Annotated in this window: 50 protein-coding genes; 24 read left to right on the top strand and 26 right to left on the bottom strand. The window is 63.9% G+C overall.

Going from position 1 to position 57,671, the window contains the following annotated elements; all coding sequences use genetic code 11:
- Positions 1-336 precede the first annotated feature (336 nt).
- A complete protein-coding gene (gene oxlT, locus G3N95_RS27820) occupies positions 337-1,677 on the bottom strand; it encodes an oxalate/formate MFS antiporter (protein WP_205973305.1) in 1,341 nt (446 codons plus the stop codon).
- A gap of 952 nt (positions 1,678-2,629) precedes the next feature.
- On the opposite strand from oxlT, the gene G3N95_RS27815 reads away from it, so the two are divergent.
- From G3N95_RS27815 to ltaE, 6 genes are all read left to right on the top strand, one after another.
- Positions 2,630-3,988 carry an MFS transporter gene (locus G3N95_RS27815; RefSeq protein ID WP_205973304.1) on the top strand — a complete coding sequence of 453 codons (1,359 nt, stop codon included), beginning with the start codon at positions 2,630-2,632 and terminating at the stop codon, positions 3,986-3,988.
- Between the two features lie 353 nt (positions 3,989-4,341).
- Entirely contained in the window at positions 4,342-4,683 is a 342-nt protein-coding gene (locus G3N95_RS27810) for a hypothetical protein (protein ID WP_205973303.1), read from the top strand.
- A gap of 2 nt (positions 4,684-4,685) precedes the next feature.
- On the top strand, positions 4,686-6,494 hold the full coding sequence (locus tag G3N95_RS27805) for a type II CAAX endopeptidase family protein (protein ID WP_205973302.1): 1,809 nt from the start codon (positions 4,686-4,688) through the stop codon (positions 6,492-6,494).
- A gap of 236 nt (positions 6,495-6,730) precedes the next feature.
- The gene (locus G3N95_RS27800; protein WP_205973301.1) at positions 6,731-7,534 is read left to right on the top strand and encodes a transporter substrate-binding domain-containing protein; all 804 of its coding nucleotides are present in this window, start codon (positions 6,731-6,733) and stop codon (positions 7,532-7,534) included.
- Positions 7,531-10,278 (top strand): EAL domain-containing protein, encoded by a 2,748-nt coding sequence (locus tag G3N95_RS27795; RefSeq protein ID WP_205973300.1) that lies wholly within the window; start codon positions 7,531-7,533, stop codon positions 10,276-10,278. The genes G3N95_RS27800 and G3N95_RS27795 overlap by 4 nt, the downstream gene beginning before the upstream one ends.
- 138 nt (positions 10,279-10,416) lie before the next feature.
- Positions 10,417-11,421, top strand: coding sequence for a low-specificity L-threonine aldolase (gene ltaE, locus G3N95_RS27790; RefSeq protein ID WP_205973299.1), 1,005 nt, complete (start codon positions 10,417-10,419; stop codon positions 11,419-11,421).
- Between the two features lie 34 nt (positions 11,422-11,455).
- On the opposite strand, the gene G3N95_RS27785 is transcribed toward ltaE, so the two are convergent.
- Both G3N95_RS27785 and G3N95_RS27780 read right to left on the bottom strand, forming a co-directional pair.
- Complete coding sequence (locus tag G3N95_RS27785) at positions 11,456-12,913, bottom strand: MFS transporter (protein WP_205973357.1); 1,458 nt, start codon at positions 12,911-12,913, stop codon at positions 11,456-11,458.
- 214 nt (positions 12,914-13,127) lie between these two features.
- Positions 13,128-13,355 (bottom strand): hypothetical protein, encoded by a 228-nt coding sequence (locus G3N95_RS27780; protein WP_205973298.1) that lies wholly within the window; start codon positions 13,353-13,355, stop codon positions 13,128-13,130.
- A gap of 389 nt (positions 13,356-13,744) precedes the next feature.
- On the opposite strand from G3N95_RS27780, the gene G3N95_RS27775 reads away from it, so the two are divergent.
- Entirely contained in the window at positions 13,745-16,198 is a 2,454-nt protein-coding gene (locus G3N95_RS27775) for a glycogen/starch/alpha-glucan phosphorylase (RefSeq protein WP_205973297.1), read from the top strand.
- Between the two features lie 90 nt (positions 16,199-16,288).
- Here the strand turns inward: G3N95_RS27775 and G3N95_RS27770 are convergent, their stop codons facing one another.
- From G3N95_RS27770 to G3N95_RS27755, 4 genes are all read right to left on the bottom strand, one after another.
- Positions 16,289-17,344: a hypothetical protein gene (locus G3N95_RS27770; protein ID WP_205973296.1), complete on the bottom strand. Its 1,056-nt coding sequence runs from the start codon at positions 17,342-17,344 to the stop codon at positions 16,289-16,291.
- Between the two features lie 167 nt (positions 17,345-17,511).
- Positions 17,512-17,862 carry a hypothetical protein gene (locus tag G3N95_RS27765; protein ID WP_205973295.1) on the bottom strand — a complete coding sequence of 117 codons (351 nt, stop codon included), beginning with the start codon at positions 17,860-17,862 and terminating at the stop codon, positions 17,512-17,514.
- A gap of 129 nt (positions 17,863-17,991) precedes the next feature.
- Positions 17,992-18,381: a DUF6232 family protein gene (locus G3N95_RS27760; RefSeq protein ID WP_205973294.1), complete on the bottom strand. Its 390-nt coding sequence runs from the start codon at positions 18,379-18,381 to the stop codon at positions 17,992-17,994.
- 76 nt (positions 18,382-18,457) lie between these two features.
- Complete coding sequence (locus G3N95_RS27755; protein WP_205973293.1) at positions 18,458-19,204, bottom strand: carbonic anhydrase; 747 nt, start codon at positions 19,202-19,204, stop codon at positions 18,458-18,460.
- Positions 19,205-19,403: 199 nt separating this feature from the next.
- Here G3N95_RS27755 and G3N95_RS27750 point away from each other — a divergent pair, with 199 nt between their 5' ends.
- The gene (locus G3N95_RS27750; RefSeq protein ID WP_205973292.1) at positions 19,404-20,036 is read left to right on the top strand and encodes a helix-turn-helix transcriptional regulator; all 633 of its coding nucleotides are present in this window, start codon (positions 19,404-19,406) and stop codon (positions 20,034-20,036) included.
- Entirely contained in the window at positions 20,026-21,009 is a 984-nt protein-coding gene (locus G3N95_RS27745; RefSeq protein WP_205973291.1) for an ornithine cyclodeaminase family protein, read from the top strand. The genes G3N95_RS27750 and G3N95_RS27745 overlap by 11 nt, the downstream gene beginning before the upstream one ends.
- Before the next feature lie 7 nt (positions 21,010-21,016).
- On the opposite strand, the gene G3N95_RS27740 is transcribed toward G3N95_RS27745, so the two are convergent.
- A complete protein-coding gene (locus G3N95_RS27740; RefSeq protein WP_205973290.1) occupies positions 21,017-22,147 on the bottom strand; it encodes a DSD1 family PLP-dependent enzyme in 1,131 nt (376 codons plus the stop codon).
- A gap of 104 nt (positions 22,148-22,251) precedes the next feature.
- Between G3N95_RS27740 and G3N95_RS27735 the strand changes: the two genes are divergently transcribed.
- Both G3N95_RS27735 and G3N95_RS27730 read left to right on the top strand, forming a co-directional pair.
- Positions 22,252-23,175, top strand: coding sequence for a LysR family transcriptional regulator (locus G3N95_RS27735; RefSeq protein WP_205973289.1), 924 nt, complete (start codon positions 22,252-22,254; stop codon positions 23,173-23,175).
- 149 nt (positions 23,176-23,324) lie between these two features.
- Positions 23,325-24,296 carry a threo-3-hydroxy-L-aspartate ammonia-lyase gene (locus G3N95_RS27730; protein ID WP_205973288.1) on the top strand — a complete coding sequence of 324 codons (972 nt, stop codon included), beginning with the start codon at positions 23,325-23,327 and terminating at the stop codon, positions 24,294-24,296.
- A 55-nt stretch (positions 24,297-24,351) separates the two neighbouring features.
- Here the strand turns inward: G3N95_RS27730 and G3N95_RS27725 are convergent, their stop codons facing one another.
- The gene (locus tag G3N95_RS27725) at positions 24,352-24,603 is read right to left on the bottom strand and encodes a hypothetical protein (RefSeq protein WP_205973286.1); all 252 of its coding nucleotides are present in this window, start codon (positions 24,601-24,603) and stop codon (positions 24,352-24,354) included.
- A 272-nt stretch (positions 24,604-24,875) separates the two neighbouring features.
- Here G3N95_RS27725 and G3N95_RS27720 point away from each other — a divergent pair, with 272 nt between their 5' ends.
- The gene (locus G3N95_RS27720) at positions 24,876-25,103 is read left to right on the top strand and encodes a hypothetical protein (RefSeq protein WP_205973285.1); all 228 of its coding nucleotides are present in this window, start codon (positions 24,876-24,878) and stop codon (positions 25,101-25,103) included.
- A gap of 110 nt (positions 25,104-25,213) precedes the next feature.
- Here the strand turns inward: G3N95_RS27720 and G3N95_RS27715 are convergent, their stop codons facing one another.
- From G3N95_RS27715 to phnG, 10 genes are all read right to left on the bottom strand, one after another.
- A complete protein-coding gene (locus G3N95_RS27715; protein WP_205973284.1) occupies positions 25,214-26,386 on the bottom strand; it encodes a porin in 1,173 nt (390 codons plus the stop codon).
- A gap of 323 nt (positions 26,387-26,709) precedes the next feature.
- Entirely contained in the window at positions 26,710-27,825 is a 1,116-nt protein-coding gene (locus G3N95_RS27710; protein WP_205973283.1) for a succinylglutamate desuccinylase/aspartoacylase family protein, read from the bottom strand.
- A 324-nt stretch (positions 27,826-28,149) separates the two neighbouring features.
- Positions 28,150-28,932, bottom strand: coding sequence for an ABC transporter substrate-binding protein (locus G3N95_RS27705; protein WP_205973282.1), 783 nt, complete (start codon positions 28,930-28,932; stop codon positions 28,150-28,152).
- 360 nt (positions 28,933-29,292) lie between these two features.
- Complete coding sequence (locus G3N95_RS27700) at positions 29,293-30,426, bottom strand: alpha-D-ribose 1-methylphosphonate 5-triphosphate diphosphatase (protein WP_205973281.1); 1,134 nt, start codon at positions 30,424-30,426, stop codon at positions 29,293-29,295.
- Between the two features lie 24 nt (positions 30,427-30,450).
- Positions 30,451-31,206 carry a phosphonate C-P lyase system protein PhnL gene (gene phnL / locus G3N95_RS27695; RefSeq protein WP_205973280.1) on the bottom strand — a complete coding sequence of 252 codons (756 nt, stop codon included), beginning with the start codon at positions 31,204-31,206 and terminating at the stop codon, positions 30,451-30,453.
- Positions 31,207-31,219: 13 nt separating this feature from the next.
- Entirely contained in the window at positions 31,220-31,990 is a 771-nt protein-coding gene (phnK, locus tag G3N95_RS27690) for a phosphonate C-P lyase system protein PhnK (RefSeq protein ID WP_205973279.1), read from the bottom strand.
- Entirely contained in the window at positions 31,987-32,895 is a 909-nt protein-coding gene (locus G3N95_RS27685; protein WP_205973278.1) for an alpha-D-ribose 1-methylphosphonate 5-phosphate C-P-lyase PhnJ, read from the bottom strand. Before G3N95_RS27685 ends, phnK begins: the two co-directional genes overlap by 4 nt.
- The gene (locus G3N95_RS27680) at positions 32,892-34,007 is read right to left on the bottom strand and encodes a carbon-phosphorus lyase complex subunit PhnI (RefSeq protein WP_205973277.1); all 1,116 of its coding nucleotides are present in this window, start codon (positions 34,005-34,007) and stop codon (positions 32,892-32,894) included. The genes G3N95_RS27685 and G3N95_RS27680 overlap by 4 nt, the downstream gene beginning before the upstream one ends.
- A complete protein-coding gene (gene phnH, locus G3N95_RS27675) occupies positions 34,007-34,654 on the bottom strand; it encodes a phosphonate C-P lyase system protein PhnH (RefSeq protein ID WP_205973276.1) in 648 nt (215 codons plus the stop codon). Before phnH ends, G3N95_RS27680 begins: the two co-directional genes overlap by 1 nt.
- Complete coding sequence (gene phnG / locus G3N95_RS27670) at positions 34,654-35,160, bottom strand: phosphonate C-P lyase system protein PhnG (protein ID WP_205973275.1); 507 nt, start codon at positions 35,158-35,160, stop codon at positions 34,654-34,656. The genes phnH and phnG overlap by 1 nt, the downstream gene beginning before the upstream one ends.
- A 200-nt stretch (positions 35,161-35,360) precedes the next feature.
- Here phnG and phnF point away from each other — a divergent pair, with 200 nt between their 5' ends.
- The 4 genes from phnF (at position 35,361) to G3N95_RS27650 (ending at position 38,752) form a co-directional block, all read left to right on the top strand.
- Positions 35,361-36,119: a phosphonate metabolism transcriptional regulator PhnF gene (gene phnF, locus G3N95_RS27665; RefSeq protein WP_205973274.1), complete on the top strand. Its 759-nt coding sequence runs from the start codon at positions 35,361-35,363 to the stop codon at positions 36,117-36,119.
- Positions 36,116-36,859 (top strand): DUF1045 domain-containing protein, encoded by a 744-nt coding sequence (locus tag G3N95_RS27660; RefSeq protein ID WP_205973273.1) that lies wholly within the window; start codon positions 36,116-36,118, stop codon positions 36,857-36,859. The genes phnF and G3N95_RS27660 overlap by 4 nt, the downstream gene beginning before the upstream one ends.
- Positions 36,856-37,461: a phosphonate metabolism protein/1,5-bisphosphokinase (PRPP-forming) PhnN gene (phnN, locus tag G3N95_RS27655; protein ID WP_205973272.1), complete on the top strand. Its 606-nt coding sequence runs from the start codon at positions 36,856-36,858 to the stop codon at positions 37,459-37,461. Before G3N95_RS27660 ends, phnN begins: the two co-directional genes overlap by 4 nt.
- Before the next feature lie 100 nt (positions 37,462-37,561).
- Positions 37,562-38,752 (top strand): M20 aminoacylase family protein, encoded by a 1,191-nt coding sequence (locus G3N95_RS27650; RefSeq protein ID WP_205973271.1) that lies wholly within the window; start codon positions 37,562-37,564, stop codon positions 38,750-38,752.
- A gap of 15 nt (positions 38,753-38,767) precedes the next feature.
- Here G3N95_RS27650 and G3N95_RS27645 read toward each other — a convergent pair whose 3' ends face one another.
- Entirely contained in the window at positions 38,768-39,592 is an 825-nt protein-coding gene (locus G3N95_RS27645; protein WP_205973270.1) for an IclR family transcriptional regulator, read from the bottom strand.
- Positions 39,593-39,978: 386 nt separating this feature from the next.
- On the opposite strand from G3N95_RS27645, the gene pcaF reads away from it, so the two are divergent.
- Positions 39,979-41,181, top strand: a complete 1,203-nt coding sequence (pcaF, locus tag G3N95_RS27640) for a 3-oxoadipyl-CoA thiolase (RefSeq protein WP_205973269.1) — start codon at positions 39,979-39,981, stop codon at positions 41,179-41,181.
- A 149-nt stretch (positions 41,182-41,330) separates the two neighbouring features.
- Here pcaF and G3N95_RS27635 read toward each other — a convergent pair whose 3' ends face one another.
- The 3 genes from G3N95_RS27635 to G3N95_RS27625 form a co-directional block, all read right to left on the bottom strand.
- Positions 41,331-41,720 (bottom strand): DUF2917 domain-containing protein, encoded by a 390-nt coding sequence (locus G3N95_RS27635; protein WP_241018987.1) that lies wholly within the window; start codon positions 41,718-41,720, stop codon positions 41,331-41,333.
- Positions 41,721-41,973: 253 nt separating this feature from the next.
- Positions 41,974-43,263: an amino acid permease gene (locus tag G3N95_RS27630; RefSeq protein WP_205973268.1), complete on the bottom strand. Its 1,290-nt coding sequence runs from the start codon at positions 43,261-43,263 to the stop codon at positions 41,974-41,976.
- A complete protein-coding gene (locus G3N95_RS27625; RefSeq protein WP_205973267.1) occupies positions 43,260-43,652 on the bottom strand; it encodes a putative quinol monooxygenase in 393 nt (130 codons plus the stop codon). The genes G3N95_RS27630 and G3N95_RS27625 overlap by 4 nt, the downstream gene beginning before the upstream one ends.
- A gap of 91 nt (positions 43,653-43,743) precedes the next feature.
- Here G3N95_RS27625 and G3N95_RS27620 point away from each other — a divergent pair, with 91 nt between their 5' ends.
- Positions 43,744-44,715 carry a YafY family protein gene (locus tag G3N95_RS27620; RefSeq protein ID WP_205973266.1) on the top strand — a complete coding sequence of 324 codons (972 nt, stop codon included), beginning with the start codon at positions 43,744-43,746 and terminating at the stop codon, positions 44,713-44,715.
- An 11-nt stretch (positions 44,716-44,726) separates the two neighbouring features.
- On the opposite strand, the gene G3N95_RS27615 is transcribed toward G3N95_RS27620, so the two are convergent.
- Positions 44,727-46,676 (bottom strand): sigma-54-dependent Fis family transcriptional regulator, encoded by a 1,950-nt coding sequence (locus G3N95_RS27615; RefSeq protein WP_205973265.1) that lies wholly within the window; start codon positions 46,674-46,676, stop codon positions 44,727-44,729.
- Positions 46,677-47,108: 432 nt separating this feature from the next.
- On the opposite strand from G3N95_RS27615, the gene G3N95_RS27610 reads away from it, so the two are divergent.
- From G3N95_RS27610 to lipA, 5 genes are all read left to right on the top strand, one after another.
- Entirely contained in the window at positions 47,109-48,200 is a 1,092-nt protein-coding gene (locus tag G3N95_RS27610; protein WP_205973264.1) for an NAD(+)/NADH kinase, read from the top strand.
- A gap of 77 nt (positions 48,201-48,277) precedes the next feature.
- The gene (locus tag G3N95_RS27605) at positions 48,278-49,261 is read left to right on the top strand and encodes a thiamine pyrophosphate-dependent dehydrogenase E1 component subunit alpha (protein WP_205973263.1); all 984 of its coding nucleotides are present in this window, start codon (positions 48,278-48,280) and stop codon (positions 49,259-49,261) included.
- Positions 49,262-49,299: 38 nt separating this feature from the next.
- Entirely contained in the window at positions 49,300-50,304 is a 1,005-nt protein-coding gene (locus tag G3N95_RS27600; protein WP_205973262.1) for an alpha-ketoacid dehydrogenase subunit beta, read from the top strand.
- Positions 50,305-50,341: 37 nt separating this feature from the next.
- On the top strand, positions 50,342-51,454 hold the full coding sequence (locus G3N95_RS27595; protein ID WP_205973261.1) for an acetoin dehydrogenase dihydrolipoyllysine-residue acetyltransferase subunit: 1,113 nt from the start codon (positions 50,342-50,344) through the stop codon (positions 51,452-51,454).
- Positions 51,455-51,456: 2 nt separating this feature from the next.
- Entirely contained in the window at positions 51,457-52,440 is a 984-nt protein-coding gene (gene lipA, locus G3N95_RS27590) for a lipoyl synthase (RefSeq protein WP_205973260.1), read from the top strand.
- Between the two features lie 107 nt (positions 52,441-52,547).
- Here the strand turns inward: lipA and G3N95_RS27585 are convergent, their stop codons facing one another.
- Together G3N95_RS27585 and G3N95_RS27580 are read right to left on the bottom strand one after the other, a co-directional pair.
- Positions 52,548-53,990 (bottom strand): cytochrome c peroxidase, encoded by a 1,443-nt coding sequence (locus G3N95_RS27585; protein ID WP_205973259.1) that lies wholly within the window; start codon positions 53,988-53,990, stop codon positions 52,548-52,550.
- Positions 53,991-54,127: 137 nt separating this feature from the next.
- Entirely contained in the window at positions 54,128-55,957 is a 1,830-nt protein-coding gene (locus G3N95_RS27580; protein WP_205973258.1) for an alkaline phosphatase family protein, read from the bottom strand.
- A gap of 741 nt (positions 55,958-56,698) precedes the next feature.
- Between G3N95_RS27580 and G3N95_RS27575 the strand changes: the two genes are divergently transcribed.
- Positions 56,699-57,082, top strand: a complete 384-nt coding sequence (locus G3N95_RS27575) for a hypothetical protein (protein ID WP_205973355.1) — start codon at positions 56,699-56,701, stop codon at positions 57,080-57,082.
- Positions 57,083-57,671: the final 589 nt, after the last annotated feature.

Raw genomic sequence — 57,671 nt, 5'->3', positions numbered from 1 at the left:
TCGCCTCGCTCGGTCGGCAGTGTCGGAAGGTCGACACGGGCGCCGGGTGATTCGACGGCTAACGAGGCTTTTTGCTGGCGGCGCGCGTATCGGCGAGAGCAGGGCGCGCACGGTTCGTGCCAGAGCGATGCGATGGCCTGCATACGCCACCTGCACGGATGGCGTGCGGGAGAATCGCGGCCGGATGAGCGCAGTGTGTCACGCGCGCTGCTACAGAGTGCGCCAGGTTTGGCGTCGCGCGGCGCGTGTTTTGCGCGTGTCCGCAGATGACGGATGCCCGTCGCGCATTGGCGGACGGGCACCCTCACTACGTCAAGGCCTTGTGCTACTGCGGAATCAGCCTCCTTCGGCCGAGATGCGCGCCGAGTCGCTGATGCGCGTCGACGAGCCGTACGGCACTTCCAGCGACGGCTCCGAATGCTGGAGCGCGTAGGCGCGGCGCATCGGCTTGAGCACGAAGAGCGCCAGCAGCGCAGCGATGGCCGCCATGCCCGAGGCCAGCATGAACACCGCGTGCCAGCTGCCCGTCGCCGCCGTCACGATGCTCGTGAACGGCACGAGCAACGCCGCCGTGCCCTTCGCCGTGTAGAGCAGACCCGCATTGGTCGCCGCGAACTTCGGACCGAACGTGTCGCCGCAGGTCGCCGGGAACAGGCTGTAGATTTCGCCCCACGCGAAGAACACGATACCCGTCAGCACGACGAACGCCACCGGGCTCTGACCGAACTTCGACAGCGCGAGAATGCCGACCGCCTCGATCGCGAACGCCATGAACATCGTGTTTTCGCGGCCGATGCGATCCGAGATCCAGCCGAAGAACGGACGCGTCAGGCCGTTGAGCACGCGGTCGATGGTCAGTGCGAACGTCAGCGCGGGCAGCGTCAGGCCGAGCAGCGAAACGGGCGAGTCGTGCAGGCCGAAGTCCTTTGCGATCGGCCCGAGCTGCGCCGTCGCCATCAGGCCGCCCGCCGCCATCATCACGAACATCAGATACATCACCCAGAACACCGGCGCGGAGATCACTTCACGCGGCGTCGCGTTGTGCACGAGGCGCTTCGCAGCGCTCTTCGCGTTCGCGAGCAGCGTGGCGGGCGGCGCGAGCAGGAACAGGCCCAGCAGGAACACGACGATGCCCTGGCCGAGGCCGAACCACAGGAACGTCGCTTCATAGCCGCTGTGCTTGATCATGTTGGCGATCGGCACGACAGTGGCGGCCGAACCCGCGCCGAAGCCGGCCGCCGTGATGCCGGCGGCGAGACCGCGACGCGTCGGAAACCACTTCAGCGCATTGCCGACGCACGTGCCGTACACGGCACCCGCGCCGATCCCGCCGATGGCGGCGGCGATGTACAGCAGCGGCAACGACGATGCCATCGAGTTGATCACCCACGCGACCGCGCACAGCAGGCCACCGCCCACCACGACGGGCTTAGGCCCGTACTTGTCGACGAGATAGCCTTCGATCGGCACGAGCCACGTCTCCGTCACGACGAAGATGGTGAACGCAACCTGAATGGCCGCGCGGCCCCAGTGATACTTCTCGTCGATCGGGTTGACGAACAGGGTCCAGCCGTACTGCATGTTGGCGATCATCGCCATGCAGACCACGCCGAATACGAGCTGCACCCACGGTGATGCGTACCACGACGACGGCCCTTCCTGATGCTCTGTCTTCATCGCTGTCTCCTTTGTCGACCAGCACGGCGCGTCGGCGCCTGCTCCGGTCGCGTGCACGATAGTTGCGAACTTGCCTGCCAGGTATGTACGTACGGGGCCTAAGCGGCTCTTCCGATCACCGATGCTTCAAAATGCATCGCTGATAGATTCCATACGATATGTGATATATCAAGTAAGTCAAGTGAAAGCGTCAGGGGGTTTTCACCGAGTCGAATGGACTGATGAAAGGAATTTGTAGGTGGACTGAGATTAAGCGAATACGCCAAAAAAAAGCCCACCGGCTAGCAACGGTGGGCTGAGGACATGTGCGAGACAGGCGTGTTCGCGACATGCCTTGTCGTTATATATGAAAGTAAAACGTAATGAAAGTTTTTTGTTTGTAAGTGAGAGCGTGGTGAAAATGCGTCGATCGAGGCGAGAAGAGGGCGATGAATTCGAGTCCGCGCGAAAGACGAAACCAGGTGCCGTCGCCCATCCGGCGAGGCGAGGGTTCTCCGGGCCGTGATCGATGGATGGGTGGCATTGCTCTGGAGGCGCAACGCAGGTTGGAGTGTGATAAGGCATCCGAAGTATTTGATGTGAAGTCTTTCCCCCTTGTTTTGCGGGCTAAATCCATCATGATGCGTCGTGCGGCGAAGACGACGCGCTCCACGCAGAATTCTCATTTCGACGCTGGAACATGCTCGAGCAACTTCCGGATTCACCGTTCCTCCGGGCTGCGGGAACCGATCCATCAGTAATAACCCTTCATTGACGCTCGTCGACGCGAAAGGCTAAAGTGTTCGCAATCTGAAAGATTGTGCGACATACGAACACGAGGGCGATGGTAGAGGCTTCATCTCGCCGCAATGCGTGTTTCGTCGCGAAGATGCATATCGTGCCTCGCTTCTGAGGCAATATAGAGTGAGACAGGCGCAGCATGTGCACTGCGTCGCGTAGCTGGAGACAGGTGATGAATCGCACTTCCGTCGTGAACGTCCAGACGTTCATCAATGAGCAGCCGTTCGGCGGCTTCCAATGGCTCGTGTTTTTCATGTGCTTCGTGATCGTCCTGCTGGACGGTTTCGACACGGCGGCGATCGGTTTCATCGCGCCGTCGCTGCTGACCGAGTGGGGGCTCTCGAAGCCGGATCTCGCACCCGTGCTCAGCGCCGCGCTGTTCGGCCTCGCGTGCGGCGCGCTCGGCTCGGGTCCGCTGTCGGACCGTTTGGGACGCCGCTCGCTGCTGCTGACGTCGGTGTTCGTGTTCGGCATTGCATGCCTCGCGTCGGCGTTTTCGTCGAGCATCGGGCAACTGACGGTGTTGCGCTTCATCACGGGCGTCGGTCTCGGCGCCGCGATGCCGAACGCGGTCACGATGATGGGCGAGTTCTGTCCGGACCGCCGCCGCGCGACGGTGATCAACCTGATGTTCTGCGGCTTTCCGCTGGGCGCGGCCTTCGGCGGCTTTCTCGCCGCGTGGATGATTCCGCATTTCGGCTGGCGCAGCGTGCTGATGCTCGGCGGCGTGACGCCGTTGCTGCTCGGCGTCGTGCTGCTGATGAAGATGCCCGAGTCGGTGCGCTTCATGGTGGCGAGCAATCAGCCCGTCGAACGGATTCGCGCGACGCTCGCGCGCATTTCGCAGCAGGCGCTGAACGCCGGTTCGTTCGTGATGACGGAAACCGCGCCGCAAACGGGCAGCAAGGGCCTGGGCGTCGTACTGTCGCGTTCGTACATCGTCGGCTCGGTGATGCTGTGGGTCACGTATTTCATGGGCCTCGTGATCTTCTATGCGTCGATCAACTGGATGCCGATCCTGCTGAAGGATGCGGGCCTCACGCCGAAGAGCGCGACGCTGATTTCCGCGCTGTTCCCGCTCGGCGGCGTCGGCGCGGTGCTGGCCGGCGTGCTGATGGACCGCTTCAACGCGAATCGCGTGATCGCCGTGTGCTATGCGCTGACGGCCGTGAGCGTGTACTTCATCGGGCAGGCGGCGGGCAATGTGGGCGCACTGGTGGCGATCGTGTTCCTCTCCGGCGTGCTGATGAATACCGCGCAGTCGTCGATGCCCGCGCTCGCGGCGGCGTTCTACCCGACGGAAGGGCGCGGCACGGGTGTCGCGTGGATGCTCGGCGTCGGGCGTTTCGGCGGGATTGCGGGCTCGTTCCTCGTTGCTGAACTGACGCGCCGGCACTTCACGTTCTCCGGCGTGTTCGCGACGATCGCGATTGCCGGGCTGGTTGCGTGCGTCGCGCTGCTGATCAAGCAGATGGCAAGACCGCAGGTCAGCGAAGCGGCACCCGGCAAGCTCGAATCGCTGGGACACTGAGAAGGCCGCGTTTTTTCGGGCAAACCCATGCGTTTTACGCGCCCACGATCGTCGAGGTCGTGGGCGCGTTGCTTTTTGCGCCTTCCATTTCAGATTGTCAAATCTCTCGCGCTGACACCGCGCAGGTAAAGTTTCGTGACACCTTGCCGTAAGCACGTTCGAGCGCTGTACGATCCGTGTGCGCCAGGCGAGCACAACGCATCGCGCAGATCGCGTTCTGCGAGACAAGAGTCATGTACAACTATCTGAGACAGGCCGGGGCGCCACGATCCTGGCTCATATCGTGTCTGTTCGCTGCGGCATGCGGGGGCGCGTCGGCATACGTCAATCTGTCGGACGTGGCATGGCTCCGCATGTCCGGTCAGCCGCGCTGGATGTTCGAATTGCACATCGGCGCGGCCGCGCTCGGTGCGTTGCTGATTGCACGTTTCGTCTCCAGCGCGCTGTCCGCGATATTTCGCCTGCCCGACAATACCGTCTACGCGACGGGCAATCTGGCGAACGGATCGGCGATACGTTATCGCGTCGACCTCAAGGAAAACTTCTTTTCGCTCGCCCGCTTCCTTCAGGTGCTCGGCTTCGTGCTGTGTCTGATGGTGCAGGGCGTGACGGTCACATCGGATGATGCCTCGCGACGGCCGACGAACGCCGCGCCTCGTCCTGCACGCACTCACTCGGGCACGCTGTCGACCTGACCATGAAGCCGCTCAGAAAATATCTGCTGGCATGGGGCGCCGTGCTGATCTGCCAGCTCTGTCACGCCGGCGACACATTGCCGACGCCCGATCTGCTGCACTCCGCGGATCGCGCATCCGAACTCGTGTCGACCCAGCAGCAGGCCGCGTACAAAAAGGTGCTCGACGCGTACGAGGCCGCGCAAAAGCAGCGACCCGACGACGCCGCGCTCGCCATCGCACGTTGCACGTTCATCCAGCACTACGCGTGGGCCGAAGATCTCGCGTGGACCGACGTCGCGTCGAAAGATCTGGACGCATGCCGCACTCGCCTCGAAAAGCAGTTTCCGTCGAATGCGGACGCGTTGCTGTTCAATCTCGAGCAGCGCTTCGGCAAGGACGCCACCAGTGTCGGCGAGCCGCTCGTCGCGCGTTCCGCCGGCTGGAGCACGGCGCAGAAAGCGCGCCTCCACGCGTCGCTCTCGCGCGCTTATGCGATGCAGAAAGACGACCGGCGCGCCGGCGAAGAAGCCGTCATCGCTGCGCATCTCGATCCGGCCAGCCCGCAGCTCATCGACGCCGTGCGCTTTCTCGGCACCCACGGCAAGGTAAAGGAAGGCGTTGCGCTGCTGTCGGCGTCGCCGGTCCCGAAGATGGCCTGGCAAGCGTCCCGGCGCATCAACGTCGCCGTCGACGCGCTGACGCCGGCCGCCGCACTCGACGAACTGCGCCGGACCGACGAGGCGGGTTTGAAGATCGACACCTACACGCGCGCACGGGCGCTTCAGCACGCGGGAAACTCGACGGCTGCGCAGTCCGTTCTGTCCGCCGACAAAGCGCCCATCAAGAACGAAACGCCGCCGCTGCGGCAATTGCGTCTGGACGTCGCCTTCGATACGCACGACGCCAACGCCGCCGCCGCCGTCATCGCCGACGAGTATTCGCGCACCCACAACGCGACGCGGCTCGCGTCCGCTTACGCACATCTTCTGTCGTTGAGCCCGGCCGCCGCCTTTACGCGCGACCTGCTTCCGCTCGCCTTCAGTTGCCTGATGACGGTCGCCATCATCGCCTGCTTGCCGGGCCTCCTGATGTTTCCCGTTCACTATCGCGGCGTGGTCCGCTTGCGCAAAGGCGAGGTGTCCGAGCCGCTGTTCGCGGGCATCGGACTCAGGCACGCGTGGTATGCGCTGAGTCTGTTCTCGGTCGTGCTCTGGCTGGTGATGTCGTTTCATTCGGGCACTGCGCTTATCGCGCAGGTGAAGGACAAGGTAGGGCGCGTCGGCTGGCAGAGCGATCTCGTGATCGCTTATGTGTGGACACTGCTGTTCGCCGCTGCCGGTCTCGCATGGATCATGCGGCGCATCGCGTGGCGCGGCCTGTGGGGACGCGGCGCATGGCAGCTGAAGTGGATGCTGCCCGCAGCCGCCGTTCTCAGCATCAACGTGCTGCGCTGGGCGACGGCATCGCACGCCCCGCACGTCGCGGACACGAGCGTCGTGTCGTTCGCGCAATCCATCGTGATCGGCGCGAAGGCAATGGGCTCGTTGCCGCTTGCCGTCGCGATTCTTTGCGTGGCGGTGCCCATCATCGAAGAACTGGTGTTTCGCGGCGGACTGCTGGGTGGCCTGTCGCGGCATCTCGGCTTCCGCTGGTCGAACGTGATTCAGGCGGTGGTGTTCGCTTCGATGCATCAGGATTTGCGCGCGTTCGCCTATCTGTTCCTGCTGGCGCTCGTGGCCGGCTGGCTCGCGAAGAAAACGAAGGGCCTTGCGATGCCGATGCTGCTGCATGCCGTCAACAACGCGATCTTCGTGGCGACGGTGGCGTGAAGGTTGCGCAAGCGTCGCACGGCACGCGATTCGCCTGTCGTCAGTGAAATGAAATGAGGCGCGAGCGTTGGCGGCGGATCCATTTGCCATTCGCGCAAACAGCAGGTCAAGCTCGCCGTCTTTTTTGCCGTTAACCCGGTTGGGCCATTTTCGCGTAGGCTCCCCAGGCGCTTCGCGAGCGATTGCCTGCATAGAACGACTACTGCACTCACCACCCAACGACGGGGAGCATCACCGTGATTCACCGCGGACTCATCGGCTTGCTAAGCGGGCTCGCACTGGCGGCCGCCAGCACTTGCGCCTTCGCGGGCGGCCCCGACTGCACGCGTCCTTTCACGCTTGCGTTGCACGATCATGGGCTGCTCTATTCGCAGGAGACCAACGAGGGCATCGACAAGGATTTCGCCGACGAGCTGGCGCGCCGCAGCGGCTGCGAAATCCGCGTGAGCCTGATGTCGCGGGCGCGTATCTGGAAGGTGATCGAATCCGGCGCGCTCGATTTCAGCCTGTCCGGCATCACCAACGAAGAACGCGACCAGTACGCTTCGTTCGCGTGGTACTTCAGCGACCGGTTCTATCTGCTCGTGCGCAAGGACGCCGGGATCCGGCAACTGTCCGATTTTGCACACAACGATAACTTTCAGCTTGGCGTCATCAGAAGCTTCCGGTATGGTCAGTCGGCCAACGAACTGGTGGATACGCTTGCCGCAGCCAATCGCGTCAGTCAGGCGGGCGGGCTGGATCCGCTTTATCAGGCGCTGATGCGCGGCAGCATTCAGGGGATGATCATCGAGCCGTTCGACTATCCGGCGCTGGATGAGAAACGCATCCGCGACATCACCACCATCATCGAATTCAGCGATCCCGCGACGCCGCACGGTCTCATCATGTCGAAGAAGGCGTTGTCGCCCGAAGAGCGGGACAAGTGGCGCGCGCTCGTCGAAGAGATGCGCGCGGACGGCACGGTGCGCCGCATTTTCAGGAAGTATTTCAAACCTGAACTCGCGGATTCGATGGTCGACTTCACGCTTCCGCGATGAGCCGCGCGCGCCTCGTCCTGTTACCGCTGCTGATTCTGCTGACCGGGTTGACGATCACCTGGTCAGTGTGGGATCACGAGCGTCAGGCCGTGCGGCGCGAACTGCTGTCCGAATTCAATTTCGCGCTGGGCGATGCCGTCAGCCGCGTCGAGCAGCGGATGGCAACCTACGAGCAGATGTTGCGCGGCGTGCAGGGCATGTTCGCGGCGCGCGGCTCGCTCGATCTCGACGCGTTTCACGGTTACCTCGGCGCGGTCAATGCCGATGCGACCATCGCGGGCATGCAGGCGCTCGGCGTCGTGCAATGGGTGCCCGCGCAACGGCGCGATGCGCACCTCGCCGACATGCACAGACGCCTCGGCAGGCGCTACGCAATCGATCCGCCCGGCGAGCGCGAGGGCTACGCGCCCGTGATCGCGCGGGAGCCGTTGTACGCCGATCCCAATGCGCTGATCGGCTTCGACACGTGGGCGAGTCCCGTGCGCCGGCGGGCGATGGAAAAGTCGCGCGACTCGGGTCTCGCCGTCGTGTCGGGCAAGGTGCAACTGGCATCGGATTCGGGCGCCCAGCCCGTGGCCGGCTTCGTGATGTATCTGCCCATCTATGAGCGCGGCGCGCCGCAAGACACCGTCGACGATCGCCGTGCGCATCTGCTCGGCTGGGTCTACGCGGCGTTCCGCATGCGCGACGTGCTGGCGAGTCTCTACGGCGATCAGCCGCCCGGGCTTTATCTGTCCATCTACGACGGCACGCAGCCGTCGGCGGAATCGCTGCTGTACCGCTCGTCGGAGCCGAAGCAGCGCGACGTGATTTCGGCGAACGAATACCTCGTGGTCGGCGGGCACGACTGGACGCTGTCGATGACGGCGCAGCCCGATTTCAAGGCGCGCTTCGGCCACAACGCGAAGTTGCTGATCGCCCTCACGGGCGCGGGGCTGAGCCTGCTGCTCGCACTGCTGGCATGGAGCCTTGCGAGCGGCCGCAGTCGCGCGATGCGGCTTGCGTCGAAGATGACAGCCGAAGTGCGCGAGAGCGAAGCCGAACTGCGCATCGCCGCCGTCGCGTTCGATTCGCTCGAAGGCATGATGGTGACGGACGCCGACGGCACGATCCTGCGCGTCAATTCGGCGTTCACCAAATGCACGGGCTATACCGCCGACGACGTGATCGGCAGGAACCCGCGTCTGCTCAGCTCGGGCCGTCACGATGCCGCATTCTTCCGCGAGATGTGGGAGACGATCCACCGCGTAGGTGGATGGCAGGGCGAAATCTGGGATCGCCGCAAGAACGGCGAGATCTACCCGAAGTGGCTGACCATTACGGCCGTGAAGGCCGTCGACGGCAACGTCACGCATTACATCGGCACGCACTACGACATCACGGAGCGCAAGCTCGCGGAAGAGCAGATCAAGGAGCTGGCGTTCTTCGACGCGCTCACGCATCTGCCGAACCGCACGCTGTTGCGCGACCGGCTGAGGCAGGTCATCGCGCTGAGTGCGCAGAACCATACGCATGGCGCGCTGCTGTTCGTCGACCTCGACAACTTCAAGACGCTCAACGACACGCTCGGTCACGACAAGGGCGATCTGCTGCTGGGCCAGGTCGCGGGAAGGCTGCTGGCGAGCGTGCGCGAAGGCGATACGGTGGCGCGCATGGGCGGCGACGAGTTCGTGATCGTACTGAGCGATCTGAGCCGCAATCGCGACGAAGCCGCCAGCGAAACAGAAGCCGCCGCCGAAAGGGTGCTGGTCGCGCTGTCCAATCCGTACTACCTCGCGGGCACGGAGTTCCGCACGACGGCGAGCATCGGAGCGACGCTTTTCACCGGGCACGAGACCTCGATAGATGAACTGCTGAAGCAGTCCGATCTGGCGATGTACAAGTCGAAGGAAAGCGGGCGCAACGCGATCTGCTTCTTCGACCCGGCGATGCAGACGGTCGTGATGGAACGCGCCGCGCTCGAAGCGGCGTTGCGCCGCGCGATCGATGAAGACCAGCTGCTCGTGCATTACCAGGCCCAGGTGTTCAAGGGCAACCGCGTGACGGGCGCGGAGGCGCTCGTGCGCTGGCAGCATCCGCAGCATGGACTCGTGCCGCCCGCCGAATTCATTCCGCTCGCCGAAGAGACCGGGCTGATTCTCGCGCTCGGCGACCGGGTGCTCGACACGGCGTGCCGGCAGCTCGCGCAGTGGTCGTTGCGCGCGGACCGCGCGCATCTGTCGATTGCCGTCAACGTGAGCGCGCAACAGCTTCGCGAGGACAGCTTCGTGACCAGCGTGCTCGACGCGCTGGCCCGAACGGGCGCCGATCCGAGCCGCCTGAAGCTCGAACTGACGGAGAGCGTGCTGGTCGACAACGTCGAGGACATCATCCGCAAGATGACGTTGTTGCGCACCAAGGGCGTGGTGTTTTCGCTCGACGACTTCGGCGTCGGCTACTCGTCGCTGTCGTATCTGAAGCGCTTGCCGCTCGGGCAACTGAAGATCGACAGGTCGTTCGTGCGCGACGTGCTCGACGATCCGAACGACGCAGTGATCGCGCGCGCGATCGTTACGCTCGCGCAGAGTCTGGGCCTCGGCGTGATCGCCGAAGGCGTCGAGACGCAGGCGCAACGGCAGTTCCTCGCCGACGCGGGGTGTCACGCGTACCAGGGCTATCTGTTCTGCCGGCCGCTGCCGATCGAAGACTTCGAGGCGTTCGCGGATACATTCGATTCGCGGGAGTCCGCGCTCGAAACGCCCTGAGCACCGCCGCCGTTCAAACCTGGCCATTTGGTCTACCTGCTCGACCTTGACGGAGTTGATACACTCTCCGGATTCAACGCGCGCTTCACTCGTCGTGCCGTGTATGTGGGGCGCCCCGTCATCTTCGAGGAAAAGCACATGATCGATCTGCGCAGCGATACCGTGACCCGTCCGGGCAAGAACATGCTCGCCGCGATGACAGCCGCCGAAACCGGCGACGATGTCTGGGGCGACGACCCGACGGTCCTGCGCCTGCAAGCCACGGTCGCCGAGCGTGCGGGCAAGGAAGCGGGGCTGTTCTTCCCGAGCGGCACGCAGAGCAATCTCGCCGCGCTGATGGCGCATTGCGCGCGCGGCGACGAGTATATCGTCGGTCAGGCCGCGCACACGTACAAATACGAAGGCGGCGGCGCGGCCGTGCTGGGCAGCATTCAGCCGCAGCCGCTCGAAAACGCGCTGGACGGGTCGCTTCCCCTCGACAAGATCGTTGCCGCCATCAAGCCCATTGACAATCACTTCGCGCGCACGCGTCTGCTCGCGCTGGAAAACACGATCGGCGGCAAGGTGCTGCTCGCGGGCTATGTCGCCGAGGCGACGCAGCTCGCGCGCGAACGCGAGCTGGCGACGCACCTCGACGGCGCGCGTGTCTGCAATGCGGCCGTCGCGTCGAAGCAGCCGGTCGAGGCGCTGTGCGCACCGTTCGATTCAGTCTCCATCTGTTTTTCGAAGGGGCTGGGCGCGCCCGTGGGGTCGGTGCTGGTCGGCAGCAAGGCGCTGGTCGACGTCGCGCATCGCTGGCGCAAGGTGCTGGGCGGCGGCATGCGCCAGGCGGGCGTGCTGGCGGCGGCATGTCTGTATGCACTGGACAACAACGTCGAGCGGCTTGCCGAAGATCACGACAACGCCGCGCATCTCGCCGCGGGCCTCGCACAGATCGATCAGGTGAAAGTGCAGTCGCAGGCCACCAACATGGTGTTCGCGCAGTTTCCGCAAGAGCACTGCGCGCCGCTCGAAACGTGGCTCAAGGAGCGCGGCATCCTTACGCAGATGCTGTACGCGTCGCGCTTCGTCACGCATATGGACGTGTCGCGGGCGGATATCGATACGTTCGTGACGGCGGTGAAGGAGTATTTCGCGCGCTGATTTTGGGAGGCGGGCGCAATGCCCGCCTCCCTGCTTATTGCTCTTTCGCAGTCACCGTCGTGACTACCGTCTGCGCGCGGTGGGACGGCGCAAAGAGCCGCAAGCCACTGGCGATGCTCGCGGCGCCCGCGAACATCGCGCCCGCTGCCAGCGAAAGCGTCGGACCGTGAGGTCCGGCAATGCTGAAGCTCAGCGCGACGAGCGCCGCGCCCGTCGTTTGCCCGATCAGCCGCGAAGTCGCGATGATGCCGCTCGCGCCGCCGCTGCGATTGGGCGGCGCGCTCGCCATCAGCGCTCGCAGATTCGGCGACTGGAAGAAGCCGAAGCCCGCGCCGCAGATCGCCATGCGGATCGTGATGTCGATCACGGGCGGATGCGCGGGCAACATCGCGAGCGAAGCCATCCCGCCGCATAGAATCGCCAGGCCGATCGCGCCGAGCAGTCCGGGTGGATAGCGGTCCGACAGCCTGCCCGCGAACGGCGCGGCAAGCGCGACGATCACGGGCCACGGCGTCATCAGGAAGCCGGTCTCCACCTGGCTGCGATGCAGGACATCCTCGAAATAGAAAGGCAGCGACACGAACGCGAGCCCTTGCGCGGCGAACGAGCACACGGCCGTCACGGCAGACAGCGCGAACACGGGCAGCTTGAACAGATCGACGGGCAGCATCGGCGCAGGATGGCCGGCTTCGCGGCGCATCAGCAGCGCGCCGAATACGATCGCGATAGCAGCCGCGCCCAGCACGATCGTCGATGGCGCGCGCTGTGCCGCTTCGCCGAGCGCGAAAATCAGCGCGGCGAACGTGATCACGTTCAACAGCGCGGCGATCCGGTCGAAGTGATGCGTGCCGCGCGGCGTGCGCGGCAGTCCCGGCAACGCGAACGACAACGCCAGCACGCCGAGCGGCACGTTGACGGCAAACAGCCACGGCCAGTCGGCGACCGACAAAATCAGCGACGCGACCGTCGGTCCCACAGCAAACGACACCCCCACCACCAGCGCATTCAAACCGACCCCGCGTCCGAGCTGATGCGGCGGATACAGATGTTTGATGAGCGCCGTGTTGACGCTCATGATGGCCGCCGCCCCGAGCCCCTGCACGACGCGCGAGCCCGCCAGTATCGGCAGGGTCGGTGACAGCGCGCAGGCGAGCGAAGCCACCGTGAACACGCCGATCCCGCCGATATAGATGCGCCGGTGCCCGACGATATCGCCGAGCGCGGCGAGCGGCAGCAGCGTTGCGACCATCGCCAGCTGATACGCGTTGATGATCCACACGGATGCCGCCGGCCGCGCGTGCAGATCCGCGGCCATCGCGGGCAGCGCCGTGTTGGCGATGGCGGTATCGAGCGAGGCGAGCGCGACGGAGAGCATGATCGCCGCCATCGCAAAACGGTGACCGGCGGACATGGGCGCGTCTGCGACGCGTGCCGGATTAGGTGTGTTCTCGGACAAGGACAGACTCGGCAACGAACGGGGCGGGGCATGCATCGGCATGCGCGGGATCGCAGGATGATCCGCGCATCCGCTGCGAATGAAGCGATTGTTACAGAGTGGCGCAGATCGTGCTGAGCACTGCGCAAAAAGGGCGGACGTGAAAGGCCCTTGCAAGCGGGGCGAACCGATTGTTCATCGATGCAACTAACTGTCTGCTTCGGCGCGTCCGGACGAATTGAGTCGACGCGGCGGGACAGACTGAGCCGAATCAGCTACACGACGCGAGCAGAATCGACAGCTTGCGGATATGCGCCCTGAATGCATCCGTCATCTCGCGGTCGTGTCCGTCGCTCAGATGGGGCGCTTCGGCCAGTTCGACCTGACCTTGAAACTCGTCGGACACCTTGCGCCGCTCGCCGGGCGGAAGCGCACGTACGAGCGAGACGATCAGCAATTCCTGCGCATGGATGATACCGAGCACGGATTGTGCGTTCATGTCGACCTCCATCGGAGCACGGCGACGCCAGCGGCGCTACAGACGGATCCCGGCGGGACGTAGCGCGACGCCACTGTCTCCGGACCGCCTTTTTACTCATCCATACTAGTGCAAGGAAGCGGGCCGTCTGCACCGGCATCGTGCCCATCTGGGGCATCGCAGTTGCTCAGACAGTTGCTCAGACAGAATCAGGCCGCCCGATCGTGGAACTGCACGGCCGCGCGCCGTGTCTGCATGGTGAGCAGGCTTTTCGAGAACGCAATGGACGCAGACACGGGACGATGCAAAATGTCCTACTCTGCTTATTTATCCACCAGACCGGCCCGCGCCGCACGCACCCACTACGCAAACCGTTCAGCGCGCGCCGCGTCGATTTACCGGAGGCTTCGATGACAGCGGTGGATCTGGAATTCGACCAGCTCAACAGTACCGTCGATGCGCTGCGGCGCTCGATTTCCAACCGCATGATGTACGGCGTCGGCAAGGACGCCGTGACGGCACGTCCGCAAGACTGGCTGCATGCCGCGGCGCTCGCCGTGCGCGACCGGCTCGTCGCGCGCTGGATGAAGACCACGCGCCAGCAGTACGAGCAGGACGTGAAACGCGTGTATTACCTGTCCATGGAATTCCTGATCGGGCGCACGTTCACGAACGCGTTGCTCGCGCTCGGCATCTACGACCAGATGAAGGAAGCGCTCGCGGGTCTCGGCGTCGACATGGAAGCGCTGACCGATCTCGAGCCCGATGCCGCGCTCGGCAACGGCGGCCTCGGGCGTCTCGCCGCGTGCTTTCTGGATTCGATGGCGACGCTCGGCATTCCGGGCTTCGGCTACGGTATTCGTTACGAATACGGAATGTTCAAGCAGCAGATCGTCGACGGCGAGCAGATCGAAACCCCCGATTACTGGCTGCGCGCGGGCAACCCGTGGGAATTTCCGCGTCCTGAAGTGCAGTACATCGTGCATTTCGGCGGACGCACGGTGCAGCGCGACGGTCATGTCGAATGGATCGAAACGCAGCACGTGAACGCGATGGCCTACGACACCGTGATTCCCGGCTTCGCGACGAGCGCGACCAACACGCTGCGCCTGTGGTCCGCGCGCGCGACGGAAGAGCTCGATCTGTCGGCGTTCAATCAGGGCGACTACCGTCGTGCCGTCGATGCGAAGAACATGTCGGAGAACGTGTCGCGTCTGCTGTATCCCGACGACTCGACACCCGCCGGCCGCGAATTGCGCCTGCGTCAGGAGTACTTCTTCGTGTCGGCGACGATGCAGGATCTGATCCGCCGTTATCAACGCACGCACAGCACGTTCGGGCGTTTCGCGGAAAAGGTCGCCGTGCATCTGAACGACACGCACCCGGTGCTCGCGATTCCGGAACTGATGCGTCTGCTCGTCGATGTGCATCACGTGCCGTGGGCGAAGGCGTGGAAAGACATACAGCAGATGTTCTCGTACACGAATCACACGCTGATGCCCGAAGCGCTCGAAACGTGGGACGTGGAGACGCTCGCGCGCCTGCTGCCGCGTCACCTCGAAATCATCTTCGAGATCAACGCCGAATTTCTCAAGCATGTCAGCGAGCATTCGGGCCATGACGTCGACATGATCCGGCGTATCTCGCTCGTCGACGAATATGGACAGCGGCGCGTGCGCATGGCGCATCTGGCGATCGTCGCGAGCCAGAAAGTGAACGGCGTGTCGAAGCTGCATTCGCAACTGATGACGCGCGATATCTTCGCGGATTTCGCGAAGATCTGGCCCGAGCGCTTCACCAACGTCACCAACGGCGTGACGCCGCGCCGCTGGCTCGCGCAGTCGAGTCCGTCGATGTCGAAGCTGATCGACGAACAGATCGGCACGCACTGGCGGCGCGATCTGTTCGAACTCGGCAAGCTGCGCGATCTGCGCGACGATCCGTCGTTCATGCACGCGTTCCATGAAGCGAAGCGCCAGAACAAGCTGCGTCTGATCCAGCGTCTCCAGCATCACACGAAGATGACGTTCGACCCGGACGCGATGTTCGACCTTCAGGTGAAGCGCATCCACGAATACAAGCGGCAACTGCTCAACGCGCTGCACGTGATCGTGCGGTACAACCGCATTCGCGCGCATCCGGAGCGCGACTGGGTGCCGCGTGTGGTGATGTTCGCGGGCAAGGCGGCGTCCGCGTACCGGATGGCGAAGACGGTCATCAAGCTGATCGGCGACATCGGCAGGACCGTGAACAGCGACCCGGTGATCGGCGATCGCCTGAAGGTGGTATTCGTGCCGAACTACGGCGTGAGCGTCGCCGAGCTGATCATTCCCGCGGCGGATCTGTCCGAGCAGATTTCGATGGCGGGCACGGAAGCGTCGGGTACGGGCAACATGAAGCTCGCGTTGAACGGTGCGCTGACGATCGGCACGATGGACGGCGCGAACATCGAGATCTGCGATGCCGTCGGACGCGAGAATATTTTCATCTTTGGACACACGGCGGATCAGGTCGACGAATTGCGCGCGACGGGTTATCGGCCGCGCGAAATCTACGAGCACAACCCCGAGTTGAAGTTGGCGCTCGACCAGATCCGCACGGGCTTCTTCTCACCCGACGACCCGCTGCGCTTCTCGGATATCTTCCATACGCTCGTCGACTGGGGCGATCACTACATGGTGCTCGCCGATTTCGCGGCGTTCGCGAAGGCGCAAGACGAAGTCGACAAGCGCTATCTCGACCGGCAAAGCTGGACGCGCAGCGCAATCGAGAACGTCGCGGGCATGGGGCAGTTTTCGTCGGACCGCACAATCGCCGAGTACGCACGCGATATCTGGAATGTGAAGCCGCTCGAACTTGAGTGACGTGTTCGCACTGAGACGTTGAAAGCGAAAAAGCCGCCGCGCGATGCGTTGCATTGCGCGGCGGCTTTCTGTTTACGTCTTGCGTGATGACTAGCTACCCATCCGCTCGATGTCGCGCGACGCACGCAGACCAAGCTGACCATGCGCGAAATCGAACAGCAGGTCGATGTTCTGCAGCGACATCAGCCCTACCACGATGCGGTTCGCGCCGGGTGCGGCCTTCACGATGGTCGTCTGCGCATCGTTGAAACGATGGGCCCAGTCACCGATGCCCAGCACCACGTCATAGTTGCCTTGTGCGAACGTCATGCGCTCGTCGACCTCGCTGGCCCAGTCGGGTGCCTTGTCGGTTTCGACACGGATCATGTCGGTGCCGCCCGTCGAAAACACAACGGGCGCGCAAAAGCGCATCTTGTTGCCCACCTGCACGCAGCCCACCGGCCAGCGCGCGGAGCCGTCCTTGCCCATCGCGAGCGGGACGAGCGTGAAGTCCTTCGTCAGTGCATTCGACGGACTCAGCACGAGAAACGGACGGTCGAGTTGCGCGCGCACCAGATAACGCTGACCGATGTTCGCGGGCAGCGCGCGCAGCGGTTGCGTGCAGCAGGGGTCGCGCGGGTCATCGGCGCCCACGCCGAGAATGCCCGAGAAGGCCCAGCCGAACTCGCCCGTGTAGCCATCCTGCGCGACGCAGTGCTTGTTGATCTTCAGACAGCTGACTTCGTCGACAGCCTGCACGTCGATATTCATCGGTTTCACGCCGCCGATACTTAACGGCACTGTGACGGCCGCGCCGGCTACTTGTGCATCGGTTGCGAATGCAAGCGTGGAGCGCGCGCCCGCTGCCGGATAGTTCGAACGCGGCAATACCGACGACAGCACGCGCGCGCCGTGCGTGCCCGTGTCGAGCATCAGATAGACGGCCTTGCCGTCCATCTGCACGGGCAGGCCGATCGCCGAGCGGCCGTGCGCATCGCTGCGTTCCGCTCGCAGCGGTATGAGCAGGCCGTCGCGGCCCTGGTTGATGAGGCTCGGCTGCGTCTCAGGCGGGACGGGCGTGCTGATCGGCGTCGAACAGGCCGTGAGCGCGAGCGCGACAAGCGCGCCCGCGAAGCCGGCCATGCGCCGGATGAAATGGACAGACATCGCACACACCTTGCAGAAGTGCGTACCCCGATGACCGCCGCGCAGCCGTTCGGGCTCGGCGGCGCGCGCTGGCATCGCGCGAGGGCACGCGAAATGAGAGGACCGCCGACTCTACGCGTGCGGTCGTCGCTAGCTGCAAAAATGTGTGAACGAGGGGTGCGCTTCGCTTAGTGCTGCTGTGCGATTGAATGTGCGATCGAATTCGTGAGGCAGATCGTGCGCACACGGCCGATGGTCGCGCGGCGCAGCGCGCCCGCCAGCACGCCGACGACCTCGCCGACGCTCTTCGCCATCACGTCGACGCGAAACGTGATGCAGTCGTTGCGTTTGTCCACGGCCATGACGAACAGGCGCGCGCCGTCGCCGAGTGCCGCGAGCAATGCGCTGCGGCCAGATGCAGACGAAATGCCGGGCACGCTCACGTCGATGGTGACGAGCGACAGCACGGGTTGTGTTTCGATGTCGGGAGAAGCAGTGCGGCGCGGAGCGGTGCGCGAAGAAGCGATCACGGTATGCATCGTCGATGCGCCGCCGCTTAGTGGGCGGCGCGGCTGTTGAGACGCGTCCACTGTAGCGGGCGGCGTCTCAAGCGCGTGCAAAAGGAACGGCGGGCGCCGTTAATTTCGTGTAAAGGCGGCGTAGCGCACTCAGTTTTTCGGCGCGGCGGCGGCGCCGAGCGCGTCGCGAACCGTCTGCGCAACGCGTTCGACGAAAGACAGATCGACGCTCGACAACGCTTCGCGTTCGCTGCCGCCCGTTTGCACCATCAGACGGTGCGTGACGTCCTGCGTGATCCACGTGAGCCAGCCGACGACGATCAGCATCACACCCGCCACGATGCCCAGCGACGACGAGAACACTCCGCCCACGATCGCGGCCACTGCGCCGATCACCGAAATCGAGCACGGCACGAGCCTGTTCTTCTGCACGGTGACGACGCGCACCTGCTGGATGTCGCGCAACGGAAAGATCTGGCCGGCCGCCGACAGCGCATTGCGCGTGACCGACACGCCGCGTTCGTTGAAAGGGGTATCCATCTTGACGGGTTCAGGCTGAGAGAAAGGGCGCAGCGTAACAGAAAATGCAACGGCCCTACCAGACGGGCCCGCAACCTCAGCCCAGAAATTCGAGCGCTCCTGTGTTCAGGTCGTACATCGCGCCGGCGATGCCGATCGTGCCTTGCTTCTCCAGTTCCGCGAGCACGGGGCTGTCGCGGCGGATGTTCGCGATGGTCAGTTCGACGTTCTTGCGCGCGACTGCGTTCACGAACGCGTAGTTCGTCGCGGTGCGTTCTCCGCTGTAATCCGTGGCCTGCACGGCCGGCTTGATCTTGTCGAGCAGTCCAGTGAGATTGCCCAGTTCGGCGTTCGCAATGGCGCCCTTGATCGCGCCGCAGGACGTGTGGCCCATCACGACGACGACCTTCGCGCCCGACAGCTTGCACGCAAATTCCATGCTGCCGAGGATGTCGTTGTTCTCGACGTTGCCCGCGACGCGGCAGTTGAAGATATCGCCGATACCGAGGTCCATGATCACTTCGGCGGGCGCGCGTGAATCGATACAGCTGAGCAGCACGGCTGCGGGATATTGTCCCGCCGCGCTGGCGCGCTGCTCGCGCAGATAGTTGCGCGGTTTGCGCTCGCCCTTCTGGAAGCGCGCATTGCCGCGTTTCATGTCGTCGATGATCTGTTGCGGCGTCATGCTGTCGCGCTGGGCTTTCGTCAGCGCATCCGCGTGCGCGGTGGCGGGGAGCAGCGCGGCCGGGACGATGGACGCCAGCGCCAGCGTCCCTGTCAAGCCGAGAAAACGCCTGCGGCCCGGGTCTTCGTCTTGCCGCGGTTCTTCACACTTATCGCACATGATCGGCTCACTGGTTCGCGATGGCACGCGACGGTCCGGCGGCCATGCCGGTTTGGGCGTCGATGCGCCGTGCATCAGTCGAATATAGGCCATGCGAGACCGCGTTCAAGAGAAATGAGTCGGTTGCTCATTGCTTCGGCGCTCCTCTTCGCCCGTCATTGTCTGTACAATATGGGTAACTTTAGATAAAACGTCTACCATGAAGAAAAGCGCTTTGGAGCGGGAGCAGGCGTCGCTGATCGATCAGGTCAAGCAGATCGCAGAAGGTCTGGGGCAGACGTTCGCGCCGTTTTGCGAAGTCGTCGTGCACGATCTGCGCGACCCGCACCACGCGATTCTCGCGATCCACAACAACCTGTCCGGGCGCGACGTCGGCGATCCGGCGACGGAACTCGGGCTCGCGCGCATCGCAGACGACGACTATCCGCAGTTGCTGGCCAACTATCCGAATCAGTTCGGCGACGGCCGCCGGGCCAAGAGTACGTCGGTCGGCGTCAAGGACTCGACGGGCCGCTACATCGCCGCGTTGTGCCTGAACGTCGACCTGAATCTGTTTCGCGGTATCCAGAACATGCTGGAGCAGTTCTGTACGGCGTCGGGCGTCGGCGTGAAAGAGTCGATCGATCCGGCGAATGCGGAAGCGCTGCGCGAGCGTATCGATCAATACGCGATCTCGCTTGCCACTACGCCGCATGCGCTGAAGACGGAGCAGCGGCGAGCGTTGATGCAGGAACTGAAGCAGGCGGGCTTTCTGGAAGTGCGAAAGTCGATGGAAATCATTGCCGCCCATCTGGGCGTTTCTCGTGCGACGGTGTACAACGATGCCAAATAACGTGACATTGAACGCGACATTGCTGCTGCTCAACAAGGACGACGTCGAGCAACTGCTGACGGTCGACGACGTGCTCGCTGCCGTGCAGCGCGCGTTCGTGCTGCATAGCGAAGCAAAAGGGCGCGTGTTTCCCGTAGTGCGCGAATCGCTCGCGACGGGCGGCGTCTTCGGCATCAAGTCGGGCGACGTCCAGGCGGAAGCGCTGCTCGGCTTCAAGGCGGCGGGTTTCTGGCCGTCCAACCGCGCGCTCGGCGGCGAGCCGCATCAGGCAACCGTGATGCTCGTCGATCCTGCGACGGGGCGTCCGCGATGCGTGATCGACGGCAACGCCATTACGACGATGCGCACGGGCGCGGCGGGCGGCCTCGGCCTGCAGCAACTTGCGCGTGCCGACAGCGAAAGCCTTTGCGTGTTCGGCACGGGCACGCAGGCGCGTATCCAGTTGACGTACGCGCTGCATCTGTTGCGCGGCCTGAAGGTCATCCGTTACGTGACTTCGCACGGCGAACCTGATGCCGCGTTCGAAGCGCTGTTTGCCGCGCATTGCGAGGTGCTTCACGCGCCGCAAGCGGATGAAGCGGTTGCGCAGAGCGACATCGTCATCACGGCGACGCCGGGCGGCGGTCCGCTGTTCAGCGCCGACGCGGTGCGTGCCGGCACGCACATCAACTGCGTGGGCGCCGACACGAAAGGCAAGCGTGAATTGCCGGAAGGCCTGCTGGAGCGCGCGCAAGTCTACGTCGACGATCGCATGCAGGCATCGCAGATCGGCGAACTGCAATGGCGTCCCGATGTGCCGAGCGTCGAAATCGGCGCGCTGGTTGGCGGTGCCGTGAAAGCCGGGCGTGCTCGCGACGACATCACGATCTTCGATATGACGGGTCTTGCGTTGCAGGATCTGACCGTCGCGCAGATGCTGCTCGATCGTGCGACGGATGCCGGTATCGGCACGCGCGTCGCGTGGCCGTGGTAGCGCTCGCTTACCAGCCGTAGAACCTCGGCCACTCGGAGAGCGCGCCGTCGCGCGACAGCGCGTGATACGCCGGATGCTGTGCGCCCGTGGCACACGCGTGATTGGGCAGGATGCGCAGCCGCGTGCCGATCGGCAGCGTTGTGGCAATCGCCGTGTTTGGCTCGCCAGTGCGAGAGACGATGCCGTGTTCCTGGTTCGCCGCGCTCATCACATAGCCTTCGAGCGGCACGCCGTCTTCGTTGCACACGATGCCGTAGCCGAAGTCCTGTTGCTGGCGCTGCGTGCCGCGGTCGCGGCTCATCGCCATCCAGCCTGCGTCGACGATCGCCCAGCCCTTGTTCTCCTGATGCCCGATTACCGTGGTCAGCACGCTGAGTGCGATGTCGTCGATCGCGCACACGCCGACGTTGTGCATGACGAGATCGAAGAACACATAGACGCCCGCGCGAACCTCCGTCACGCCGTCCAGATGCCGGGCGGCGAGCGCGGTCGGCGTCGAGCCGATGCTGACCGTGTCGCACGGCAGGCCCGCCGCGCGCAGACGTTCGGCCGCCTGCACGCAGCCGGCGCGCTCCTGTTCCGCGATCCGTTCCAGCGCGGCCGCCGTGTTGTAGTCGTAGCTCGAGCCTGCATGGGCGAGCACGCCGCCCAGCTTCATCCCGCCTTCGTGAAGAATGCGCCCGACGTCGAGCAACAGGTCGTCGCCGGGTGCGATGCCCGAGCGATGTCCGTCGACGTCCACTTCGATCCACACCTCGAACGACGCCGCGTGTGCGTTCCCGAACGCGACGATGGCGTGCGCCGACGACACGCTGTCCGTGATGATTTTCAGGTTGCACCCGCGCCGGCGCAAGGTCATCGCCTGTTCCAGCTTGTTGGGGGCCATCGCTACCGCATAGACGATGTCGTCGATTCCCGCGGAGAAGAACTGCTCCGCTTCCTTCAGTGTCGAGACGGTGATCCCTTGCGCGCCGGCATCGAGTTGGGCCTGCACGACCCGATTGCATTTGGTCGTCTTCACGTGCGGCCGGAATCTCACGCCGAGTGCATTCATGCGCGATTGCATGCGCTGGATGTTTCGCGTCATCGCGTCGAGATTGATGATGGCGGCGGGTGTGTTGAGCGAGGCGAGATTCACGGGGGTTTCCTTGAAATGAGGCGTACGCGCGATGTCATCGACTATAGGATCCGTACGCTATAGTTTGGTTAATGCTCGCTCAACATCTCATTTAGACAAATTTAATGATCGATCTCGATGACATGCGTATGTTCAGGGCGCTGGGAACCGCACATTCGCTCGCGGGTGCTGCGCGGCTGCTCGACGTCACGCCGCCCGCCTTGACCGTGCGGTTGCAGAAACTCGAGGAGCGTCTCGGCGTGCATCTCGCGGTGCGCGAGGCGCGCGGCATTTCGCTGACGGAAGAAGGCACGCGGCTGATGCAGGAGGCCATCGATCTGCTCGAACGCCTCGACACGCTGCCCGAACGGATCGCCGCCGAACATCAGGCCGTGTCGGGAAGCTTGCGCATCGTGGCGCCGCTCGGCTTCGGACGCGTTCACGTCGCGCCGGTTCTCAGGGACTTTCACCTGACCCATCCGAACGTAAAAGCGAGCCTGACGCTTTCCGACAACCCGCTCGCGGACAGCGCAGGTGCCGATATCGTCATCCATATCGGCGAGATGAAGGATTCGTCGTGGGTCGCGCATGTGCTCGCGCCGAACGAGCGCGTCCTGTGCGCCAGCCCGCGGCTCGCGGCCCGACTCGATACGCTCACGCATCCATCCGGGCTCGCGCATCTGCCTTGCCTGTGTCTGCGCGAGAACGACGAGGACGTGTCGCGTTGGCGTTTCGAGCCGGAGCCGAAGGGCAAGGCGAAGCAGGCCAGGCCGGTCACGGTTCGCGTAACGGGCGCGCTGTCGTCGAACGATGGCGGCGTGATCGGCGATTGGGCGATGCGCGGACTCGGCATCATGGTGCGCTCCGAGTGGGACGCGGCTGCGTTGATCGCGAGCGGAAAGCTCGAACGACTGTTGCCGCAATGGCGGATGACACCCGCGCCCATCGTCGCGCTTCTGCCGACGCGGAAAGGCATGCCAGCCAGGGTGCGGCTCTTTCTCGATGCGGCCCGCGCCGCGATGGATCCGCCGCCGTGGCGCAAAGTGTGATTTACAAAATGTATTGACATAGACAATGTGTCTAATCAGAATGCGAAGAATCCGACGGGACTGCTATGCGCCGCTTCACCTCACGCATTGCATACCCTCCTGCTGGCGCCGGCGGCCACGCCCGCGCTGCTCAACTCTCGATATTTCCCATGACCAAGCTCCCTCTGCCTACTTATGACGACGTCGTCGCCGCCTCGCAGCGTCTCGAAGGCGTTGCGCACCGTACGCCCGTTTTGACTTCGCGAACCGTCAACGAAGCGTTCGGCGCGGAAGTGTTCTTCAAGTGCGAAAACTTGCAGCGCATGGGCGCGTTCAAGTTTCGCGGCGCATTCAACGCGCTATCGAAGTTCGACGAGCAGCAGCGACGTCACGGCGTGGTCGCGTTTTCGTCGGGCAATCATGCGCAGGCCGTCGCGCTGTCCGCGCGTCTGCTCGGCATGCCCGCGACGATCGTGATGCCGCACGACGCGCCGCAAATCAAGGTAGAGGCAACGAAGGGTTACGGCGGCAACGTCGTCCTCTATGACCGGTACACGGAAGACCGCGAGCAGATCGGCCGCGATCTCGCGCAGAAGCATGGCCTGACGCTGATTCCGCCTTACGACCACCCTGATGTGATGGCCGGGCAGGGCACGGCGGCGAAAGAACTGTTCGAGGAAGTCGGGCCGCTGGATGCGTTTTTCGTGCCGCTCGGCGGCGGCGGACTGCTGTCCGGCTCGGCGCTGTCGACGCGCGCGCTGTCGCCCGACTGCGCGCTGTACGGTGTCGAGCCCGAGGCGGGCAACGACGGACAGCAATCGCTCCGTGCCGGCAAGATCATCCACATCGACACGCCGAAGACCATCGCCGATGGCGCGCAAACGCAGCATCTCGGCGAGCACACGTTTCCGATCATCCAGCGCGATGTCGCCGATCTGCTCACGGCGAGCGACGCGGAACTGGTCGACTGCATGCGCTTCTTTGCTGCGCGCATGAAAATCGTGGTGGAACCGACGGGCTGCCTGGGCTTTGCCGCCGCGCGCCAGATGAAGGACCGGTTGAAGGGCAAGCGTATCGGCGTGCTGATCAGCGGCGGCAACGTCGATGTGCAAAAGTTCGCCGAGCTGGTTACGTCGAACTGAGGAATGAGTGAAGGGCGGCGCGACTTCTCTGCGCCGCCGACCGCTTCGAACCCGCCTAACCGCACAGCCCCACGTGCGCAGCCATCGACGGCCCGCCCATCCGAGGCGGAAACACGCACCAGCCGCCGTCGAGATGACGAAAGAAGAAGATGGCCCGCGCACCGCGCGTGGTCCACGCTTCGACATGCGCGTAGCGCGTTCTGTCCTTGCCGTGATGCCCGAATCCCACCACCCGGATCTGCCCTTGCGGACCGGGCGCGAGCCATTTCTCGACCTGATAGTGCAGCGACCTGTCGATGGCATTCATGATCAACTCCTGTGGCGCGTCCCGGGCAGTGCGGTGGGATGCTTCAAGAGTAGGCCGGTCGAGTCATTGACGATAGTTAATGTTTTTTATCTTTACCATAATCGTCGATTGATCGTTCTGCCGCGGCTTGCCGGACTCACGGCAAGAATTCGCGCTTGCTTCTAGAATCGTCGCGCGCCCGGCAAGGAGGGCGCGTTTTCTTGACGAACGTAGCTGGCGCGGCATGCGAACCTGGCTTTCCATGTGGCCGTCGCCGGAAGGATGTACCCGACATGGAAGAGGTTTTCACATCGCAATCGTGCGCCGTCGCGCGCATCATGAGTGCGCGCCAGGCGGTGCTGCAGCAATCGGATGAGGTCGCGCGCCTCAGCAGCGGCGACAAGGCGGCGCGGATCGAACGACTCGATCGCCTGTTGTTCGACGTGCGCGCGGGCCGCACATACGACTTCACGATGCCGACCGCGCACGGCGAAGTGCGGATCTTCGTCACGCCGGATTGATCGGGCGGAGTCTCGGCCCAACAAAAAAACGCCCCGCAAAAAGCGGGGCGTTTTCCAGTGCATCTGCGTGCAGGCGAAGCGCGCTGAAGCGCTTCGCGGTGCGACGCAGCTTAGAACTTGTGGCGCATGCCGACGCGGAACGCCAGCTGGTTCTGCGAACCCGAACCCGACGTGCTGAAGTACGACGTCGCCGAGCCGATCTGAGCCTGGATCGGTTGCGTACCCGTCTTGCCCGACGCTTCCTGGAAGATGCCCAGCGCGTACACATCGGTGCGCTTCGACAGCGCGTAGTCGACGCTTGCGTCCACCTGGTTGAAGTGGCCCGTCGTCGCGCCCGTCAGACGCGAGTACGTGTAGCCGAGGCCACCCGTCAGAGCCGGCGTGAACGCGTACTTGGCGCCGCCTTCGAAGTTGTTGAACGTCGTCGATGCGCCCGTGATCGGCTCGAAGTGCGTGTTCGTCCACAGCGCGTAGAGCGTTGCCGGTCCGATGATGTAGCGGCCGCCGAGGCCGAACGTGCGCAGGTCGCGCACGCTGCCCGTCGAGACGTTCGCGATCGTCGTCGAGAAGGCGGGCGTCGCCTGGCTCGGGAAGCGGATGTCCGTGTACGCCGCACCGACGCCGATCGGGCCGTTCGCATAGTTCAGGCCGAAGCTGTAAGCGCGCGACGAGCCGGCGACAGGGTTGGCCGTCGTGCCCGTTGCCGGGGCGCCGCCGAATGCGCCAGCCTGGTTCGAGAAACCGTACATCGCGCCGAACGTGAAGCCCGCGAAGTTCGCGCTGCTGAACTTGACCGCATTGTTGATGCGGCTCGACGTCAGCTGGTCGACGTCGTTGATGTGGTAAGCGTAGTTGCCGGCGACCGTCAGGCCACCCGTCGAATAGTTGCCGCCGAGGTAGTCGGTCGAGAACGAGTATTGACGACCGAGTGTCACCGCACCGATGCCATCCTTCGACACACCCACGTATGCCTGACGGCCGAACAGCGCGCCGCCCTGGCCCGATGCGCCCGTGCCGCTGTTGAAGCCGCTTTCGAGCACGAACAGTGCTTTCAGGCCGCCGCCCAGATCTTCCGTGCCGCGCAGGTCCCAACGGCTGCCTTGAGCAACGCCGTCGTCATACTTGAAGATCTTGTCGGTGCCGCCTGCTGCGTTCTTCGAATGGTTTGCATAGCTGATACCAGCGTCGATGACGCCGTACAGCGTGACGCTGCTTTGTGCGTGTGCGGTGCCTGCTGCTGCTGCAGAAGCGAGTAGAGCGGTGGTAAGTACTTTCTTGTTCAAAGCTTTCTCCGGATTGAAAGATGGCGATCGCGAGCCAAACTCTTGCGGCTGGTCGCGCGACGGGCGCAAATGTAACGAGGAGAAAGGTAAGGAATATGACAGGAAATATTTTTAGTGAATATGTAGTACAAATACGACAGCGTTTGCTTTGCGCGCTAACGGGTTGTGCGCAAATCTGTGCATATGCGTCATAAACGGACTTGTTTAGTTCCGTGCACGAAACAGGCAGTGCTGTGTTCGTTCGAGCGCGGCCCAAAAAAATCGCCCGCACATAGCGGGCGATTTCATTCGACGTGCGGCTGCGTTGTTAGCAGCAAGCGATATCAGGCCGATAGCAGCTGACCTGTGCGGAACGCCTTCGCGCCCGCAATGCGCACGATCTCCATCCCCGCCTGCGCGAAGCGCGACAGGTGGCGCGCATACATCACGCCCGCGACGGTCGATTTCAGCGTGATGACGCGATCGGTCAGCGGATCGATGATATCGGCGATCGGCTCGCCCGCATCGATCCATTTGCCGACTTCCTGGCGATACACGACGACGCCGCTCACGGGCGTCACGATCGGCTCGGTGCCCGCGAGCGGCGTCGCGGCGAATTCGAGCGGCGGCATCGGCGCGGCTTCGCCCGCGATCACACCGCGATGCGTCAGGTATTCGACGATGCCCTGCGCGTCGTGCTCGGCGAACTCATACGTCACGTCGCGCTGGCTGCGCAATTCGACCGTCACGGAGATCGAGCCGTTCGGAATCGGGAAGCGGTCGCCGACGCGCGTGCGCAGTTCCGACCAGCAGAAGCTGTGGATCTCGTCGAACGGGTTGCCGACGGAGTCGACCGCGAGCAGCGAGGCCTTCGAGTCCAGATAGCGCGCGAGCGGCTCGACGTCGGGCCACAGGTCCGGGTTCGTGTAGATGTGCAGCGCCGCTTCCCAGTCGCAATGCAGGTCGAGCACGACGTCCGCGTCGTACGACAGCCGTTGCAGCGCGAGACGCTGCGATTCGATTTCGGTGCGCGGCTTTTGCGCATCGAGCGCTTCGCGCATCGCCTGACGGATGATCGTGCGGTTCTGGTCGGCATCCGCCGTGAGGCGCCCTTCGATCACGGGCTCGATCAGCTCGAACAGGTTATAGAAGTTGCGGTTGAAGTTCTGTGCGGTGCCGGTTTCGAAGCGGCCGGCGAGCAGGCCGAGCACATGCTGGTTCAGGCCGATGGGATTCGCAACGGGCACGATCACGACTTCGCCGCGCAGCTTGCCGGCGGCCTCGAGCGCTTCCAGCTTGCGGCGCAGCGCCCACGACACCAGCATGCCGGGCAGTTCGTCGGCGTGAAGCGATGACTGGATATAGACCTTCTGTCCGCCGCTCGGACCGTAGTGGAAGCTCGTCAGGCTGCGAGCGGTGCCGAGGGTCGGGGAAATCAGCGGATGATTGAGGGTTTGCATGGTCGATGTGGCGCTGCGGACGACGCGCGAAGCGCCCTGTAGTGGCAAGGATATGACTTTGGATTGACTGCTGAAAACGGTGGCGCGCGCAACGAATCTGCGTAACTCGTGTACAGGTCGTGAACAATACGCCGATGCTCGCGCCGTGAATCGTTCGATCTTAGCCCATTTGGGCCGCGCGGGCGACGCTGCGCCGCCGCACGCGCTCCTGTGTACGCGCAACACCGCCGTGAAAAACAAAACGGGCTCCGCAGGGAGCCCGTCCGTGTACTGCCGGATTACATGGCGACTTGCGCGGCGAACCGCGCGTTGCCGTTGCGGGTATTAGCCGCCGTACACGTCGAAGTCGAAGTACTTCTTCTCGATCTTCTTGTACGTGCCGTCCTTGATGATGTCGGCGATCGCCTTGTCGACCTTCGCCTTCAGGTCGGTGTCTTCCTTGCGCATGCCGATGCCTGCGCCTTCGCCGAGGATCTTCTTGTCTTCGAGATCCTTGCCGACGAACTGGAAGCCCGCGCCGCGCGGCGTCTTCAGGAAGCCGATGTCAGCCTGCACTGCGTCTTGCAGCGCTGCGTCCAGACGGCCCGAGATCAGGTCGGCATAGACCTGGTCCTGGTTCTGGTACGGCACGACCTTCGCGCCCTTCGGCTCCCAGTAGGTCTTCGCGTACGTTTCCTGGATCGTGCCTTGCTCGACGCCGACCGACTTGCCCGACAGCGATTCAGCCGTCGGCAGGATGTTCGAGCCCTTCTTCGCGACGAGGCGCGTCGGCGTGTTGAACAGCTTCGACGAGAAAGCAATCTGTTCAGCGCGTTGCGGCGTCATGGACATCGACGACAGCACGCCGTCGAACTTCTTCGCCTTCAAGGCCGGGATCATGCCGTCGAAGTCGTTCTCGACCCACACGCACTTCGCCTTCAGGCGCGCGCAGATTTCGTTGCCGATGTCGATATCGAAGCCGGTCAGCTTGCCGTCGGAGCCCTTCGATTCAAACGGCGGATAGCTGGCGTCGACGCCGAAACGAATGGTGGTCCAGTCTTTGGCGTGTGCGCCGATCGATACGGTAGCGAGCAGGGCAACCGTCAAAGCTGCAAGCAGTTTTTTCACTGATGTACTCCCGGGAGTGGTTCAAGGTGTCCCGCATGCGGTTGTGCCGCTGCGCGACGTTGCCCGGCCGTTGTGCCGGGCTTGGTCTATTCGCCGCTGGCTGGCCAGCAGCGCGCGCCAAGCTTAACAAATCAAAATATTTGCGGTGCTAGTGAAACACCGGATGGCAGAGGAGTATTGCCTCTAAAGGGTGCTTTTGTGATATGGCTCAGCAAGTCGCGTTGAAAGCCTATCGACAGCAGGGGCGATGGCGAACGCAGCCTGTGTTTGGAGCATGCGTTCGCCGCCGCTCTCATGCGGCATTGCGGCAAACGCTTTCGACTCAAAGACTTAGATGTGGTGGATGAGCGTCGAGCCGCATCAAACGATGCGCTCGCCCGCGCGATACGTTGCGCGCGGCACGGGCAATGCATCGAGCATCGTCACACGGACCAGATCGGCGCGCAATCCTGCTTCGATCGCGCCGCGGTCGTGCAGACCCGCCGTGCGCGCCGGTTCCGCCGACACGGTCGCCATCGCGCGCGGCAGCGTCCAGCCGGCCTTGTCGACGAGTTCGAAGGCGGCCGTCAGCAGGCTCGACGGGACATAGTCGGACGACAGGATGTCGAGCAGGTTCGCCTGCGCGAGTTCCAGCGCCGACACGTTGCCCGAGTGCGAGCCGCCGCGCACGATGTTCGGCGCGCCCATGATCGTCGCGATGCCGTGACGGTGCGCGGCCTCGGCGGCGACGCGCGTGGTCGGGAATTCGGCGAGCACGATGCCTTCTTCGGCGGCCTGCTGCACGTGTTCGACGAGTGTGTCGTCGTGGCTCGCGACGGGCACACCCAGCGCCTTGCAGCGCTCGACGATCTCGCGGCGGTGCGTGTCCGCGAAACGCTGTTGTTCGTCTTCGAGCGCGACGAGCGTGGCCGCCATGTGCTCGTCCGTCATCTTGCCGTGGCGTTCCTGGAAGCGGCGCCATTGCTCGCGGTCGTGCCACTGGCGTTGGCCGGGCGTGTGATCCATCACCGATGCGAGACGCAGCAGCGGATGATCCTTGAGCATATCGAACAGTTCGACCACGTCGGAGGTCGCGATCTCGCAGCGCAGATGCAGGAAGTGCTCGGCGCGCAGCAGCTTGCGTTCGGAGAAGCGCCGCAGCGCAGCGGCGCAGCGCGTTTGCGTATCGCGGCCGCGCAAGCCGACGTTCGAGCGCGAGCCGATCGCGAGCGCATCGAATACGGTCGTGATGCCGGCAGCGGCAACCTGTGCGTCGTGAATCACGAAGGCGGCGTCCGTATTCCATTCGACGCCCGGGCGCGGCAACAGATGCTTCTCCAGGTTGTCCGTATGCAACTCGATCAGGCCCGGCAGCAGATAGTCGCCTTCCCAGTCCTGCGCGTTGGCCGCCGACGTCGTGCCGCGCGCCACCTCGCGAATCACGCCGTCCTCGATCTGTACGACGCCGTTGAAAACCTCGTCCCGCGTAACGACGCGGGCATTCTTGATCAGCATGTCAATGCTCCGGATCGGACGATATCAGTGTAATGCGGCAGCGTGACGCTGCGGTGGCTGCAATTCGAGCCTGCGCGTGGCGACCTTCGCGCGCGTGTCTTCATCATGGAAGATGCCGACGATGGCCGCGCCGCGTTCGCGCGCCTCGACGATCAGGCCGGCGACGATGTCGCGGTTCTCGGCGTCGAGCGAAGCCGTCGGTTCGTCGAGCAGCAGCACGGGATGTTCCGCGATCAGGCCGCGCGCGATGTTCACGCGCTGCTGTTCGCCGCCCGAAAACGTCGCAGGCGCGAGATGCCACAGCCGCTCCGGCACGTTCAGACGCGCAAGCAGTGCGGCGGCGCGTGCGCGCGCTCCCTCTTCTTCGACGCCGCGCGACACGAGCGGTTCGGCCACGAGATCGAGCGTGCTCACACGCGGAATCACGCGCAGGAACTGGCTCACGTAACCGACCACGCCGCGCCGCAGATGCAGCACGTCGCGCGGTTCCGCACCCGTGATGGGCAGATACTTCGCCGCTTGCGCGTCGTCGCGGATCGCGATTGCGCCCGTGCTCGCGAGATAGTTGCCGTACAGGCAGCGCAGGAACGTGCTCTTACCCGCGCCCGACGGCCCGACCAGCACGACACATTCGCCGCGTTCGACATCGAGCGACACGTCTGCGAGCGCCTCGATCTGCACGCCGCCCTGGCCGTGCAGCGTAAAGGTCTTGCCGATGCCGACCGCGCGCAGCATCAGCGCGTCGTTGTCGATGAACGATGTTTCGATTGACGTTGTCATCACGTGGTGGACCTCAAACGGGCAAAACGGAAGAGACGAGCGTTTGCGTGTACGGGTGTTGCGGATCGTCGAGCACTTGATCCGTGAGCCCTGCTTCGACCACTTCGCCGCCTTGCATCACCATCAGCCGGTGCGCGAGCAGACGCGCGACGCCGATGTCGTGCGTGACGATCAGCACGGACAGATGCAACGTGGATGTCAGCGTGCGCAGCAGATCGAGCAGGCGCGCCTGCACGGACACATCGAGGCCGGCAGTGGGTTCGTCCATGAACACGAGACGCGGCCCCGTGACGAGATTGCGCGCGATCTGCAGACGCTGCTGCATGCCGCCCGAAAACGCCGACGGCAATTCGTCGATACGCGCTGCATCGAGTTCGACGCGCGACATCCATTGTGTCGCGGTGTCGCGGATCTTGCCGTAGTGCCGCGCGCCGACGGCCATCAACGGCTCGCCGATATTCGCACCCGCCGAGACGCTGCTGCGCAGTCCGTCGCGCGGATTCTGCTGCACGAAGCCCCATTCGGTGCGCATCAGCAGACGCTTGCGCGGCTCGGACAGCGCGAGCAGATCGAGTATGTCGCCATGCGCGCTCGCATAGTGCAGCGTGCCCGAATCGGCGGGCGTGCGCAGCGCGAGTGCGTTCAGCAGCGTCGATTTGCCAGAACCCGATTCGCCGACGATGCACAGCACTTCGCCCGGATACAGATCGAAGCTGACATTGCGGCAACCGTTGCGGCCGCCATACTGTTTGGTGAGCGCGCGTGCGCTCAGAAGCGGCGTCATGCGCGTTCTCCTTCGATGTTGTCGATGCCCTGCGCTTCGCGGCGCTCGTGGCAAAAGTCGCTGTCCGAGCAGACGAACATGCGCTTGCCGGCATCGTCGACGATCATCTCGTCGAGAAAACTTTGCGTGGATCCACACAACGCGCACGCATGATCCCAGCGCTGCACTTCGAACGGATGGTCGTCGAAATCGAGGCTTTTCACGGGCGTATAAGGCGGAATCGCGTGGATGCGCCGCTCGCGTCCCGCGCCGAACAGTTGCAGCGCGGCGTTCATGTGCATCTTCGGATTGTCGTATTTCGGAATCGGCGACGGCGACGCGAGATAGCGGCCGTTGACGATCACGGGATAGTCGTACGTCGTCGCGATGCTGCCGTGATGCACGATGTCCTCGTACAGCTTCACGCTGATCAGGCCGTAATCGGCCAGTGCATGCAGCTTCGTGCATTCGGCGACGCGCGGCTCGAGCCGATAGAGCGGCTCGGGCATCGGCACCTGATAGACGAGGATCTGCTTTTCGGTGAGCGGCGTTTCGGGGATGCGGTGACGCGTTTGCACGATGGTCGCTTCGCTCGTCTTGCGGGTCGTATCGACGCCCGCCGTGCGCGCGAAAAAGCGGCGAATGTTGACGGCGTTCGTCGTTTCGTCGGAACCCTGATCGATCACCTTGAGCGTATCGTCGCGTCCGATGATGGCGGCCGTCACCTGAATGCCGCCCGTGCCCCAGCCGAACGGCAACGGCATTTCGCGCGAGGCGAACGGCACCTGATACCCCGGCACGGCCACGGCCTTCAACAGCGCGCGACGGATCATGCGCTTGGTCTGCTCGTCGAGATACGCGAAGTTGTAGCCTTCGGCGGCGCTGTCGTGCGCGGCGGTTTGCATCGTCGTGTCGGGCGCGTTCATGCCGCTTGCTCCTCAGTGTCGTTGGCATCGGCCGGCGCCGCATGCTTTGCGCGCAGACGACGCACCAGTTCCAGTTCGGACTGGAAGTCGACGTAATGCGGCAGCTTCAGGTGCTGCACGAAGCCCGACGCTTCGACGTTATCGCTGTGCGACAACATGAATTCGACGTCCTGCGTCGGCGAGCCGATCGTTTCGCCGAGTTCTTCGGCGCGCAGCGCGCGGTCGACGAGCGCCATCGCCATCGCCTTGCGCTCCGAATGACCGAATGCGAGACCGTAGCCTTGCGTGAAGGTAGGCGGCACGTCGGTGCTGCCCGCGAACTGGTTGATCATCTGGCATTCCGTCACGTCGATTTCACCGATCTCGACGGCCATGCCCAGTTCGTCCAGTTCCATTTCGACCGCGACGGTGCCGAAGCGGATTTCGCCCGCGAACGGATGCGAGTGCGCATAGCCGCGCTGCGTCGCATAACCCATGGCGAGCAGAAAGCCTTCGTCGCCGCGCGCGAGGTTTTGCAGGCGCGTCGCGCGGCTGGCGGGAAACGACAGCGGCTCGCGCGACAGGTCGCCGGGTTCGGGCTCGCCTGCCGACACGCGCTCCTGTTCGATCAGGCCTTCCTTGTCCAGCAGGGAGACGACGCGCGGCATCGCTTCAGGCTCAGCGTTGTCGATGCGCTTCGTGGTGGACACGCTGTCGTCATCGCCTTCGGCCAGCAGCGTGAAATCGAGCAGACGCTGCGTGTAGTCGTAGGTCGCGCCGAGCATCTGGCCGCCGGGCACGTCCTTGAACGTCGCGGAGATGCGCCGCTCGATGCGCATGTCTTCCGTATCGACGGGCTGCGTGTAGCCGAAGCGCGGCAGCGTCGTGCGATACGCGCGCAGCAGGAAGATCGCTTCGACGAGATCGCCGGCCGCCTGCTTGATCGCGAGCGCCGCCAGTTCTTCGTCGTAGACGGAGCCTTCCGTCATCACGCGCGCGACGGCGAGACGCAACTGCGTGCGAATCTGCGCGACGCTCAGTTCGGCGAGCTGCGTGTCGCCGCGGCGCGCCTTGTCGAGCAGGCGCCACGATGCTTCGATCGCGCGCTCTCCACCTTTGACGGCAACGTACATTAGTTGAGCTCCACGTGGGTCGTGCGCGGCAGGCCGATCAGCGTATCGCCGCAGACGAGATAACAGTCGATGCCGCACGGGAAGAGCGGCGCGAGTTCCGCGCGTTCGCGCCAGAAGCGCTCGGGCAGGCCGGCGGGCGCGATCGTGTGCGCGTGTTCGATGCCTGGGCCGCGCAGTACGACGGGCGCGTCTTGCGTCAATGAATCGACACGAATGATCAGCGTCACCGACTGCTCCGGCGTTTCCGGCTCACCCAATGCGAAGCACGACAGCGGCGGCAGCGTGCTCGCTTCGTGCACATACGCGAAGGCGGCATCTTGCGGTTCGTCGACGAGCGGTGCGCCCGTGTGAAAGCGCAACGCGGAGCCGAGCACGGCGTCGGGCTGCGCCAGCCAGACGGGCGTCGAGTAGTCGCACAGCGCCAGCAGTGCCGCGAATGCGGCCAGATCGGCGCGTGCGTGCGGCAAGCTGTTGCGCGCGTCGCTGCGCGATGCGGGCAGCACGTTGTCGATCGTGCCGATCCGGCCCGGACGCGACAGCGCATCGAGCAGCGTGCGGAACACGGCTTGCGTGTCGTGCACGGGATCGGCGAAACCCGGCGTCAGCGTCGACAGCGCGATCTGCGGAGATTGAGCGGGAGTGTTCATCAGTCGCCTCGGACCATCGTGAAGAATTCGACGCGCGTCGATGCGGCGTCCTGTTGACGTTGCGCGCGTGCCGCCGTCAGTTGAGACGCGAGCGGCGCGATCAGTTGCGCCTGCAAGCGTGCGTGATGCTGCGGCGTTTGCAGCAGCGCGTCTGCAATAGCAGCGAGTTCGGCGCGACGACGATCGCGGCCCAGATGAAACGCGACGCCGACGGTCGTGCCGTCAGCCGTTGCGTCGCGCAGCCGCAGCGTCGCGCGCGTCACGGTCGCTTCCCCGAGATTGAACGCGTCGCCCGTGCCGCCGATGCGTCCGCGCACCATCGCAAGCCCGGTTTCGGGCGGGCGCAGCCAGTCGAACGTGGGCAGCGGGGTGCCTTCCATCGCGCGGTTCAGCGCGGTTTCGAGGTCGGCGCGCGGCGTGCGCGCCAGCACGGCCATCCATGCGCGGCGCGCGGCGTTGGCGGAGTCGGGGGAATCTGAGGACGGAGGGGAAGCGGCGGCAGTCATCGGCGTTCCTGGAGGGTTCCTGGAAAGGGGAAGATCAGTAGCGAGTCCGGACATTTGAGCATCTATTCATCTAAACGTCTAGACGTTTAGAGTTAAGATGTCGCCGTCGTGTGACAGCGGGCGCAGTTTCATATTTCCGCCACGGCTTGCGGACTACAATGCACAGAACGCTTATTTGAACCGAAGGGAATGACAGCACCATGACATCGAACGACGACGCAGCGCCGGGCGTGATGCTCGAACGGGGGGCGGGCGTTGCCGTGTGGCGGCAGATCGAGCAGATCCTCGCGAAAGAGATCGCGGCAAGCGGCTTCGGCGAAGACGGACGTTTGCCGAGCGAAGGCGAGCTGGCGAAGCGTTTCGATGTCAACCGTCACACGATCCGCCGTGCAATGCTGGGTCTCGCGGCGCAGGGGCTCGTCAGTGTCGAGCAGGGGCGCGGCACGTTCGTGCAGCCGGGCGCGATCGATTACACCATCGGCCGTCGCACGCGCTTCACCGAAAACTTGCGTCAGCAACATCATTCGCCGGCGGGCACGATGCTGTCGGCGGCGCGCGTGAAGGCCGATCCCACTGTTGCGAAGGCGCTGGGGCTGCGTGCGGGCGCATTCGTCTATCGCATCGAGTCGCTGCATGAGGCGGACAGCGTGCCGCTCACGTATGCGCGCAACTTCTATCCGGCTGCGCGCTTTGCCGATCTGCCCGATGTGCTCGAACGCGCGGGCGGCATCACGAAGGCGATGGCCGAGTATGGCGTGACCGACTATCTGCGCAAGTGGAGCCGCATCGGCAGCGTGCTGCCGGAACCGGAAGTCGCGCGGCGTCTTGGCATCAACCGGCAGCAGCCGGTGTTGTGGGTAGAGAACGTCGATGTCGACACGGAAGGTACGCCGATCAAATACGGCTTCACGCATTTCGCCGCCGACCGCGTGCAACTGATGGTCGAGCACGATCTATGAGCGCCACCATCCGGAGCGGATGGTCCGCGCAGTCGCGCTTCGCGATCTACTACGCGCCGGCGCGCGCATCGGGCTGGTGGGACGCCGGCTCGACGTGGCTCGCGCGCGATGCCGAAAGCGGCGCGTCACTCGATCCGCATGACGCGCCCACTCTGTCGCAAGCGCTTGAGCAGCTGACAGCGTCGCCGCGCCGTTACGGCTGGCATGGCACGCTGGTGGCGCCGTTCCATCTCGCCGACGACGTGACGGCGGCCGACCTGCTCGACACCGCGGAACGTTGGGCGCAACGACAACAGCCGTTTTCATTAGCCGTCGAAGCAGCCACGCTGGGCGACTTCGTCGCGCTGCGTCCCGCCACGTCTTCAGGCGACGAACAGACGCGCGCGCTCGCCGCGGATGCGTTGCGCGCCTTCACGCCGCTGCGTGTGAAGCCATCGGCCGCGGCTATCGCAAAGCGCATGGACGCTCCGCTGACGGAACGCCAGCGCGAATTGCTCGTCGAATGGGGATATCCCTACGTGCTCGACGAGTTCCGTTTTCACATGACGCTGTCCAATTCACTCGATCATGCCGACGATCGTGCCGCGATCGTCGCGTGGTGGCATCGCGAGGCGCAACGTCTCGGGCCGTTGCCGATCGACGGCGCGGCGATCTTCGTCGAGCCCGCGCCCGGCGAGCCGTTCATGCTGTGGCAACGGCTCGCATTCGCGGCAGAACGGGCGCAGCGGGAGAACGCATGAAAGGCCGCCTGATTTATGTGGTCGGGCCGTCGGGCGCGGGCAAGGATTCGCTGCTGCATTTTGCGCGCGAGCATGTGGCGGGCACGCCGGTCGTCTTTGCGCATCGCTATATCACGCGCGACACGGGGCACAACGAGAATCACATCGCGTTGACGCGCGAAGAGTTCGCGGCGCGCTCGGCGCAAGGGCTGTTCGCGCTCGAATGGTCGAGCCATGAGTTGCACTACGGCATCGGCATCGAGATCGATGCGTGGCTCGAACGGGGCTGCACGGTCGTGGTCAATGGATCGCGTGCCTATCTGTCACGTGCGTTGAAGCGCTATCAGCACCTCGAAGTCGTGCATATTCACGCTGCACCGCACATTCTCGCGGCGCGTCTGTCGGCACGCGGACGCGAAACGCAAGAGCAGGTCGCCGCTCGGCTTGCGCGTCAGGCGCCGTTCACGCTGCCCGACGGCGCGCATCTCACGCATATCGACAATTCCGGTTCGATCGAAGAAGCCGGCCTCGCATTCGTCGATGTCCTGAAAGGTATTGCAAGGAAGCAGCCCGCAGGCGAAGCGATGGCCGACGTGCGGGTGGCGCGTGCGAGCATTAAGTAAATCGCACGCACGGTCGTCTTACCCGAAAGATCACGCGTTGCTATAGTCTGCGGTTTAACGCTGCGCGCGAGACGCAGCGAGTAACCCAGGAGTACACCTGATGACCGACGCCGCCCGCCTGACCGAAATCGCCGACCTCGAACCCGCAGCCGCCGCGCTGCGCGATATTCGCCACCACATCCATCACCATCCCGAACTCGCTTACGAGGAAGTCGCGACGGCTGCGCTCGTCGCCGAAAAGCTCGAAGCGTGGGGCTGGCAGGTGACGCGCGGCGTCGGCAAGACGGGTGTGGTCGGCACGCTGAAAGTGGGCGAGGGCACGCGCAGCATCGGGCTGCGCGCGGATATGGATGCGCTGCCCATCGTCGAACAGACGGGGCTTCCGTACGCGAGCGGCACGCACGGCAAGATGCATGCATGCGGCCACGACGGCCACACGACGATGCTGCTCGGCGCCGCGCAGCATCTCGCGAAAACGCGCAACTTTTCGGGTACCGTGCATCTGTACTTTCAGCCGGCCGAGGAAAGCGGCATCGACAGCGGCGCGAAAAAGATGATCGAAGACGGCCTGTTCGAACGTTTTCCGTGCGACGCCGTGTTCGGCGTGCACAACCATCCGGGCGCCGAGCCGGGCAAGTTCCTGTTCCGCAAGGGCGCATTCATGGCGGCGGGCGACAAGGCGACGATCACGATCGAAGGCGTCGGCGGCCACGCGGCGCGTCCGCATCTGACCGTGGATCCCATCGTGATCGCGGCGAGTATCGTGATGGCGCTGCAGACCATCGTCGCGCGCAACGTGAATCCGGCGCAGCCCGCCGTGGTGACGGTCGGCACGATGCACTCGGGCGTCGCGAACAACGTGATTCCGTCGAGCGCCAAGCTCGAACTGAGCGTGCGCTCGTTCAGCCCGGAAGTGCGCGCGCTGCTGAAGGAGCGCATCACCGAACTCGCCGAAACGCAGGCGGCGAGTTACGGCGGCAAGGCCCAGGTCGACTATGTGGAAGGCTATCCCGTCGTCGTGAATACGGACGAGGAAACCGAATTCGCGATTCAGGTCGCGCGCGAACTGGTCGGCGCCGCGAACGTCGAGCCGAACGCGGATATCCTGATGGGCAGCGAAGACTTCGCGTTCATGCTCGAACAGCGGCCCGGCTCGTTCCTGCGGCTGGGCAACGGCGTCGGCGAAGACGGCTGCATGGTGCACAACCCGCACTACGACTTCAACGACCGCAATCTGCCCGTCGGTGCGGCCTACTGGACGCGTCTGGTGGAGCGCTATCTGGGCCGTTGATGTCGTCGATGCGAACTAGCCGCGCAGCGCGACCATGTTGGACACCGACTGCGCGGCTTTTTGCAACGGTTCGAGAAACGCCTTCACCATTTGCTTCGCGGAGTTGCGCTGCGCGTTGCCGCTGATGTTCATCGCGGCGATGATCTGGCCGCGCCGGTTGCGTATTGGCGCCGACAGCGAAATCAGCCCGCCTTCCAGTTCCTGATCGACGACGGCCCAGCCCTGGCTGCGCACCTGCGCGATCACTTTCTTCAATTCGTCCTTGTCGGTGATCGTGCGCGGCGTGTGCGCGGCGATGCGCGATGCGTCGAGCGTCGCGTCGAGCGTCGCTTCGTCCAGCGCCGACAGCAGTACGCGGCCCATCGATGTGCAATACGCAGGCAAACGGCTGCCGATCGACAGGTTGATCGTCATGATCTTGTGCGTCGGCACGCGCAGCACATAGACGATCTCCGTACGGTCGAGCACGGCCGCCGAGCAGCTTTCGTGGACTTCCGCCGACAGTTCTTCCATGAACGGCTCGGCGAGGTTCCAGAACGGCATCGAAGTCAGATAGGCGAAACCGAGGTCGAGAATTTTCGGCGTCAGGCGGAACAGGCGGCCTTCGGCTTCGACATAACCGAGCGTCTGCAGCGTCAGCAGGATGCGGCGCGCGCCCGCGCGCGTCAGGCCCGTGGCTGACGCGACGTCCGTCAGCGTCTGTTCGGGACGCTCGGCGTTGAACGCGCGAATCACCGCGAGGCCGCGCGCGAACGACTGCACGTACGAGTCGCCCGGTTTGTCGGGAGCGTCCGTTTCGCTGGTGGGAACGGCTTGTGACTCGGATGGGACTTTGCTCATGGCCTGTGTGAACTCGATGCGAAACGTTCGAAACTGAAGTGGGCGGCTGTCAGCCTGCGGAAAGCCGTGACGATAGCGCAAGCGCCGGGATTCGCCAAATTCGGCTTTCCGATGGGGAAATGGGCTGCCGGGCTGCGATGCGGCACCGATTCCTGCCGCCTTTGCCGCACGTTATTGCTGAATTTGACGGCCTGCTAACCCGCGAGCAAGCTTGACAGTCTTTCCGCCCCCCGCCTATTATCGAACCTGAAATGTTCGATAGATGATCGTTTGTTCGAGTATAGAACAAATCTGATTCGCTCGGCACGTTTTTCTGGCGCTGCCCAATGCGCCGACGCCGGCGCCTTCCACGATACGCCGGCCCTCGCCATTACTGGAGACATCTCATGACGGAAGCATTCCTGTGCGACGCGATTCGCACGCCGATTGGCCGCTATGCGGGTTCGCTGTCGTCGGTGCGTGCCGACGATCTCGGCGCCGTGCCGCTCAAGGCGCTGATGGAGCGCAACAAGGAAGTCGACTGGAGCACGATCGACGACGTGATCTACGGTTGCGCGAACCAGGCCGGCGAAGATAACCGCAACGTCGCGCGCATGTCGCTGCTGCTCGCGGGTCTGCCGAAGGACGTGCCGGGCTCGACCGTGAACCGCCTGTGCGGCTCGGGCATGGACGCCGTCGGGATCGCGGCGCGCGCGATCAAGTCGGGCGAAGCCGGGCTGATGATCGCGGGCGGCGTGGAAAGCATGAGCCGCGCGCCGTTCGTGATGGGCAAGGCGACCAGCGCGTTCTCGCGTCAGGCCGAGATCCACGACACGACCATCGGCTGGCGTTTCGTCAATCCGCTGATGAAGCAGTTGTACGGCGTCGACTCGATGCCCGAAACGGGCGAGAACGTCGCGACCGACTACAACATCAGCCGCGCCGATCAGGACGCGTTCGCGCTGCGCAGCCAGCAAAAGGCGGCGCGCGCGCAGCAGGACGGCACGCTCGCGCAGGAAATCGTCTCCGTGACGATTCCGCAAAAGAAGGGCGATGCGATCGTCGTGTCGAAGGACGAGCATCCGCGCGAGACGAGCCTCGAAACGCTCGCGAAGTTGAAGGGCGTCGTGCGTCCGGACGGCACGGTGACGGCGGGCAACGCATCGGGCGTCAACGACGGCGCAGCGGCGCTGCTGCTCGCCAACGCCGAAACGGCGAAGCGCTTCGGCCTGACGCCGCGTGCACGTGTGCTCGGCATCGCGACCGCCGGTGTCGATCCGCGTGTGATGGGCATCGGCCCGGCGCCCGCGACGCAAAAGCTGCTCGCGCGCCTGAACATGAACATCAACCAGTTCGACGTGATCGAACTGAACGAGGCGTTCGCATCGCAAGGTATTGCCGTGCTGCGCGCACTCGGTGTCGCCGATGACGACGCCCGCGTGAATCCGAACGGCGGCGCGATTGCGCTGGGCCATCCGCTCGGCATGAGCGGCGCGCGTCTCGTGACGACCGCGATGTATCAGCTGCAACGCACGCAAGGCCGCTTCGCGCTGTGCACGATGTGCATCGGCGTCGGTCAGGGCATTGCGATCGCGATCGAACGCGTTTGATCCGAGTTTGACAGACGTGCAGATGCATCGTGTGACGCACCGCCGTTGAGCGGTGCATCACACGACATAGCGACATAGAAAGGCTCGTACGGTGTACGAGCCTTTTTTATTGCGCGCACATCGAGCGAAAGCGCGGCCACACTGAGCATTCAACGCGAGCGCGGCGCAAAAATATCCGCACCCAGCGAAGAACAACGTTCGAGCAGACGCACCAGCATGCCGCTCGATTTCACGGGATGGGTCGTCAGCGAAAGACGCGCCGGCACATCGCCGTCCGCGCTGACCCAGACGCGCTCGCCGCGATGCAGACGGAACGTTTCGCCGATCTGCAGCCAGTGGTCGTACGGCGACGCCGCGCGCGTCAACCACACGCGCGCGCCCTGCACGAGAAGCTCGGTGTTCGCCTCGACGCGCCACGACATCGTCGCGCCGGGTTGCACTGCGAAGTGAATGACGACTCTGGGTAACCGTTCCTCTTGCGGACGGGAAAAGCAGAGTGATTCGTCATCGGTGAACTGCTGGCAAGCCTTGTCCATCATGCACTCCGTCAATTGAGCCGGAGGACGGAAGGCACACCCAAAACAAAAGGCCCCTTCCGTTTCCGGCGGGGCCTTGGGATCGTTTTGCCGACTGCTGCAAATTTCTAACGCACACACGCTCCCATAGGCCCGCCGCGATGGCGTGCAATACGGTTTTTAATGACGTAGGCGTTTGTGATGAGCGTCAGCATGCATTCGAGTTTGTCTTGACGTCGATGTGTTGTCAATCGATTTTCCTGCGTGTGTTGCATCTTCATGGGATTGCCCTCGTACTCGAAACAGATGCACGTCGCACGCGCAGATAAAGCAGCGCGCAGCCGGTAATGACGAGCGGCCACAGCAAATACCAGCCGGTGGCGCAACACAATCCGGCGACCGCCACGAGCGCGATGCGTGCGCATCGGTGAGGCCAGCTGCCGCGTGGCAGCAGACGCAGCGCAGCCGCTGTGCCGAGCGCATACACGGTGACGAACGAGCCCGTGGTCAGCAACACGAGCGGCTTCGGACCGACGCCCGCGATAACCACGACGATTAGCGCGAACGTCGCGAGCCCTGCGATCGTGAACAGGCTGCGGCGCGGTACATCGCCCGCACGGCTGCCTTGCGCGAGCCACTGTGGCAGCGCGCCGTCACGGCCCAGCGCCGCACCGAGTTTCGCCGCGCCCGCGAAGTACGCGTTCATCGTGCCGAGCGTGAGCAGCAGCGCGGCGACGGCAGCGAGCATATGCACCTTGCCGCCGAGGCCGCGTGCGAGCAGTTCGGCAAGCGGCGCGCTCGACGTCCCTGCCAGCGGCCCGAGCACCATGACGCTCATCGTCGCGACGCCCATGTACAGCACGCCGACCACGACGACGGCAATGCCCGCGGCCAACGGAAGATCATGCGCAGGGCGTCGGAACTCAGCGGCCAGATGCGTGATGGCTTCCCAACCCGCGAAGCTCCACACGAGCAACGCGGCGGCTGGAAATACCGCGAGCCAGCCATGCGGCGCGAACGGCTGCAGATTCGCGATCTGCGCATGCGGCGCGGACGCGATGACAGCCGCTAGCAGCAGCGCGACGAGCAATGCGGCGAGCACGAGTTGCAAGCGCCCCGATACCGTCAGCCCGAGCGCATTGGCGAGCGTCACGGTGAGCATCAGCACGGCAGCTGTGCCGATCACCGTCCACTCGCCGCCGCCGAACGCTTCGGCAACGTAGGCACCGCCGAACATCGCGGCAGCAGGCGCGCCGGCCGGCACGGCAAAGTAAAAGCACCATCCGACGATGGCAGCGGCCCGCGCGCCGAACGCATTGCGAACGTAGGTGGAGACGCCGCCCGCATCCGGGTAGCGTGCACCGAGCGCGGCGAACGTCGCCGCGAGCGGCGCCGACAACAGCACGAGCGCCAGCCACGCGACGAGCGACGCGGGCCCGGCCGCTTCCGCCGCGAGCGCGGGCAGTGCGATCACGCCCGTGCCGAGCACGGCGCCCACATAGAGCGCCGCGCCTTGCATCACGCTCAGGCTGCCCCTGTGATGCGACACGGCCGCCGACGTGCTCATGCTCGTGCCTCGACCGGCTCGCCGGCGCGGCGCGATGCGAACGGCGATTCGATCTGCGATTGGTGCTGCGATTCTTGCTGCATGTCGCGCCGGTCGACACGCAACGTGCGCCATTCGGTGACTTCACGCGGACGCACGAGCAGGTCGGCGAGTGCCTCGTGATACGCACGCCGGTACGGCCGATGAATCTGCTCGTCATCTGCGTCTTCACGGCTTTCCCAGGTTTCGACCAGCAGCAGACGGCAGGCCGAGTCGGGATCGCGATGCAGCACCGCTTCACGGAAATCGGGTTCTTCGCGCATGGCATCGAGCACGCCGTTCAGCAGCGACATAAAGCGTTCGAGCCTGTCAGGCAAGACCTGAAAACGGACCACGTACGTAACGTGCATATCACACACCTCAATGAATCTTCGTCTATAACTCACTTTATACTCGTCAATAACTGACAACCTATGTCATGAATTCGGAAGGGCGCAAAAAATGGCGACAAGCCGACTCGTTTCGATGCTGTTGATGCTGCAGGTCAAAGGCCGCGTGACCGCGCAGGCGCTTGCCGACGAGTTCAACGTATCGATCCGCACCGTCTATCGCGACATTGACCAGTTGAGCGCGGCGGGCGTGCCCGTATATGCGGATCGCGGGCCGGGCGGTGGCTTTGCGCTGCTCGACGGATATCGCGCGAAGCTGACGGGCATCACGAGGGCGGAAGCCGAAACGCTGTCGATTGCCGGGCTGACGGGCGCGGCGTCCGATCTCGGGCTATCGGAACAACTGCGGGCCGCGCAACTGAAGCTCGTCACCGCGTTGCCCGATGCCGCGCCCGATACGTCGCGCATCGGATCGCGCGTGCATATCGATCCCGTCGGCTGGTATCAGCGGCCGACGCCCACGCCCTGGCTGACGATGCTCGCGGGCGCGGTGTGGGAACAGAAGCGCGTATCGATGCAGTACCGCACATGGAATCGCGCCGACGACAACGAAGGCGTGCGCGTGCGCGATCCGCTCGGCCTCGTGCTGAAGGGCGGCGAGTGGTATCTGGTCACGCGCGTGCGGACGCAGTTGCGCACCTATCGCGTGTCGAGCATCGCGCAATTGACCGTGCACGACGAAACGTTCGAACGTCCAGACGGTTTCGATCTGCGTGAAGAGTGGACGGCGGCCGTCGCGTCGTTCGAGAAGAGTTTGCTCAGGCATACGGCGCGGCTGCGGCTGTCGCCGGAAGGCATGACGCGCCTGCATCGGCTCGGTGCGGCGGCCGTCGAGCAGGCGCAGATCACGCCGCCTTCCGAGCAGGACGGTTGGCAGGAGGTGACCGTGCCTGTCGAACAGTTCGGCTATGCAGCCGAGCAATTACTCGGCTTTGCGGGGCATGTCGAAGTGCTCGATCCGCCGGAATTGCGCGAGCGTTTGTGCGAGCTGGGCAAGCGTATCGCGGCGCTCAACGCGGGTTAGAAGAATTCACGTCAACCGCGATGCGGCCCGACGATTCCCAGCTTCGCAATTCGCCGATACAACGTCGCGCGCGACATGCCGAGTGCTTCGGCTGCCGCGTTCGGCCGCCAGTGATGGCGCGTGAGCGCATCGACGATGCGCGCGCGTTCGTCGTTTTCAAGCGCAGGCGCAGGACGTGAGGCCGCTTCATCGGGCGCGAGCAGCGCGGCCACATCGGGCGAAACGTGCCGCAATTCCACGCGCGTCGAATCGCACACGGCACACGCATAGCGCAGCACGTTGCGCAGTTGCCGGATATTTCCCGGCCATGAGAAACGCGCGAGACGCTCGGCAAGCCGCGCATCCAGCGTGAGCACATGTCCCGCGCTTTGCGCTTCCTCGTCGAACACGGCATGGACGACGTCGAGAATATCGGCGCGTTCGCGCAGCGGCGGCATGTGCAGCGTTGCGCCGCTCAGGCGGTAATACAGGTCTTCGCGGAACGAGCCTTCTTCGACCATGCGCGCGAGATCGCGGTGCGTCGCGCAGATCACGTCGATATCCACACGCACGGGCGCATCGCCGCCGAGCGGCAACACTTCGCCTTCGGCCAGCACGCGCAACAGACGTGTCTGCAGATTGAGCGGCATGTCGCCGATCTCGTCGAGGAACAGCGTGCCGCCGTGCGCCTGTGCGATCTTGCCGCGCGCGCCGCGGCTGCGTGCACCTGTGAACGCACCAGGCGCATAGCCGAACAGTTCGCTTTCGATCAGCGAATCGGGAATCGCGCCGCAATTCACCGCGACGAACGGTTTTGCTCGACGCGCTCCCGACGCGTGCAATGCCTGCGCGAACACTTCCTTGCCGACACCCGTCTCGCCGAGAATCAGAATGGGCAGATGCTTGCCCGCGATGCGCAACGCGACTTCCGCATTGCGCGCGATACGCGAGTCGCGGCTATGCAGAAAGCGGCTGATGGCATCGAGATTCGTATCGGCGTGCGCATCGTGCGCAGTGTGGAATGCATTGGAAGAAGACACGACCGATGCAGCGCGTGCAGGACGCTTCAACGGCGCGCGAATGCGCGCATACAGCACGGCGCCCGTCGCGCGCAGACGCAGCGGCATGATCGTATCGGTACGCGCGACGTCATGCAGATGCACGGCGGACGTATCGAAGATTTCATCGACGTGACGCGGCCCGTTCAGGCCCGCGATGCATTCCTGCGCCTTGCGGTTCGACGCGGCGATGTTGCCGCATTCGTCGAACGCGATCAGCACTTCCGGTTGCGCTTCGACGAAATTGCGGCTCGCGTGGCCGAAGATCATCCAGTGCTGCGCGGTCTGATTGAGAAAGTAGCCGTCCTCGATCAGCGCCGCGCTCTGACGCACGAGCTGAAACACGAGCCGCTGGCTGTCGCGGTTGTCGGGCGACTGCACGGCGGACGCGTCGAGCACGCCGATCAGTTCGCCCGTCGGTGCGAAGATCGGCGATGCGCTGCACGTGAGCGTCGTGAATGCAGCGCGAAAGTGGTCGGTCTTGTGCACGGTGATGGGCGCGAGATCCGTGAGCACGCTCGCGATGCCGCAGGTGCCTTCTTCGCGCTCCGACCAGCACGAGCCGATGTAGAGGCCCGCATGCTTGAAATCGCCGCGCCGCTCGCGGTCGATGCGGTAATCGATCGTGACGCCGTGTGCGTCGGTGAGCATCACGCAGTAGTCGGCCATGCGGATCATGTCGTGCAGCCGCGCGAGGCATTGGCCCGATGCGCGCAAGAACGCCTCTTCCTTGCCCTGCACGTCGCGCAACTCGGCCGACGTCAATACACGCGGCCCGATCACCGAGCCGGGATCGAGCCGGTATTGCTCATACGAACGCTGCCACGACGACACGAGGCGCGACGAATTGGCGGGCGCTGGCAGGCGTCCTTCGATGGCGCCGCGCACGCGGTCGATGTGCTGCGTCTGAGACACGTAAGGCATGGCCGGCTCCGTCGATAACGGTCGATTGAACGCACGGGTCTCTGCGGTCGGACCTTCTTGTAGCACATCCCGCTCGCGCGATCACACTGCATTGCAGCACGCGAGACGCCTGAGACGATCGTCTCACCTCTGCGTGAGACAGCGACGAGACGCTCATCGTTCGATGGCGCCGGGCATGCGTCGGATGGAGTCGCGCTACGTACGCGGCGCGTGACGCGGAGTGCGCCATGTGCACTGCGTCATGCGACGGCGAGCGAGTTGGCGGCGACACCTCGCATGGCGTACGAGAGCCTTTGCACATAAGGCATTGCGCGTTCTGCGCGAGGACATCGACAGATTGGCATAGCTGTTGCAGTAACGCTTGCCACACGAAGCAGCGTTGCAGACGACACGCAACCGGCTATCGACATACCCACAATGGAGACAACCTCAGTGCCATCGCCCATCACCGTCGGCGTGATCGCGAACCCTGCGTCGGGACGCGACATTCGCCGTCTCACGACGCACGCATCCGTGTTCCCGACGGCCGAAAAGGCCAACATGGTCGTGCGTCTGCTCGCGGGACTCGGCGCGCTGGGCGTCGATCGCGTGCTGACGTTGCGCGACCGCACGGGCGTCGCTGCGCTGCTGCTGCGCGCGCTCGACACGCATGCCGCGACGGGCAAGGCGGAGCGTTGGCCCGAAGTCGAATTCGTCGACCTGCCCATCACCGATTCCGTCGCGGACACCCATGAAGGCACGGCGCACATGGTGCGCGAAGGCGTCGAACTGATCGCCGTGCTGGGTGGCGACGGCACGCATCGCGCGGTGGCCGCGCATTGCGGCGGCGTGCCGTTGCTTACGCTGTCCACGGGCACCAACAACGCGTTTCCGGATATGCGCGAAGCCACCGTGGCAGGCATGGCGGGGGCGCTGGTGGCATCGGGCGTCGTGCCGCCCGATGTCGCGTTGACACGCAACAAGCGGCTCGTCGTGCGCTGTGTCGCGGGACCGAATCGCGGACGCGAAGAGATCGCGCTGGTCGATGTGTGCGCGAGCCGTCAGCGTTTCATCGGCGCGCGCGCCGTGTCGGAGCCTTCGGATATCGAGTCGCTCTTTCTCACGTTTGCTGCGCCGGACGGCATCGGCCTGTCGTCGATAGGCGGCGCGTGGGCGCCTGTCGAGCGCACGGCGCCGCATGGTTTGCATCTGACGTTCGCGCAACCCGACGAACACGGCCTCGCGACTGACGAAGGCGTGCCGATTTTCGCGCCCATCGCACCCGGCCGCATCGATCGCGTGACGATGCGCACCTGCGAGCGCTTCGAGGTCGGCGACTGGCTGCCCATCGACGCGCGGCGCGGCACGCTTGCGTTCGACGGCGAGCGCGAAATTGAAATCGAGCGCGACGACCGTTACGAAATCGCGCTCGACTGGAGCGGCCCGTTGACGGTCGACGTGAGCCGTACGCTGCGTTTTTCCGCATCGCGACAGTTGATGCGCGAGATGGCAGGCATATCCCGAAAGCAAATGCACGAGAAATAGAGGGAGCTTCATTCAATCAAGCGGAGCCCACTCCGCAACCGTTGCAGTCACGATCGACTTCATCAAGGAGACACACCATGTCTGTTTCGAGTCAGTTGAGCAGGGAGAAACTGCTGGACGCGTACCGGCTGATGCGCACCATTCGCGAGTTCGAAGAGCGCCTGCACGTCGAGTTCGCGACGGGCGAAATACCGGGCTTCGTGCATCTGTACGCAGGCGAGGAAGCGTCGGCCGTCGGCACGATGCTGCATCTGAACGACAGGGACTATGTGGCGACCACGCACCGCGGCCACGGCCATTGCATCGCGAAGGGCGTCGACGTGCACGGCATGATGGCCGAGATCTATGGCCGGCAGACGGGCGTGTGCAAAGGCAAGGGCGGCTCGATGCATATCGCCGATCTGTCGAAGGGCATGCTGGGTGCGAACGGCATCGTCGGCGCGGGCGGCCCGCTCGTGTGCGGCGCGGCGCTCGCGGCGAAGCTCAAGAAGACGGGCGGCGTGGGCGTGTGCTTCTTCGGCGACGGCGCGTCGAATCAGGGTGTGATTTTCGAATCGATGAATCTCGCCAGCGTGTGGCGGCTGCCGGCGATCTTCGTCGCGGAGAACAACGGCTATGCGGAAGCGACTTCGTCGACGTGGTCGGTTTCCTCCGACAACATCGCGGACCGCGCGAGCGGCTTCGGCATGCCGGGCGTGATCGTGGACGGCTTCGATTTCTTCGCAGTGCACGAAGCACTGGGCGAAGCGATCGAGCGCGCGCGTGGCGGCGGCGGGCCGACGCTGATCGAAGTAAAGCTGTCGCGCTACTTCGGCCATTTCGAAGGCGATGCGCAGACGTATCGCGCGCCGGGCGAAGTGCAGAAACTGCGCGACGAGAAGGACTGCCTGAAGCGTTTCGAGGAGCGCGTGGTGCGTGCGGAGATGTTGAATACCGACGATCTGCGCAAGATCGATTCGGACGTGAAAGCGCTGATCGACGATACCGTGCTGAAAGCGAAGGCCGCACCGCTGCCGACGGAAGCCGATCTGCTGACCGACGTGTACGTGTCGTATCCGTAATTGAACGCAATCATTTTCAGGCAATCAAGGAGACAGACATGGCACGCAAGATCACATATTCTCAGGCGATCAACGAAGCACTGAGTCAGGAAATGGCGCGCGACGAAAGCGTCATCGTGATGGGCGAGGACAACGCGGGCGGCGCGGGCGCGCCGGGCGAGCAGGACGCATGGGGCGGCGTGCTCGGCGTCACGAAAGGGCTTTATCACAAGTATCCGGGCCGCGTGCTCGATACGCCGATTTCGGAAGGCGGCTTCATCGGCGCTGCGGTAGGCGCGGCGGCAGCGGGCATGCGTCCCGTCGCGGAACTGATGTTCATCGACTTCATGGGCGTGTGCTTCGATCAGATCTTCAATCAGGCTGCCAAATTCCGCTATATGTTCGGCGGCAATGCGGTGACGCCCGTTGTGATCCGCACGATGCAGGGCGCCGGTCTGCGCGCGGCTGCCCAGCACTCGCAGATGCTGACCTCGCTGTTCACGCATGTGCCCGGCCTCAAGGTGGTATGCCCGTCGACGCCTTATGACGCGAAGGGCCTGATGATTCAGGCGATCCGCGAAAACGATCCTGTCATCTTCTGCGAGCACAAGCTGCTCTACACACGAGAAGGCGACGTGCCCGAAGAGCTGTACGCGATTCCGTTCGGCGAAGCGAACGTGGTGCGCGAAGGCGACGACGCGACCATCGTCACGTATGGACGCATGGTGCATCACGCGACGGATGCCGCCGACAGGCTCGCGAAAGAAGGCATCAAGGCCGAAGTGATCGATCTGCGCACCACCTCGCCGCTCGACGAAGAGACGATCCTGGAAAGCGTGGAGCGCACGGGACGCGTCGTCGTCGTGGACGAAGCGAACCCGCGCTGCTCGATCGCGACGGATATCGCGGCGCTGGTTGCGTCGAAGGCATTCCATTCGCTGAAAGCGCCCGTCGAGATCGTCACGGCACCACATACGCCCACGCCTTTCGCGGGCGTGCTCGAGGATCTCTACATCCCTTCGGCGGACAAGATCGCCGCGGCCGTCAAGCAGACGCGACACTGACACAGCATCATCACTGCATCAAGCGAGGAACCGAGCAATGTCGATTCACATGATCACAATGCCCAAATGGGGCCTGTCGATGGAGCAGGGGCAGGTCAATGGCTGGTTGAAGTCCATCGGCGACAAGGTGGCGAAGGGCGACGAACTGCTCGACGTCGAAAGCGACAAGATCGCGTCGGGTGTCGAGTGCGCGTTCAACGGCACGCTGCGCCGGCAGGTTGCGCAGGAGGGCGACACGCTGCCCGTCGGCGCGTTGCTGGGCGTCGTGGCGGATACGGAGGAAGCGGATGCCGAGATCGACGCCGCCGTCGAAGCGTTTCAGCGCGACTTCGTGCCGCTCGCCGCGGATTCGGCGGACGCGGGGCCGCAGCCCGAGAAAGCGCAGATCGGCGGTCGCACGATTCGTTTCCTGAAGATCGGCGAAGGCGGCACGCCCGCTGTGCTGATTCACGGTTTCGGCGGCGATCTGAACAACTGGCTGTTCAATCATGCGGACCTCGCCGCGCATCGCACGGTGTATGCGCTGGATTTGCCGGGGCATGGGGAATCGACGAAAGCGGTCGAGTCGGGTAGCGCCGACGAACTCGCCGATAGCGTGATCGCGTTTCTCGACGCTCGCGGTATCGAGCACGCGCATCTCGTCGGTCATTCGATGGGCAGTCTCGTCGCGATGACGGTGGCAGCGAAGGCGCCGCAGCGTGTAGCGTCGCTTTCGCTGATCGCGGGCGCGGGCCTGGGTGACGAGATCAATCGCGAGTACATCGACGGATTCGTGACGGGCAACAGCCGCAATACGCTGAAGCCCCATCTGACGAAACTGTTCGCCGATGGCTCGCTCGTCACGCGGCAACTGGTGGAGGATATCGTCAAGTACAAGCGGCTCGAAGGCGTGAGCGAGACGTTGCAGAAGATCGCTGCGTCGGCGTTCAAGGAAGGCGCACAGCAGCGCAGTTATCGCGACCGCGTCGACAAGCTGGCGCCGCGTACGCTGGTGATCTGGGGCGAGCTGGACCAGATCATTCCGTCGAGCCATGCGCAGGGACTGCCCGGCGATATCCGCGTGCATGTGCTGCCGGGCAAGGGGCATATGGTGCAGATGGAGTCGGCCTCCGAGGTGAACCGCCTGCTCAACGACTTCTTCGGAGCCTGACGATGGATGCCGCGCCGCTCGCTTCATCACACGACAGCGTTACCGCGCTCGGACAACACGGCGTGCGTTCGCGCGAAAAGCTCGCGCGCATTCCCGTGAAGATCGTACCGCTCGAGCGCGGCGATGCGCTGCCGAAGCCGCCGTGGCTGCGCGCGCGTCCGATGATGAGCGAGACGGTGGCGGGCATGGCGTCGATACTGCGCGAGCATAAGCTGCATTCGGTGTGCGAGGAGGCGATGTGCCCGAATATCGGCGAATGCTTTGCGCAGCGCACGGCGACCTTCATGGTCATGGGCGGCATCTGCACGCGGCGCTGTGCGTTTTGCGACGTCGCGCATGGCAGGCCGCTGCCGCTCGATGTCGATGAACCTGCACGGCTCGCCGACGCCGTCGCTGCATTGGGGTTGCGGTACGTGGTGATCACGTCGGTGGATCGCGACGATCTGCGCGACGGCGGCGCGTCGCATTTTGCGCGCTGTGTCGCGTTGTTGCGCGAGCGCGTGCCGGGAATACGCGTCGAGGTATTGACGCCTGACTTTCGCGGACGCATCGATCGTGCGCTCGATGCGTTATCGGCAGCGTGGCCGGATGTGTTCAATCACAATGTCGAAACAGTGCCCGCGCTGTATCGGGCTGCGCGCGCGGGGGCGGATTATGGCGGGTCGCTGGCGTTGCTGCGACGGGTGAAACAGGCGAACGATGCCGTCGTCACGAAGTCGGGGCTGATGGTCGGGCTTGGCGAAAGCGATGAAGCGCTGCTGCAGACGATGCGGGACATTCGCGAGCATGAGGTCGACGTGCTGACTGTCGGGCAGTATCTCTCGCCCTCGACGTTTCATATGCCCGTCGCGCGGTATGTGTCGCCTGAGACCTTTGCTGCTTTCAGAAAGGAGGGGCTGGAGATGGGGTTTCGGGAAGTGGTAGCGGGGCCGCTTGTGCGGTCTTCCTATCATGCGGATGAAACGTTGACGTCGGCGACGCTTTGAGTCTGTGTTCACGCGTTGCCAACCTGCGGGACGGCCGGCGGACTTCAATGCATTCATGAAGCCCGCCGGCACGCGCGATCCGCAAACTGAACGAATCGCGCTTGCGCTTAAGGCTTGTATCCGTCGGTCAGCGTATTCATGAACGCGATGATGTCCTTGACTTCATCGTCGTTCATTGCCGGCTTGTCGCCCAGCTTGCGATCGAAGGGCGCATCGGCGACGTCGATATTCGCGTGATACTTCTCCGGAAGATCGTCGTACTTCTGCGGCTTGCCTGCGGCGTCGAGCGGATAGATCTTCTCGGGACTCGTATTGCGCAAGTTGTAGAAGTCCATCACCTGCTTCAGGTCGTGATACACGCCGTTGTGAAAGAACGCATGGCGTGTCGCGACGTTGCGCAGCGTCGGCGTCAGGAACATGCCGCAGTATTGCGTCAACGAAGCCGCGTCCGTACGGAAGGGGCCGCATACGCCCATGTCGTAGAACTTCGGATCCTTGTTGACGGGCAGATCGCGGTTGCGCGGCACGCCGAGCGCCTCGTACTGCGTGTCGGTGAAGAGCGGCGGCAGATGATCGGCCGTCGGCTTGCTCAGGTGGCAGCCTGCACAATTCGCCTTGTCCGGATCGTTGAACAGGCGCAAGCCGTGCAGTTCCGCTTGCGTGAGACGCGCCTTGCCCTGCAGCCAGTAGTCGTACTTGCTCGTGAAGCGATGGAACGACGGATCTTCGAACTCGTAGCGTCCGACAGCGAACATCGCCTCATCGACGAGCAGATCGGGCTGCTGCATGATCCGGTCGCCGAACAGCTGCTTGAACTGGTCGAGGTACTTCGCGTTCAACAGCTTGTGCACGACTTCATCCGTGCTCTTGTTGGCCATCTCGACGGGGTTCAGCATCGGACCGATTGCCTGATCCTGCAGCGTGCTGGCGCGGCCGTCCCAGAAGAGACCGCCTTGCGGAACGAGCGCGGGCGCGGCAGGCGCGACGCCCGCCGTCTTCGCCGCGCGTTGTGTGCCGCTTGCCGCGGTCGCCAGCTGGTCGAGCGTGACGGGCGCCGCGTCCATGTCGTTCTGATCGGGGCCGATCGAGAACGGCGCCTGGCGATACAGGTACGCAAGCGACGGCGGCGGACGGTAGCCGGCGTCCGTCATATGCGGACCGCCGAGCTGCACGGACAGATCGTTCGGCGGTCCATATGCGTGGTCGGGGCTGTGGCACGACGCACACGACTGCTTGCCCGACGCCGACAGCGACGGATCGTTGAAGATCTGCTTGCCGAGCAGGGCCACGGCACTCAGCGGCTGGCTCGGCGGCACATGCAGAACGATCGGCTGCGGATTCGCGCCGGTGAAATCTTCGACGATGGCGCCGATCGCGAGAGGCATCCGCTCCGGATAGATGGCCGCATAGGCGACGAATGCGACGCAGCCGGCCGCAATGACGGCAACCGTCCAGCCGAGCACGCGCAGCAGGTGGCGTTTGGCGCCGCCGGGGCGCGGGGCGTCGCCGGCAGGCAGTGAGGGCGGCAATGCGGACTTTGGAGAACTCATGGCGATGATGGCAAAAAATAGTGCTGAAAAGACGCCGAGCCAGCACGTTGCCGTGCTGGCTCGACCCACTACGAATTGTCTGGCGCCCCGCGCGTCATGCCGTGCGATGCGAGGTATAGCACGGGGCGCCTGTCACGTCAGTTCGTCGCCGGTGCGGCGGCGAGCTTCGTGCCGAGACCCGGATCGAGGAACAGCGTCGGGGTATTGCCCGTGCCGCTCAGATTCAGCATGTTGCGGATATCGCCGGCCGTTTCGTCGAACGAACCGCCGCCGATACGCTTGCCGCTGAGCCAGTTGTCTTCGATGAACTTGACGACGGACGCCTGCGTGATCTGCGTGTGATCGACGTAGTTCGCCTTCGCCCACGGCGAGATCACCAGGAAAGGCGTACGCGTACCCGGACCGCAGCGGCCGTTGACCGCGCCGCCGTTGATGCCGATCGGCTGCGTCGCGCCCGTGCCCGTGCACTGGCCCTGGCCCGACAGCTGGTCGGCGCCCGTGAAGGTCGCGGTGCCGACCTTCGTGACGAGCGATGTGTCGAACGACGAGCTCTTGATCGTCGGCACGACGTGGTCGTACCAGCCGTCCGAGTCGTCGTAGGCGATCACGACCAGCGTGTTCTTCCAGTCAGGCTGTTGCTGCAGGAAGTTCGTGACCTTCACGACGAAAGCCTGCTCGTCGAGCGGGTCCGAATTGCCCGGGTGGCCGTCGCCGATGGCGGGTGCCTTCAGGAAGCTGACCGACGGGAAATTGCCTGCCTGCACGGCCGCGAAGAAGTCGTCGGAGTCGTACTGGTGGTGAACCGGCGTGGCCGTGTTGTCGAGCGTCGGCTCGGTGAAGCCTATCATCGCGGTCGAGGTCGGACGCTGGTGCGTCGGGTTCGCCGTCGACGTGTAGTACTGGAACCACGCATGGTGCTGGACGTAGTCGGTCGGCGCGCTGCCGAGCACGTCCGACCAGGTCGAGCGCGTGCAGCCCGTCGTGCCGTTCGAGTTGACCGTCTGCAGGTTGAAGCCGCCCATGAAGCCGCCCCACGTGATGTTCGCGGCATTCAGCAGGTCGCCGATGTTCTTGCCGTTCATCATGCCCGTCGGGCCGCTCGTGGTGGTTTGCGCGGCGGCCGTGCAGACGTCGGTGGTCGGGTCGAGGTCGCCGATCATCGTGAAGCTGCCCTGGCCGTCAGGAATCGCGTTGTTGCTGGTCGTCACGGACGCGTTCTTCGGATTCGGCGTCACCGTCACGCCCTGGTTCTGGCCCGAGATCACTTCGATGGCGCCCGGCGTCGACGGACCGAACGTGTCGGTCCATGAGTTGTCATTCATCGCGAAGCTCTGCGCGAGGTTCCAGTACGCGGTCACCGTGTTGCCGTCGAAGTAGCCGAGCACTTGCGCCGACGAACCGAACTGTCCCGTGCTGCCGGCAATGATCGAGCTGGCCGACGTGAAGAGCGGGAACGCGTCCATTTTCAGGTTGTCGTCGGCGAGCTGTTCCGGCGCATACGCGTGGTTCTGGCTCTTCGTATTCGCTTGCGAACGGTCGAGACGGAACGGTTGCGCGGTGGTCGTCGTCAGCGCGGAGCCGAGCGTCGGCGGCGTGGTCGTCTGACCGTTGACCGTGGCTGCGACGATGTTGGGCGAAGTCGCCTGCGCGTTGGGATTGGCGGAGCCCGTCAGCCCGGCTGCGGCGAGCGTGGCGATGTCCGTTTGCGTGCCCGTTGCTGCGCTGAACGACGGCTCGCCTGCTACGTTCTTCGCGCTCGGGTACGTGGCGAAGTAGTGATCGAATGACACGTTTTCACCGAAGATCACGACGAGGTGCTTGATCGGCGTTGCCGTCGTCAGCGCGTCCTGCGCGGATACGGTGGGCGTGGTCGACGTCGAACCATTATGCGAGTTGCTGCCGCATGCGGCGATCGTCAACAGCGCAGCAACGGATATCGCGGTGGGTAGTATTGTTTTGTAAAACATTATTCAGAGGGCTCCAGAATGCCGCTCAGCGCTCCAAGACCGTTACGTGTGGAGTTGCTGGGTTTTTGTAGATGGAATTGCAAGCTCGCTTACAGATGGGTGTAACGCAACGGGATTGAATCATTCTCATATTGCGTAACGGAGAAACATTCCTTACCGACTTATTACATACGCGCTCATTACACTTGCTTTCGTTTTTATTTTTCGTGTGGCGGCGTGCATGGCCAGCGGTAAAGAATCGTCAGGGCAGCAGTAATGGGGCGGGGCGCCTGGATTCATGGTCCAGCGGACTTGCGAGGGCATGCGCGCGCCACCCGGCGCGGGGTATTCATCGGATATTCGATGCATCTGCTTTTCGGTGCAGTGCTGCTTTTGAATGCGAATCGGATGAGATGCATTCGGCTCGGCTGTGAGGTGGCATTCGTTCGTCATGCCGCCACCGATTACTACCCAGCCATGCGCATCACGTGATCGCTGCAAGCCACGAGATGGACCACCGTTCGTTCCGTCGCCATTCCGGATGGCATGAGACCAAGGTCCAATATCCGGCGACGTACGCGAGAGATATTCTTGGTTTGATGTGTTGCTATTCGGGAGTCATGCAACGACTGGTCTCGCGGCTTGTGATGCGCGTGATGAAGACGCTCATGAATGAAGCGCACAAAGATTGATGTGGCACGAGAGCAGCACGCTCTCGCGCCGGACAAGCTTCATAAGCAGTTCACGAAATGGAGGAACGTGATGCGTGCGCACCTCGCTCTCATCGTCTTGCCTTTTTTGGCCGCAGGCTGCAATACACCGCCCATTCCTCCGGGCAAACCCATCGATATCCCCACCGCGTTGGAGCAGGTCATGGTGGGCCTGTGCAATTTCAAAAAGGAACAGGCCGCGCGACATCATGACTGGGGCGCCACGATTGATACGGTTACCGTCGAACTCGATTTGACTGTGGACGGCGCGAGAAATCCCCCTGTTGCGGTGGCGCCCGATATTCAGTTCATCCCGACGGTCAGTTACGGACAAATCATCACGGCCAACAGAGGCAGCAGACTCGCACTCACGATCAAGAATGCGGGTGGTAGCGGCGCGCCGGGCGAATGCGATATGTCTGCGACCGCCAAATAATTCTTCGCGCTTGCTTTGGTGCGTTCGCGCGATGCGATCGGCGGCGCAATGCGCCACGTCGGGACACAGCGTGCGAACGCTACTAGCGCCTTTGCTTCCCTTTGGTTCTTTGCCTGTCCACGACGATTGCCCTCGCCGCGGGAAACGGCTTCCTGCTCGTGCCGCAATCTGAGCTTTGTGTCGACACGGACGGATTCGATCGAGTTGCTTTTCATCAGCGACTCGGTGAGATAGCGCATCAGTTCTTTCGCGCGACACTGCGATGAGCGCAACAGTCGATCGCATGCGCAAACGGCCCCAAAAAATATTTTCAATTTTCGCTTGACGGCCCCCTTGGGGTTCCGCATAATTCGGCCTCTCCAAACGACGGAGACGCAAGAAAGCAGCAGCAAACAGCAGCTTTTTAGCGAATGTTCTTTAAAAACTAACAGCCGATAAGTGTGGGTGCTCGATGGCGGCGCGCGGTGATCTTCGGGTCGCCGGAATAGCGAAAGTAATCGAGTCTCACACGGAAGTAATTGAGGAAGGTTCGAGAGATCGAATCATTCGTCAGTGATTTTGAGTGAGCGACCGGTTTCTAACGAAACCG

This window comes from Paraburkholderia sp. Tr-20389 (assembly GCF_017104565.1).
Taxonomy (GTDB): domain Bacteria; phylum Pseudomonadota; class Gammaproteobacteria; order Burkholderiales; family Burkholderiaceae; genus Paraburkholderia.
Note: the sequence above shows the minus strand (reverse complement) of the source record. Positions and strands in the feature narration are given on the sequence as shown.

Excerpts from the sequence above, each read along its gene's own strand:
- G3N95_RS27585 (WP_205973259.1), bottom strand. The coding sequence starts at position 53,990 with ATGAGTTCTCCAAAGTCCGCATTGCCGCCCTCACTGCCTGCCGGCGAC.
- pcaF (WP_205973269.1), top strand. The coding sequence starts at position 39,979 with ATGACGGAAGCATTCCTGTGCGACGCGATTCGCACGCCGATTGGCCGC.
- G3N95_RS27635 (WP_241018987.1), bottom strand. The coding sequence starts at position 41,720 with ATGATGGACAAGGCTTGCCAGCAGTTCACCGATGACGAATCACTCTGC.
- G3N95_RS27580 (WP_205973258.1), bottom strand. The coding sequence starts at position 55,957 with ATGTTTTACAAAACAATACTACCCACCGCGATATCCGTTGCTGCGCTG.
- G3N95_RS27720 (WP_205973285.1), top strand. The coding sequence starts at position 24,876 with ATGGAAGAGGTTTTCACATCGCAATCGTGCGCCGTCGCGCGCATCATG.
- phnH (WP_205973276.1), bottom strand. The coding sequence starts at position 34,654 with ATGAACACTCCCGCTCAATCTCCGCAGATCGCGCTGTCGACGCTGACG.
- G3N95_RS27660 (WP_205973273.1), top strand. The coding sequence starts at position 36,116 with ATGAGCGCCACCATCCGGAGCGGATGGTCCGCGCAGTCGCGCTTCGCG.
- G3N95_RS27770 (WP_205973296.1), bottom strand. The coding sequence starts at position 17,344 with ATGTCTGTCCATTTCATCCGGCGCATGGCCGGCTTCGCGGGCGCGCTT.
- phnN (WP_205973272.1), top strand. The coding sequence starts at position 36,856 with ATGAAAGGCCGCCTGATTTATGTGGTCGGGCCGTCGGGCGCGGGCAAG.
- G3N95_RS27730 (WP_205973288.1), top strand. The coding sequence starts at position 23,325 with ATGACCAAGCTCCCTCTGCCTACTTATGACGACGTCGTCGCCGCCTCG.
- G3N95_RS27805 (WP_205973302.1), top strand. The coding sequence starts at position 4,686 with ATGAAGCCGCTCAGAAAATATCTGCTGGCATGGGGCGCCGTGCTGATC.
- G3N95_RS27700 (WP_205973281.1), bottom strand. The coding sequence starts at position 30,426 with ATGCTGATCAAGAATGCCCGCGTCGTTACGCGGGACGAGGTTTTCAAC.
- G3N95_RS27815 (WP_205973304.1), top strand. The coding sequence starts at position 2,630 with ATGAATCGCACTTCCGTCGTGAACGTCCAGACGTTCATCAATGAGCAG.
- G3N95_RS27760 (WP_205973294.1), bottom strand. The coding sequence starts at position 18,381 with ATGGATACCCCTTTCAACGAACGCGGCGTGTCGGTCACGCGCAATGCG.
- oxlT (WP_205973305.1), bottom strand. The coding sequence starts at position 1,677 with ATGAAGACAGAGCATCAGGAAGGGCCGTCGTCGTGGTACGCATCACCG.
- G3N95_RS27785 (WP_205973357.1), bottom strand. The coding sequence starts at position 12,913 with ATGCATGCCCCGCCCCGTTCGTTGCCGAGTCTGTCCTTGTCCGAGAAC.
- G3N95_RS27680 (WP_205973277.1), bottom strand. The coding sequence starts at position 34,007 with ATGTACGTTGCCGTCAAAGGTGGAGAGCGCGCGATCGAAGCATCGTGG.
- ltaE (WP_205973299.1), top strand. The coding sequence starts at position 10,417 with ATGATCGATCTGCGCAGCGATACCGTGACCCGTCCGGGCAAGAACATG.
- G3N95_RS27650 (WP_205973271.1), top strand. The coding sequence starts at position 37,562 with ATGACCGACGCCGCCCGCCTGACCGAAATCGCCGACCTCGAACCCGCA.
- G3N95_RS27735 (WP_205973289.1), top strand. The coding sequence starts at position 22,252 with ATGATCGATCTCGATGACATGCGTATGTTCAGGGCGCTGGGAACCGCA.
- G3N95_RS27625 (WP_205973267.1), bottom strand. The coding sequence starts at position 43,652 with ATGCACGTTACGTACGTGGTCCGTTTTCAGGTCTTGCCTGACAGGCTC.
- G3N95_RS27755 (WP_205973293.1), bottom strand. The coding sequence starts at position 19,204 with ATGTGCGATAAGTGTGAAGAACCGCGGCAAGACGAAGACCCGGGCCGC.
- G3N95_RS27810 (WP_205973303.1), top strand. The coding sequence starts at position 4,342 with ATGTCCGGTCAGCCGCGCTGGATGTTCGAATTGCACATCGGCGCGGCC.
- G3N95_RS27620 (WP_205973266.1), top strand. The coding sequence starts at position 43,744 with ATGGCGACAAGCCGACTCGTTTCGATGCTGTTGATGCTGCAGGTCAAA.
- G3N95_RS27750 (WP_205973292.1), top strand. The coding sequence starts at position 19,404 with ATGAAGAAAAGCGCTTTGGAGCGGGAGCAGGCGTCGCTGATCGATCAG.
- G3N95_RS27575 (WP_205973355.1), top strand. The coding sequence starts at position 56,699 with ATGCGTGCGCACCTCGCTCTCATCGTCTTGCCTTTTTTGGCCGCAGGC.
- G3N95_RS27725 (WP_205973286.1), bottom strand. The coding sequence starts at position 24,603 with ATGAATGCCATCGACAGGTCGCTGCACTATCAGGTCGAGAAATGGCTC.
- G3N95_RS27605 (WP_205973263.1), top strand. The coding sequence starts at position 48,278 with ATGTCTGTTTCGAGTCAGTTGAGCAGGGAGAAACTGCTGGACGCGTAC.
- G3N95_RS27630 (WP_205973268.1), bottom strand. The coding sequence starts at position 43,263 with ATGAGCACGTCGGCGGCCGTGTCGCATCACAGGGGCAGCCTGAGCGTG.
- phnF (WP_205973274.1), top strand. The coding sequence starts at position 35,361 with ATGACATCGAACGACGACGCAGCGCCGGGCGTGATGCTCGAACGGGGG.
- G3N95_RS27685 (WP_205973278.1), bottom strand. The coding sequence starts at position 32,895 with ATGAACGCGCCCGACACGACGATGCAAACCGCCGCGCACGACAGCGCC.
- G3N95_RS27780 (WP_205973298.1), bottom strand. The coding sequence starts at position 13,355 with ATGAACGCACAATCCGTGCTCGGTATCATCCATGCGCAGGAATTGCTG.
- phnL (WP_205973280.1), bottom strand. The coding sequence starts at position 31,206 with ATGACAACGTCAATCGAAACATCGTTCATCGACAACGACGCGCTGATG.
- G3N95_RS27745 (WP_205973291.1), top strand. The coding sequence starts at position 20,026 with ATGCCAAATAACGTGACATTGAACGCGACATTGCTGCTGCTCAACAAG.
- G3N95_RS27645 (WP_205973270.1), bottom strand. The coding sequence starts at position 39,592 with ATGAGCAAAGTCCCATCCGAGTCACAAGCCGTTCCCACCAGCGAAACG.
- G3N95_RS27615 (WP_205973265.1), bottom strand. The coding sequence starts at position 46,676 with ATGCCTTACGTGTCTCAGACGCAGCACATCGACCGCGTGCGCGGCGCC.
- G3N95_RS27600 (WP_205973262.1), top strand. The coding sequence starts at position 49,300 with ATGGCACGCAAGATCACATATTCTCAGGCGATCAACGAAGCACTGAGT.
- G3N95_RS27765 (WP_205973295.1), bottom strand. The coding sequence starts at position 17,862 with ATGCATACCGTGATCGCTTCTTCGCGCACCGCTCCGCGCCGCACTGCT.
- phnG (WP_205973275.1), bottom strand. The coding sequence starts at position 35,160 with ATGACTGCCGCCGCTTCCCCTCCGTCCTCAGATTCCCCCGACTCCGCC.
- lipA (WP_205973260.1), top strand. The coding sequence starts at position 51,457 with ATGGATGCCGCGCCGCTCGCTTCATCACACGACAGCGTTACCGCGCTC.
- G3N95_RS27775 (WP_205973297.1), top strand. The coding sequence starts at position 13,745 with ATGACAGCGGTGGATCTGGAATTCGACCAGCTCAACAGTACCGTCGAT.
- G3N95_RS27595 (WP_205973261.1), top strand. The coding sequence starts at position 50,342 with ATGTCGATTCACATGATCACAATGCCCAAATGGGGCCTGTCGATGGAG.
- G3N95_RS27795 (WP_205973300.1), top strand. The coding sequence starts at position 7,531 with ATGAGCCGCGCGCGCCTCGTCCTGTTACCGCTGCTGATTCTGCTGACC.
- G3N95_RS27710 (WP_205973283.1), bottom strand. The coding sequence starts at position 27,825 with ATGCAAACCCTCAATCATCCGCTGATTTCCCCGACCCTCGGCACCGCT.
- phnK (WP_205973279.1), bottom strand. The coding sequence starts at position 31,990 with ATGACGCCGCTTCTGAGCGCACGCGCGCTCACCAAACAGTATGGCGGC.